The organism is Lysinibacillus sp. fls2-241-R2A-57 (genome assembly GCF_030209535.1).
GTDB lineage: Bacteria > Bacillota > Bacilli > Bacillales_A > Planococcaceae > Lysinibacillus.
Genome location: NZ_JARVRU010000016.1, coordinates 1 through 57671, shown reverse-complemented (window position 1 = coordinate 57671; position 57671 = coordinate 1). Strand labels below are relative to the sequence as shown.

At 34.5% G+C, this 57671-nt stretch carries 53 protein-coding genes, 5 pseudogenes and 1 riboswitch (1 of these 59 running past the window's edge); of the genes and pseudogenes, 17 read left to right on the top strand and 41 right to left on the bottom strand.

Annotation, left to right across the window (positions count from 1 at the left end; genetic code table 11):
• The 4 genes from QRN68_RS03220 to QRN68_RS03205 all read right to left on the bottom strand — a co-directional run.
• A protein-coding gene (locus QRN68_RS03220; protein ID WP_285395287.1) for a solute symporter family protein crosses the window boundary here: on the bottom strand, window positions 1-904 show its 5' portion. 641 nt of this gene lie to the left of the window's left edge; only the first 904 of its 1545 coding nucleotides appear in the window; it begins with the start codon at window positions 902-904; the stop codon falls past the left edge of the window.
• Between the two features lie 11 nt (window positions 905-915).
• Window positions 916-1251: a DUF485 domain-containing protein gene (locus QRN68_RS03215; RefSeq protein ID WP_285395244.1), complete on the bottom strand. Its 336-nt coding sequence runs from the start codon at window positions 1249-1251 to the stop codon at window positions 916-918.
• A 501-nt stretch (window positions 1252-1752) separates the two neighbouring features.
• Complete coding sequence (locus tag QRN68_RS03210; protein WP_285395243.1) at window positions 1753-3306, bottom strand: solute symporter family protein; 1554 nt, start codon at window positions 3304-3306, stop codon at window positions 1753-1755.
• Window positions 3307-3642 carry a DUF485 domain-containing protein gene (locus QRN68_RS03205; RefSeq protein ID WP_285395242.1) on the bottom strand — a complete coding sequence of 112 codons (336 nt, stop codon included), beginning with the start codon at window positions 3640-3642 and terminating at the stop codon, window positions 3307-3309.
• Between the two features lie 589 nt (window positions 3643-4231).
• Between QRN68_RS03205 and QRN68_RS03200 the strand changes: the two genes are divergently transcribed.
• Window positions 4232-4819: an SCO family protein gene (locus QRN68_RS03200; RefSeq protein ID WP_285395241.1), complete on the top strand. Its 588-nt coding sequence runs from the start codon at window positions 4232-4234 to the stop codon at window positions 4817-4819.
• 43 nt (window positions 4820-4862) lie between these two features.
• A complete protein-coding gene (locus QRN68_RS03195; RefSeq protein ID WP_285395240.1) occupies window positions 4863-5186 on the top strand; it encodes a hypothetical protein in 324 nt (107 codons plus the stop codon).
• A gap of 1083 nt (window positions 5187-6269) precedes the next feature.
• Here QRN68_RS03195 and QRN68_RS03190 read toward each other — a convergent pair.
• Window positions 6270-6548, bottom strand: a complete 279-nt coding sequence (locus QRN68_RS03190) for a gamma-type small acid-soluble spore protein (protein WP_285395239.1) — start codon at window positions 6546-6548, stop codon at window positions 6270-6272.
• A 497-nt stretch (window positions 6549-7045) separates the two neighbouring features.
• Here QRN68_RS03190 and QRN68_RS03185 point away from each other — a divergent pair, with 497 nt between their 5' ends.
• Complete coding sequence (locus QRN68_RS03185; RefSeq protein ID WP_285395238.1) at window positions 7046-7270, top strand: hypothetical protein; 225 nt, start codon at window positions 7046-7048, stop codon at window positions 7268-7270.
• Window positions 7271-7350: 80 nt separating this feature from the next.
• On the opposite strand, the gene QRN68_RS03180 is transcribed toward QRN68_RS03185, so the two are convergent.
• The 3 genes from QRN68_RS03180 to QRN68_RS03170 all read right to left on the bottom strand — a co-directional run bounded on the left by QRN68_RS03180 (window position 7351) and on the right by QRN68_RS03170 (window position 8670).
• The gene (locus QRN68_RS03180; RefSeq protein WP_285395237.1) at window positions 7351-7542 is read right to left on the bottom strand and encodes a hypothetical protein; all 192 of its coding nucleotides are present in this window, start codon (window positions 7540-7542) and stop codon (window positions 7351-7353) included.
• A 141-nt stretch (window positions 7543-7683) separates the two neighbouring features.
• On the bottom strand, window positions 7684-7875 hold the full coding sequence (locus QRN68_RS03175) for an RNA polymerase subunit sigma (protein ID WP_285395236.1): 192 nt from the start codon (window positions 7873-7875) through the stop codon (window positions 7684-7686).
• 570 nt (window positions 7876-8445) lie between these two features.
• Window positions 8446-8670 carry a hypothetical protein gene (locus QRN68_RS03170; protein WP_285395235.1) on the bottom strand — a complete coding sequence of 75 codons (225 nt, stop codon included), beginning with the start codon at window positions 8668-8670 and terminating at the stop codon, window positions 8446-8448.
• Window positions 8671-9109: 439 nt separating this feature from the next.
• Here QRN68_RS03170 and QRN68_RS03165 point away from each other — a divergent pair, with 439 nt between their 5' ends.
• A complete protein-coding gene (locus QRN68_RS03165; protein WP_285395234.1) occupies window positions 9110-10591 on the top strand; it encodes an Lsa family ABC-F type ribosomal protection protein in 1482 nt (493 codons plus the stop codon).
• A 438-nt stretch (window positions 10592-11029) separates the two neighbouring features.
• On the opposite strand, the gene QRN68_RS03160 is transcribed toward QRN68_RS03165, so the two are convergent.
• Window positions 11030-11527, bottom strand: a complete 498-nt coding sequence (locus QRN68_RS03160; RefSeq protein ID WP_285395233.1) for a YfbM family protein — start codon at window positions 11525-11527, stop codon at window positions 11030-11032.
• Window positions 11528-13237: 1710 nt separating this feature from the next.
• Here QRN68_RS03160 and QRN68_RS03155 point away from each other — a divergent pair.
• Window positions 13238-14161, top strand: coding sequence for an alpha/beta hydrolase fold domain-containing protein (locus QRN68_RS03155; protein WP_285395232.1), 924 nt, complete (start codon window positions 13238-13240; stop codon window positions 14159-14161).
• A 904-nt stretch (window positions 14162-15065) separates the two neighbouring features.
• Here the strand turns inward: QRN68_RS03155 and QRN68_RS03150 are convergent.
• The 7 genes and pseudogenes from QRN68_RS03150 to QRN68_RS03120 all read right to left on the bottom strand — a co-directional run bounded on the left by QRN68_RS03150 (window position 15066) and on the right by QRN68_RS03120 (window position 21611).
• Window positions 15066-15539 carry a GNAT family N-acetyltransferase gene (locus QRN68_RS03150; RefSeq protein WP_285395231.1) on the bottom strand — a complete coding sequence of 158 codons (474 nt, stop codon included), beginning with the start codon at window positions 15537-15539 and terminating at the stop codon, window positions 15066-15068.
• Between the two features lie 65 nt (window positions 15540-15604).
• Window positions 15605-16156: an ATP-grasp domain-containing protein gene (locus QRN68_RS03145; RefSeq protein ID WP_285395230.1), complete on the bottom strand. Its 552-nt coding sequence runs from the start codon at window positions 16154-16156 to the stop codon at window positions 15605-15607.
• Window positions 16157-17058: 902 nt separating this feature from the next.
• Window positions 17059-18915 (bottom strand): alpha/beta fold hydrolase, encoded by a 1857-nt coding sequence (locus tag QRN68_RS03140; protein ID WP_285395229.1) that lies wholly within the window; start codon window positions 18913-18915, stop codon window positions 17059-17061.
• Window positions 18916-18972: 57 nt separating this feature from the next.
• Entirely contained in the window at window positions 18973-19539 is a 567-nt protein-coding gene (locus QRN68_RS03135; protein ID WP_285395228.1) for a TetR/AcrR family transcriptional regulator, read from the bottom strand.
• Between the two features lie 104 nt (window positions 19540-19643).
• On the bottom strand, window positions 19644-19784 hold the full coding sequence (locus QRN68_RS03130; RefSeq protein ID WP_285395227.1) for a hypothetical protein: 141 nt from the start codon (window positions 19782-19784) through the stop codon (window positions 19644-19646).
• A gap of 383 nt (window positions 19785-20167) precedes the next feature.
• Window positions 20168-20281, bottom strand: a pseudogene (locus tag QRN68_RS03125) (AAA family ATPase); the annotation flags it as partial.
• A 424-nt stretch (window positions 20282-20705) separates the two neighbouring features.
• Window positions 20706-21611: an NAD(P)/FAD-dependent oxidoreductase gene (locus QRN68_RS03120; protein ID WP_285395225.1), complete on the bottom strand. Its 906-nt coding sequence runs from the start codon at window positions 21609-21611 to the stop codon at window positions 20706-20708.
• Window positions 21612-22205: 594 nt separating this feature from the next.
• On the opposite strand from QRN68_RS03120, the gene QRN68_RS03115 reads away from it, so the two are divergent.
• Window positions 22206-22985 (top strand): alpha/beta fold hydrolase, encoded by a 780-nt coding sequence (locus QRN68_RS03115; RefSeq protein ID WP_285395224.1) that lies wholly within the window; start codon window positions 22206-22208, stop codon window positions 22983-22985.
• Window positions 22986-23064: 79 nt separating this feature from the next.
• Window positions 23065-23248: pseudogene (locus tag QRN68_RS27030) on the top strand (IS66 family transposase); the annotation flags it as partial.
• Between the two features lie 132 nt (window positions 23249-23380).
• Here the strand turns inward: QRN68_RS27030 and QRN68_RS03110 are convergent.
• Window positions 23381-24325 (bottom strand): DNA/RNA non-specific endonuclease, encoded by a 945-nt coding sequence (locus QRN68_RS03110; RefSeq protein ID WP_285395223.1) that lies wholly within the window; start codon window positions 24323-24325, stop codon window positions 23381-23383.
• A gap of 775 nt (window positions 24326-25100) precedes the next feature.
• Here QRN68_RS03110 and QRN68_RS03105 point away from each other — a divergent pair.
• Window positions 25101-25547, top strand: a complete 447-nt coding sequence (locus QRN68_RS03105; RefSeq protein ID WP_285395222.1) for a hypothetical protein — start codon at window positions 25101-25103, stop codon at window positions 25545-25547.
• 179 nt (window positions 25548-25726) lie between these two features.
• Here the strand turns inward: QRN68_RS03105 and QRN68_RS03100 are convergent, their stop codons facing one another.
• Window positions 25727-25882 carry a hypothetical protein gene (locus QRN68_RS03100; protein WP_285395220.1) on the bottom strand — a complete coding sequence of 52 codons (156 nt, stop codon included), beginning with the start codon at window positions 25880-25882 and terminating at the stop codon, window positions 25727-25729.
• 100 nt (window positions 25883-25982) lie between these two features.
• Entirely contained in the window at window positions 25983-26267 is a 285-nt protein-coding gene (locus QRN68_RS03095) for a hypothetical protein (protein ID WP_285395219.1), read from the bottom strand.
• Between the two features lie 194 nt (window positions 26268-26461).
• On the opposite strand from QRN68_RS03095, the pseudogene QRN68_RS03090 reads away from it, so the two are divergent.
• A pseudogene (locus tag QRN68_RS03090) lies at window positions 26462-27333 on the top strand (IS110 family RNA-guided transposase); the annotation flags it as partial.
• A gap of 109 nt (window positions 27334-27442) precedes the next feature.
• On the opposite strand, the gene QRN68_RS03085 reads toward QRN68_RS03090, so the two are convergent.
• Together QRN68_RS03085 and QRN68_RS03080 are read right to left on the bottom strand one after the other, a co-directional pair.
• Complete coding sequence (locus tag QRN68_RS03085; protein ID WP_285395218.1) at window positions 27443-28498, bottom strand: ankyrin repeat domain-containing protein; 1056 nt, start codon at window positions 28496-28498, stop codon at window positions 27443-27445.
• Window positions 28499-28802: 304 nt separating this feature from the next.
• On the bottom strand, window positions 28803-29144 hold the full coding sequence (locus QRN68_RS03080) for a hypothetical protein (protein WP_285395216.1): 342 nt from the start codon (window positions 29142-29144) through the stop codon (window positions 28803-28805).
• A gap of 652 nt (window positions 29145-29796) precedes the next feature.
• Between QRN68_RS03080 and QRN68_RS03075 the strand changes: the two genes are divergently transcribed.
• Complete coding sequence (locus tag QRN68_RS03075) at window positions 29797-30228, top strand: tyrosine-type recombinase/integrase (RefSeq protein ID WP_285395214.1); 432 nt, start codon at window positions 29797-29799, stop codon at window positions 30226-30228.
• A 276-nt stretch (window positions 30229-30504) separates the two neighbouring features.
• Here the strand turns inward: QRN68_RS03075 and QRN68_RS03070 are convergent, their stop codons facing one another.
• The 6 genes and pseudogenes from QRN68_RS03070 to QRN68_RS03045 all read right to left on the bottom strand — a co-directional run bounded on the left by QRN68_RS03070 (window position 30505) and on the right by QRN68_RS03045 (window position 38762).
• Entirely contained in the window at window positions 30505-32661 is a 2157-nt protein-coding gene (locus QRN68_RS03070; protein WP_285395213.1) for an ATP-dependent helicase, read from the bottom strand.
• Between the two features lie 855 nt (window positions 32662-33516).
• Window positions 33517-35316 carry a S9 family peptidase gene (locus tag QRN68_RS03065; protein WP_285395212.1) on the bottom strand — a complete coding sequence of 600 codons (1800 nt, stop codon included), beginning with the start codon at window positions 35314-35316 and terminating at the stop codon, window positions 33517-33519.
• Between the two features lie 491 nt (window positions 35317-35807).
• On the bottom strand, window positions 35808-37058 hold the full coding sequence (locus tag QRN68_RS03060; RefSeq protein WP_285395211.1) for a DUF4179 domain-containing protein: 1251 nt from the start codon (window positions 37056-37058) through the stop codon (window positions 35808-35810).
• Window positions 37055-37555, bottom strand: coding sequence for a sigma-70 family RNA polymerase sigma factor (locus QRN68_RS03055; protein WP_285395209.1), 501 nt, complete (start codon window positions 37553-37555; stop codon window positions 37055-37057). The genes QRN68_RS03060 and QRN68_RS03055 overlap by 4 nt, the downstream gene beginning before the upstream one ends.
• Window positions 37556-38391: 836 nt before the next feature.
• A pseudogene (locus tag QRN68_RS03050) lies at window positions 38392-38595 on the bottom strand (MerR family transcriptional regulator); the annotation flags it as partial.
• A 17-nt stretch (window positions 38596-38612) separates the two neighbouring features.
• A complete protein-coding gene (locus QRN68_RS03045) occupies window positions 38613-38762 on the bottom strand; it encodes a hypothetical protein (protein ID WP_285395207.1) in 150 nt (49 codons plus the stop codon).
• A gap of 155 nt (window positions 38763-38917) precedes the next feature.
• Here QRN68_RS03045 and QRN68_RS03040 point away from each other — a divergent pair, with 155 nt between their 5' ends.
• Window positions 38918-39583 (top strand): DUF4097 family beta strand repeat-containing protein, encoded by a 666-nt coding sequence (locus QRN68_RS03040; RefSeq protein WP_285395206.1) that lies wholly within the window; start codon window positions 38918-38920, stop codon window positions 39581-39583.
• A gap of 412 nt (window positions 39584-39995) precedes the next feature.
• Here the strand turns inward: QRN68_RS03040 and QRN68_RS03035 are convergent, their stop codons facing one another.
• The 6 genes from QRN68_RS03035 to QRN68_RS03010 form a co-directional block, all read right to left on the bottom strand.
• Window positions 39996-41255, bottom strand: coding sequence for an ATP-grasp domain-containing protein (locus tag QRN68_RS03035; RefSeq protein ID WP_285395205.1), 1260 nt, complete (start codon window positions 41253-41255; stop codon window positions 39996-39998).
• Between the two features lie 14 nt (window positions 41256-41269).
• Window positions 41270-42541, bottom strand: a complete 1272-nt coding sequence (locus tag QRN68_RS03030) for an MFS transporter (RefSeq protein ID WP_285395286.1) — start codon at window positions 42539-42541, stop codon at window positions 41270-41272.
• Window positions 42542-42613: 72 nt separating this feature from the next.
• Complete coding sequence (locus tag QRN68_RS03025; RefSeq protein WP_285395204.1) at window positions 42614-43432, bottom strand: SPL family radical SAM protein; 819 nt, start codon at window positions 43430-43432, stop codon at window positions 42614-42616.
• A 31-nt stretch (window positions 43433-43463) separates the two neighbouring features.
• Window positions 43464-43997, bottom strand: coding sequence for a methylated-DNA--[protein]-cysteine S-methyltransferase (gene adaB / locus QRN68_RS03020; protein ID WP_285395203.1), 534 nt, complete (start codon window positions 43995-43997; stop codon window positions 43464-43466).
• Window positions 43981-44601, bottom strand: a complete 621-nt coding sequence (locus tag QRN68_RS03015) for a bifunctional transcriptional activator/DNA repair enzyme AdaA (RefSeq protein ID WP_285395202.1) — start codon at window positions 44599-44601, stop codon at window positions 43981-43983. The genes adaB and QRN68_RS03015 overlap by 17 nt, the downstream gene beginning before the upstream one ends.
• A gap of 87 nt (window positions 44602-44688) precedes the next feature.
• Window positions 44689-45402: a 2OG-Fe(II) oxygenase gene (locus QRN68_RS03010; protein ID WP_285395200.1), complete on the bottom strand. Its 714-nt coding sequence runs from the start codon at window positions 45400-45402 to the stop codon at window positions 44689-44691.
• 159 nt (window positions 45403-45561) lie between these two features.
• Between QRN68_RS03010 and QRN68_RS03005 the strand changes: the two genes are divergently transcribed.
• Window positions 45562-46473 carry a DNA glycosylase gene (locus QRN68_RS03005; RefSeq protein ID WP_285395198.1) on the top strand — a complete coding sequence of 304 codons (912 nt, stop codon included), beginning with the start codon at window positions 45562-45564 and terminating at the stop codon, window positions 46471-46473.
• Between the two features lie 202 nt (window positions 46474-46675).
• Here the strand turns inward: QRN68_RS03005 and add are convergent, their stop codons facing one another.
• From add to QRN68_RS02970, 7 genes are all read right to left on the bottom strand, one after another.
• Window positions 46676-47668, bottom strand: coding sequence for an adenosine deaminase (add, locus tag QRN68_RS03000; protein ID WP_285395197.1), 993 nt, complete (start codon window positions 47666-47668; stop codon window positions 46676-46678).
• A 65-nt stretch (window positions 47669-47733) separates the two neighbouring features.
• Window positions 47734-47832, bottom strand: a riboswitch (purine riboswitch).
• Between the two features lie 371 nt (window positions 47833-48203).
• Complete coding sequence (locus tag QRN68_RS02995; protein WP_285395196.1) at window positions 48204-49130, bottom strand: ABC transporter ATP-binding protein; 927 nt, start codon at window positions 49128-49130, stop codon at window positions 48204-48206.
• A 12-nt stretch (window positions 49131-49142) separates the two neighbouring features.
• Window positions 49143-50354, bottom strand: a complete 1212-nt coding sequence (locus QRN68_RS02990; protein ID WP_285395195.1) for an ABC transporter permease — start codon at window positions 50352-50354, stop codon at window positions 49143-49145.
• Between the two features lie 15 nt (window positions 50355-50369).
• Window positions 50370-51494 (bottom strand): ABC transporter, encoded by a 1125-nt coding sequence (locus QRN68_RS02985; protein WP_285395194.1) that lies wholly within the window; start codon window positions 51492-51494, stop codon window positions 50370-50372.
• Between the two features lie 60 nt (window positions 51495-51554).
• A complete protein-coding gene (locus tag QRN68_RS02980) occupies window positions 51555-51695 on the bottom strand; it encodes a hypothetical protein (protein WP_285395193.1) in 141 nt (46 codons plus the stop codon).
• A gap of 218 nt (window positions 51696-51913) precedes the next feature.
• Window positions 51914-52627 carry an SDR family oxidoreductase gene (locus QRN68_RS02975; RefSeq protein ID WP_285395192.1) on the bottom strand — a complete coding sequence of 238 codons (714 nt, stop codon included), beginning with the start codon at window positions 52625-52627 and terminating at the stop codon, window positions 51914-51916.
• A gap of 33 nt (window positions 52628-52660) precedes the next feature.
• Complete coding sequence (locus QRN68_RS02970; RefSeq protein ID WP_285395191.1) at window positions 52661-53212, bottom strand: NAD(P)H-dependent oxidoreductase; 552 nt, start codon at window positions 53210-53212, stop codon at window positions 52661-52663.
• A 359-nt stretch (window positions 53213-53571) separates the two neighbouring features.
• Between QRN68_RS02970 and QRN68_RS02965 the strand changes: the two genes are divergently transcribed.
• The 4 genes from QRN68_RS02965 (at window position 53572) to QRN68_RS02950 (ending at window position 55673) form a co-directional block, all read left to right on the top strand.
• Entirely contained in the window at window positions 53572-53910 is a 339-nt protein-coding gene (locus QRN68_RS02965) for a winged helix-turn-helix transcriptional regulator (RefSeq protein ID WP_285395190.1), read from the top strand.
• Window positions 53911-54256: 346 nt separating this feature from the next.
• Window positions 54257-54601 carry a hypothetical protein gene (locus tag QRN68_RS02960; RefSeq protein ID WP_285395189.1) on the top strand — a complete coding sequence of 115 codons (345 nt, stop codon included), beginning with the start codon at window positions 54257-54259 and terminating at the stop codon, window positions 54599-54601.
• A gap of 49 nt (window positions 54602-54650) precedes the next feature.
• Window positions 54651-54869, top strand: a complete 219-nt coding sequence (locus QRN68_RS02955) for a transposase (protein ID WP_481817425.1) — start codon at window positions 54651-54653, stop codon at window positions 54867-54869.
• 420 nt (window positions 54870-55289) lie between these two features.
• On the top strand, window positions 55290-55673 hold the full coding sequence (locus QRN68_RS02950; protein WP_285395188.1) for a hypothetical protein: 384 nt from the start codon (window positions 55290-55292) through the stop codon (window positions 55671-55673).
• 353 nt (window positions 55674-56026) lie between these two features.
• Here the strand turns inward: QRN68_RS02950 and QRN68_RS02945 are convergent, their stop codons facing one another.
• Window positions 56027-56932 carry a cation diffusion facilitator family transporter gene (locus tag QRN68_RS02945; RefSeq protein ID WP_285395187.1) on the bottom strand — a complete coding sequence of 302 codons (906 nt, stop codon included), beginning with the start codon at window positions 56930-56932 and terminating at the stop codon, window positions 56027-56029.
• 353 nt (window positions 56933-57285) lie between these two features.
• Here QRN68_RS02945 and QRN68_RS27025 point away from each other — a divergent pair.
• Window positions 57286-57385, top strand: a pseudogene (locus QRN68_RS27025) (dihydrofolate reductase); the annotation flags it as partial.
• Between the last annotated feature and the right edge of the window lie 286 nt (window positions 57386-57671).

Sequence of the window (57671 nt, the reverse complement as noted above, 5' to 3'; positions counted from 1 at the left end):
TTGCAGCAATAATCTCTTCTTTACCAACGAATTTAGCTGCACCGAAGCCTAAGAAGATTGTTAGAATGTAGAAGATACCTACAATCCAAGTAGCCCAAATTACTGAGGAACGAGCAGTTTTCGCATCTTTTACTGTAAAGAAGCGCATTAGGATATGTGGAAGACCAGCTGTACCTAATACTAAAGCGATTAACATTGAAATTGTATCAATACCATTTTGATATTTAAGACCTGGATTCAAATAAGCTGCACCGCTATCAGTAGCAGTTTCCATTTCTTTAAACATCGTTGTGATGCTAAAGCCAAACTCTTTTAATACTAAGAATGAAATAATGACAGTACCCAACATTAAAAGACAAGCTTTGATAATTTGTACCCAAGATGTTGCAGTCATACCGCCGAATAATACGTAAGTTGTCATCATAACACCTACGATTAACACTGCAACCCAATAGTCGATTCCTAAAAGTAATTGAATAAGTGCTCCTGCACCAACTAGTTGTGCAATCATGTAGAATAAAACAATTGTAATAGTGCTTAAAGCTGCTGTACCACGAACTTTAGAGCTGTCGAAACGCGCAGTGATCATGTCAGCTAATGTGAATTTACCTAGGTTACGTAATGGCTCAGCAACGATGTATAATACCACTAAGTAAGCTACTAAATAACCAATAGAGAAGAAGAATCCATCAAATCCAAATAATGCTACTGCTCCGGCAATCCCTAAGAAAGAAGCTGCAGATAAGTAGTCACCAGCGATGGCTAGTCCATTTTGCCAGCCTGTTAATCCACCGCCCGCAGTGTAGAAATCACTTGCAGAAGAAGTTCGTTTAGATGCCCACCATGTAATAACTAATGTTAAACCAACAATGGCTACGAAGAAGAAAATCGCTGTAAAGCTCATTCCGTTAGTCATCAGCGGCCACCTCCATTCTCGTATTCAGCGATAATCGCCTTTGCCTCTTTATCAAAGCTATTCGCTTTTGCTACATATATGTGACATAGCCCCCATGTCATGATGAATAATCCTGCTGAATATACCCACACCCAAGTAATTTCCCCAAATGCCTTTTGGTGTAGTATTGTCGTGTACGAAGTAAGAATTGGTAACAACATGTAAGCTGCTAAAAAGATTACAGTCATTGACCAAAGAAATGAATTCTTTTTTCGTACAAGCACTTTAAATGATTCTTGATTTGCAATTGCATCATAGTCAATCACGACGCCCTTGTTTGCTTGATTGTTCGCCATTAACATTCCCCATTTTGTGTTTATTTTTCCTGCTTAAAGACTAAATTTTGCTAGTTTAGTGAATTCACATCTTCATTTTATGAAAGAGTTCACAAAATTGCAATACATTTCAGAAAAATTATAAAAAAATAATTTTTAGAAAAAAGATCTTGAAAGAGAAAATACGTGACAAAGCATAGAAATAAAAGGGGGATAGAAAATTCGGATATATAAATGGAGTTAGGTCAACTCTGGATTTTGGAGCAAAAAAAGGGGTTGCAATTTGAAAAAATGGTCGTTTTTTTCTAAAAAAATAAACACTATTTACTTTGTGGAAATTGTTTTTTTTCGTTTTTTTGAGAAGTGAATAGTATTGTTCAATAAGTTAATTGGTAAATTTTTTGTAATAAAAAATTAAAAAACTCGATCGGAAATCGAGTTTTTTAACCTGATATTTTTATTAATGTGATAGGAATATTGATAGACATTGTTGTAATAATATGGATTGTGAAAAGCGCGAAATTAATGAGAAACGTCAGAAACAGATACCCCTGTATTTGCTTTAACGCGAATTTCTTTATAAATGCGATCTGCTTCTTCCTGTGGTACTTTGCTAGAAGATAGAACAGAGCCTAAGTAACCGGCGATAAAACCAAGTGGAATTGTAATAACTGCTGGTACTGCTAAAGGTACGATAGGATTTCCAACAAAGATGGCCGCACCTTCAACCGGGCTCCATACATTAGGACCCATAGCACCTAAAACTAAGCATGATACTAAACCAGTTACCATTGCTGCTATAGCACCTGTTGAATTGAATTTTTTCCAGTAAATTGTGTAAAGAATAACAGGTAAATTTGCTGAAGCACCAATACAAAATGCAAAGGATACTAAAAACGATACATTCAAGTTTTGTGCAAATAACGCTAGGATAATAGAAACAATGGCAATAGAAATAGAGCCAGTACGAGCCGCTACAACTTGTTGCTTTTCTGTTAATTTACCACCTTTAATAATTTCACCATAAATATCATGTGAAATAGCAGAAGCACCTGTTAAAACTAAACCTGAAACAACGGCTAAAATGGTTGCGAATGCTACTGCACCGATAAATGCCATTAACACATCACCACCCAAGAAATTAGCAAGAAGTGGGGCAGCAGTGTTACCAGCTTTACTTTCAGCAAGGATTTTATCGATACCTACAAAGTTTAATGCTCCAAAACCTAAGAAAATAGTTAATGAGAAGAAAATAGCTGTAATCCAAGTTGTCCATGAAATAGAAGAACGAGCAGTTTTGGCATCTTTCACTGTAAAGAAACGCATTAAAATATGTGGTAACCCAGATGTCCCTAAAACAAGCGCCATCATCATCGAAACAGAGTCAATTGTACTTGTATATTTCATCCCTGGTACAAGGAATTTTTCACCGTGATCCACAGCGATCGTATCAAACATTTTCATAAGAGAGAAATCAAATTTAATTAATACTAATGTAGCTAATAAGCCTGTCCCGAATAATAGAAGACTAGCTTTAATAATTTGCACCCAAGAAGTAGCTGTCATTCCACCGAATAATACATAAGTAGTCATCATAACACCTACGATTAAAACCGCAATCCAGTACTCAATACCAAATAATAGTTTAATAAGGGCACCTGCACCTACTAATTGTGCAATCATATAAAGGATTACGATGATAATTGTTCCTGTCGCAGCAACCCCGCGAATACGTTTTTCGTTGAAACGTGAAGTAAGCATATCAGCTAAAGTATAACGACCTAAGTTACGCATAGGCTCTGCAATAATATAAAGAAGAACTAAGTTAGCCACTACATAGCCTACAGAGAAGAAGAAACCATCAAAACCAGTTAAAGCAATCGCACCGGACACCCCAAGAAATGCGGCTGCGGATAAATAGTCACCAGCGATAGCAAAGCCGTTTTGCCAACCTTTAAGACCACCACCAGCAGTATAGAAATCAGCGGCAGAAGACGTACGCTTTGCTGCGATAAATGTTACAACAAGTGTTAAACTAACGATTGCTAGAAAGAAACCAACGGATACTAAGTTCATTTATTTTCCACCTTTCGCGTGATACTCTGCAAGCACTGCCGCTGCAGCTTTATCGAATGAAGCAGCTTTTTTTACATATACTGTACAAAGAACGATCGTCATAATGAATAATCCTGCTGAATAAACCCAAACGCCCGTAATATTTCCGAAGATTTTTTGTTGTAGTACAGGTTGAAAAGCAAGGATTGGTAGCAAAATATAAAGTAATAAAAACGCTGCTGTAATCGAGAAAAGGAAGGTATTCTTCTTTTTTACGAACTTGTTGAACGATTCCATAGCTTCAATTGCATTATAGTCAACTGATTCTATATTTTTGTTCCCAGAAATGTTAGCCATTATTATTCCCCTTAAAGTGTTATATTTCTGTTTTAAACCACATATTTCTTTTTGAGTCGTCGTTATATTCACTTATTTTATGGGGTAGATTCTTATAATGCAATACTAAATTTTGAGTTTTTATAATTTTTAATCTCTTTAAGTTTGTGGAAATAACATAGAAATAATAAGGATTTAATAGAAAAAAATCGTATAAAAGAGAATGGGTTTATCGATAAGAATAATATTATTAAAATAGTTTAATGATAATAATATCGAATGTAGGAGAAAATTTTAACATGAAAGAGAATTTTGTGGAAATTGTTATTCTGGCATTGAATGGCAGAAAATATTAAAGTGTAAAAAAACGTTGTTATACAACAACTGGAATAGCGTCTTGGGAAATAATCAAAATAGTAAAAAACAGCTTTAAAAAATTTTAAAAAAAGAGTGATTTATTTGGAATATACAGGATATAAATATGTCAAAATCATACAAAATACAAAGGTTCGACATATAAAAATAGAAGTATATGCTCATAATCTTGTATTTAGTTTCTATAATTTATACAATTAAAAACGATGGTAAATTGAAGGGAAGTGGAAAAGATATGAAAAAGAAAAGTGTCATGCTCGTTTTGATACTAGTTTTAAGTAGCCTATTAGCTGCTTGTGGTAGTTACAAATTTGAACCAGAACTGAATATAGAAGTACAAGATTTTTCGGTTACAAATCAAAAAAATGAAAAGGTAAGCCTTGATACTTTTAAAGGTAAGCCATGGTTAGCAATGTTTATCTTCACTAACTGTAATACCATTTGTCCACCAATGACGTCTAACATGACAGAGGTGCAAAAGGCACTTCAGGATGAAGGCGTGGAAGACTATCAAATCGTAGCTTTTAGTGTTGATCCTGAGGTTGATAAACCAGATGTTTTAACCAATTACTTAAAATCATATTCAGTGCCTGATGCAAGTAAATGGCAGCTCTTAACTGGCTATGATCAAAAATTCATTGAACAGTTTGCAATGAAATCGTTTAATTCACACGTAAGAAATGACCCTAATTCTGACCAAGTTATACATATGGGAAGTTTTTACTTAGTCAATGCTGATGGGATTGTTGTGAAGGATTATTCCGGTAACACAGAAGTACCAGTTGAGACGATTGTGGCAGATATGAAGGCGTTATCTAAATAAAAAGCAATAACTCAGAGGTTTGAATGACCTCTGAGTTATTTTTTTGGATGAATGTTGGAAATGCCGAACATACTTCTATCCAGATATTGCTACAAAATTCTTAGCTAAAATCGTGAAGCGTGGCGACTTTGATCAAAGCGTGCGAAAAATTGCAATAGAACGCTTAGGAAAGATGCCGCTGATTGAAAATGTTGATACGGATTGGATATTGACTGATGGTTTTGAATTAGTTCGTGTTGGAAAGAAAATGATCAGCAGAAGATTGAAAACATTTGTTCAAACAGAAAAAACAACAAAAAATTGGCTGTTTTCTTGGTGTTTAAATAAAAAAATTCCATATGTATTTAATTCCATCCCATATAGCTAAGGCTAAGATTACTGCTAGAATCCCTTTAAAAATATCTTTCATACAGCACCTCCATAGAAGTTTTACGAATGAGAGTTTTAAAAGTTTCATGTCGATAATTTTTATGGGTATCAGAGGTAGCGAAATCTGTTAAAGAAGAGATAGTTAACGCTGAAAACTTAAAATGACTTACTGAGCACTTTGCTATTTCTTTTCATATTTTTTACTATCCCACGCCCAATTTACGAAAGCGTAAACAATCGCTAGCCATAAAGAAAAGAAGAGGTTATTAAGCAAATCCCAATTACCTTTTCTGAAATAATCCCAAATAGATGAAAATAAAAACATTGTTACGAAGTAAAAAATATATTTGTGCTTTCTAATAAGTAAAATAATAATCACCTCAATATGTAATTTATGTAAATTGTGACATAAAAAATGCGGTGTGATTAGACGCTACAGCATAGAGATTAACTGAACAATATGAGGAAATTGTGCAGTAAAAAAGATGAGATTTCCCATCTTCAATAACTCATTAAGGTTGTTGAAATCCAAATATACCTATTAATAGTGCAAATAGAAAAACTATAGAAAAGAACGAATTAAACAGTATAAGAATCATTCGGATATTACCTTTAATTCCAAGTAAAGCACTTATTATACCCAATACTCCAATAATTAATGGTGTAAATATGACTTTATCGTAAAGAAAATCAAAAAAGTCAAATCCAAATATAAGAAAGTTCAACATAAAACAAAAGAAAGATAAACCTGTGAAAAATTTTCCTTTCAAAATTATCACCACCATCTAAGTTATTTTCAGTACTTGTTAAGTGAGTTATTAGAGATTTTTAAACATCCAATATTTGGAGCATTATTTAATGAAAGGATAACATAGCTAGGTGTGATTTAAAACTATGAACATATTTTAATGCTGAACACTTTGAGGAAAATGTGCATTAAAAAGCTTATTTGAGTATAATTACACAATTCGAATTGGTTTATGCTTTTTTAATTGAGAGTAAACCTTTGTTAAAAGGAATTCATATTCGGAAACAAAAAACCGGCAAAGGTTGCCGGTTGTGGGTGATGACTAATTTAAACTTATTTTGTATTGTTTTCGTTTGAAAATCGACCAGAAGCGAATTTTTTGTTAGCTTCTGCCTGTTGGATTTGTTGTCTAATTTGATTAACATCAGTCTCATTTCCGAATTCTACGTTCATCGAGTTCTTTGAACCAGAAGCTTGTTTTTTGTTAGCTTCTGCTTGTTGGATTTGTTGTCTAATTTGATTAACATCAGTCTCATTTCCAAATTCTACGTTCATTGCATTTTGAGTTGCATTGGGAATTTTTGAGCTGAAGTTTTGATTGTTGTTCGCCATTGAAAATCACCTCCTGAAATTAGTTTATACAGAAGGTGCTTTAGTATCCGTAAATTTTTTAACCAAATTTTATTCAATTGAGAGTATCATGGGATCTTAGCTTGGAAAACTTGGGACGATGTAAAAGAAAATTTGTTATCCTAAAATAAATCATGTAAAGGAGTTTGAAAAAAATTAAATTTCGTTCTGAATAAGACAAAATAAAAACCCCAGTTTAAACCGGGGACGCCTAGTTGAGCTTTTGCTGTATGGAACTGACCATATTTAACAGTGAGATGTGTTCAGATACTAAACACGTCTCCATAGTGTAATGGTTCGTCTTTTGGATTTCCACTGAGTATTCTCATACTACACATCCTTTTCTAGTTGTTCGCCATTTTTCATACATGGATAGTCTGGTTGAAATAGAAAATTAATTTATATAAAAAAACAGGTTACTGCACTATTTGAGGAAATTGTTCAAGCACACATATTAATTAAGGGGTGTTTTTATAGAAATGTTAGGTTTATTTATAGGAATATTCCTGATAATAATAGGATTTTTTATAATTCCAATTGGCTTTGCCCAACTAAAAGATGAATTAGGGGATTATAGTAATAAGCCATTATATAAAAGAATTTTTGTATATACAATTGAAATTTTAGGTTTCTTAAATCTTAGTAATTTTATTGGTTGGTTAATGGGTATTGGGTTTTTACTAGTTCAGGTTTCTATTTTGTAGTTTTATTTTTTAAGTAACTGAACAATATGAAGAAAAGAAAAAGCTGTAACGTTTGCAGACGCTACAGCTTCAGTACGAAACTATTTGAATTTTTCAGGTTTAGTAACTTTAATAGAAGCTACTTCTCCGCAATTTTGACACACAGTATAAATAAGTGGAGATCCTGTAGAGAAAAAATTATCAACTGGTCTTAAGGCAGCATAACCATCAAGTTTACCTTCACCAAATGAATTTCCGCCGCAGGACTTGCAGATTAATTTATTGTTTTCCATAATATCACCTCAATATGTAAGTTATGTAAATTTTAACATAAGAAAAGCCGCAGCGTAATCAGACGCTACAGCATGGAGATAAATTGAACAATATAAGGGAAATGTGCAGTAAAAAAGCTTTTTAGAAATAAGCTTTTATTTTTAGTTTTTCCCAGTTTCATCTTTTTTACTTCTATGTAGCAATGCGATGAATAAAAAACTTGCTACCCAAAAGGAAAAGAAAAAGTTTTCAAGTAAAGCCAAATTACCATTTTTGAAATAATCCCAAATCGTTGCAAATAAAAACAGTGTTACAAAGAAAGTGATAAATAAGCATTTTCCGAATGTGGTCAATTAAAGCACCTCTATATGTAGCATAAGTAAATTAAATTGTTAAAGAATAACAAAATAACTATTAAAGGATCACTAGGATGGAATGACCTTGTAACAAATGGGTAAGTCATGCCGGCCAACTAACACCATAACCTAATAAGAGCGTACGATACACTCGATATTAATTTGTACAAATTAAGGTTTCCTATACTTTAAAAAAGTCATAGCGTCGTCACACGCTACAGCTTAGAATTGGTTACTGCCGTTTTGGGTTTAGCTAGACCGATTTTTAATCAAATGAAAATTTATTTAAGGAGCCTAAGTGCTTCCTTTTTTCTTTATGAAGGCAGTAATAAATAAATACATCAGCATGGTTATGAGCATTTTTGCAACTATCAAGACGACCCAAAAAATTTAAACATTGGAGATAGAGTACATTTCGTGAAAATTCGACGGATTAAATCATCTAAAATAGTTATTCGAATTGAAGCAAAGGCAACCGTTTCGTGGATGTAACTAATCACTATTGGAGCGGCTTCCTTATTTTTATGGATGATTTAAAGAAAGAACAGGTAACTCATCATCATCATACTAAGCGAATATCGCCGCTAAAGAGTCAAGTTTCGCTGCTAACAAAGCGAATATCACCGCTAAAACATCAAGTTTCGCCGCTAAGCAAGCGAATACCGCCGCTAAAACGTCAAAATGCGCCACTAACCATAATATTTTTCCCGCTTGCGGACCATTACCGTGTGTAATTTGGATTTTATGTCCCGCTAAAAATTTGGAATTGATATTGATGCTGCTTGTTGTCATTGTATTCTATTGAAAAATTTGTTAATATAATAATACGACGATGAGAGGACTGATGGATGGACAATGATTAACTAATCTATATTTTATTTGAAATGAATAACTTCAAACTACAAAATATAGGATTAGTCTGTCCATTTTTATAAATCAGTTTATACTTTTTTGTCATGATTCCAATGGCAAAATAGAACTTATTTCATATAAGTGAAAGACTAATCCTTCCAATTACAAATTGGGGGGATTTTTTATTCTCTCATAGTAACCTTAATCTAATAAATAAAGGAGAGAGAGAAATGAGCGAATCAGACACTATTGTTACGCATGTAATACTCCGTATAAGTCGTTAATATCCATCAAACATATACGGAGAAATTTAGAATAGATGGATGTACCGACTTTGTATAAAAAGTAAAAAGTGTTGATATACAGAGGAGGAATTATCATGTCAATGATAAAAGTACAAGATTTAACATTTTCTTATCCAGGTAGCTTTGATAATATTTTTGAAGGTGTAAACTTTCAACTAGATACGGATTGGAAACTCGGATTTATCGGTAGAAATGGACGAGGTAAAACAACATTCTTTAATTTATTATTAGGGAATTATGAGTATAGTGGGAAAATCATTTCTTCTGTAGAATTTAATTATTTCCCTTATCCCGTTTTGGATAAAAATAAGTATACTTATGAAATCTTTGAAGAAATTTGTCCTCAAGCCGAAGATTGGGAATATCTTCGTGAAATATCCTATCTAAATGTTGATGCCGAGGTTATGTACCGACCATTTAAAACATTATCAAATGGTGAACAAACAAAGGTGTTACTGGCTGCACTTTTTTTAACGGAGGGTCAATTTTTATTAATTGATGAGCCAACCAATCATCTAGACACTGATGCACGAAAGACGGTCTCTGATTATCTAAGGAAGAAAAAAGGGTTTATTTTAATTTCACATGACAGAAACTTTTTAGATGGATGCGTCGACCATATTTTATCTATCAATAGGGCAAATATCGAAGTTCAAAGTGGTAACTATTCTTCTTGGAAGTTAAATTTTGATAGACAACAGGAACACGAAGAGGCAACTAATGAGCGTCTACAAAAAGACATTGGGAGATTAACACAGTCTTCAAAACGGTCAGCTGGTTGGTCTAATCAAGTGGAAGCTTCCAAAAACGGGACGACGAATTCAGGTTCTAAGTTAGATAAGGGTTTTGTAGGACATAAAGCGGCCAAGATGATGAAAAGAGCAAAGAACATTCAATCAAGGCAACAAAAAGCTATTGAGGAAAAGTCAAAACTGCTAAAAAATGTTGAAAAAACGGAGTCATTAAAATTAGAACCGTTGGAATTACATTCAAATGAATTGATTGCTTTGACTGATGTCTCTATTAAGTATGATGATCAAATAGTGAATACACCAATTAGCTTTAAAGTGGAACAAGGTGACCGAATTGTATTGGACGGAAAGAATGGAAGCGGAAAAAGTAGTATTCTAAAACTAATTCTAGGAAATCCGATACAGCATACAGGCTCAATAAATTTAAGTTCAGGACTCATTATTTCCTATGTCAAACAAGATACTTCTCATCTGAAGGGACTGTTATCGGACTTTATTGAAGAGCATGAGATTGATGAAACGTTATTTAAATCCATCCTACGTAAGATGGATTTTGACCGAATTCAATTTGAGAAAGATATATCTCATTATTCTGGTGGACAAAAGAAAAAGCTGCTTATCGCCAAAAGTTTATGTGAAAAAGCTCATTTATATATTTGGGATGAACCATTAAATTTTATTGATATTTATTCTCGCATGCAGATTGAAGAGCTTATTCAAAAATTTAATCCTACAATGGTTATTGTGGAGCATGATCAGGCATTTCAACAAACAGTTGCAACAAAAACTATTAACATGAGTTAAATGGATAAAGCATCGGTGTGAAAACCGATGCTTTTTTGATGCAAAAAATTATTGTATTTTTTAGAAATTTTAAAGTAAAGAAATGAACGCGAAATTATTTCAGAGAATTAGGAGGGAAATCGCTGGCTGAAAGTTTCCTCATTGAGCGTAATGATTCACTACAGTTGAACTGTGCTAGGAAATAAGCAACGTGTACAGGCGTTATCTGCATTTAATGAGTTACTGATGTATGCGTTGGGAAGTAAGCGTCAAATATTCCATGAGATAATCTTCTTACATACTACATTGGAAAAACACCTATTAAAAAAGAATGGGAAGCCTATATTCAAGACTATAAAAACAGTGGATTATTAAAGTTTGTAAAAAATGAACCTACCGCCTATCGAGTAGACACTTAAAAAGTCTCTTGATAGGGTACAGTTTAATGTTGAGGCGGTTTTAATAAATACTGATTAATATGTCATGACCCTGGGCAAGGCTTTGTTCATAAAAATGGATTAACTGATCGAGTTCCGCAATAAGTTCTGCGAAAAGTTCCTCAGCTTCATCGTCCAACCAAATATCCGGATAAATCTGTTTCTCTCTAAAATCTGCTGGCTTGAATTGTTGCTGTAAGACGGTCCTATCCATAGAATGAAGGGCTTCTAATATGCAGGGAAGCTCTTCACAGCCAATGACGCTGACGAATTCTTCAGTATCCAGCACGTGGACTCCGACAATCGCTTCGCTTAATGGGTGATCCTCAATCGGCTGCGAGGCAGAGATCCCTGTTAGCAAACAATGCAATCCGTCCCATAATTTATCCATGTCATATACGGGACAGCATTGTTTTTCCATAAGCTCCTCAATCTTCCCGATGATATGGGAATTGTCTAACTGGGCAATTTCATCCGCTAAAGCATCTTCTAATGATAAGTAACTGGCCATGATTCCCATCGTGTATCTTCTCCTTTATTTTCTATCATTTTATTCATAAACCGAAATAGAAAACTTCTTCCATGTTGTAGACGGTTGGTTCGCCTCATGCCTATATTGACGGATGTAACCCTCAAATTTCGCGGTTTCCTTAGTCGATCATACTATTTCAACATCAGAGGAAAGGGAAATGGGCATAAGAATTTGTTCTCCAATGCCGGCCATTTGGCATCGATGAAAACGTATTGTCTTTTTATTTAAGATTACCATGTTTTGGGTAATTTTGATAGTTTTCAAGGTACTCTTACGTTGGAACCACGGATAATCAACGCATGCTCGTCCTTTAGGCAGACAAATATGTGTTTCTTATTTTTGTAAATGGGAAATAGCAATTAAAAAATAGGAATTGAAGCTATATATTGTTAGAGGCGAGTGTTCGTAATAAATCCCGGAAAGATGTTTAACGAACTATTTTACGCAAAGTAATTTAAAACGTTCGTGTTTTATTGTTAAAAGTGCTATTTGTCCATCAGCTGGATACTTCGAAGATTGAATAAAACACGAACATTGTATTTGGAAAGTAACTATGCCTATTAACTTTTCCATATGCTACTATAGATTAAACCTCACAATCATTATTTAACTTTACTTACTTCCATATATTTAGACATTCGGTTTAACATGATTGCTTCATCTCTTTCAACATTTATAAATTGTTTATTTAATGCTCCTTTTAGTTTGAAATAATTCACAAACGAAAGGAAGATTTAATGCTTACAAAAGCCCTTGCTAGCTGTATAACGAAGCGGCTGATAACTGGTCAATATCTTGTCTTTATACTAAGACTGGTTCGCATGAAATTGAATGCACTTTAGAAGAACTAACCGCATCCGTTTGCCGAATGATGATACAAGAATCTCAGTCATATACTTTTAAATAAAAAGATCTTCCTGCTTGTTTATAGCGAAAGAAAAGACGTTAGGGCATAATTGAAACAACAAATCGATGACTACCTTTATATAAAAGGATAATCACTATTGGGAAGATGGTTAGAGGCGAAGAAATTCGTCTCTTTTTTATTGTATGCTCGGTATACGTAGGAACTATAGGGTGGAAGGTTTAGAAGCGGGAAGACAGGCGTATTGGTTTGCCGATAGCAAGGGTGTCTGTGGTGACGCGGAATCAGAAGGAAAAGCACAGTCCTGAAGAACACGAATCTCGTAGAAGGCTTGGTATGATTGAGTGAGTTGCACTATATTTTCAATAAGAAAGTTATCTTAACATGAATGCTTAGCACGTTGTCTATTTAAAAAGTTTTCAAGAAAAATGTAGTTTTAGGTTAATTTAACGAGCGGGGAATATATGTTCTCTTTTTAAATTCTTTAGATACAGGAACGTAAAGAGAGGGAGCAACTACAATAAAGAAACAGGTATCAGGTGTTGAATGGAAAAATTAGGGGGATATATTTGTTATAATAGTTGCAATAGAGGTCCATGTTGCCTTTTTTATGAGATGAAAAAGGGTTTTTATTTTGATCTTGAAGCATAGTTCAACCTTTTTTCTGTAAATAAAGTAAGTCGATGCAATAATAAACGCCTTCGTTCAATTAAGACATTCTATCCAACTTGTAAAAGACTTTTGATAAAGCGATACAAAGCTATTTCAAATCATACCATGTAATGAAGAAACAAGATGAACAATAAAAATGTTTAAAGGAGAGAAAATTAAAAATGAGTGTAGAAATTTATAACGGAGAACGTTCTGAAGAAAGTATTCTATTCGAAAAATTGTTAATTTCCGAAAGTAATAAAGAGAATTTTTCTAGTATTGAAAACACTAAACGGTTTGTTAAGCAATTAGGAACTGAAAATAGCAAGCCATATGTTATTGGGGATGATGTTGAGTTTTTAAGTGATGTTAAGGAGCGGACATTCGAGGGAATGCAAGTTTTCACATTAAATGATCAAAAATCCTCGAAGCAAAAAATTATTCTTTATTTACATGGTGGTGCTTGGACAAATCAGCCTTTAAATTTTCACTGGTGGTTCATGGATAAAATCGCGCAATCATTGAATGCGAAAATAATTGCTCCCATTTATCCTAAAGTACCTCATTTTAACTATAAAGATACTTACCCAAAAATCCTAAACTTATATAAAGAAAATCTTATAACTGTTGATAGTTCCAATCAATTAACGATTATGGGAGATTCGGCAGGCGGAAATATATCACTTGTTTTGGCTCAGCTTTTAAAAATGAACAATTTGCCTCAACCGAAAGATATTATTTTATTATCAGCATGTGTTGATTTGAGTTTAGAAAATCCTCTTATATCTGAATATGAAGAAAAGGATCCGATGTTAGCTAGTGAAGGAATGGAAGTCATTACAAAGATTTGGGCAGCTGATAAACATTTAAAAGACTCATCGATTAGTCCAATATACGGTGACTTTAAAGGACTTGGGAAGATTACTCATTTTATTGGAACGCACGAATGTTTATATCCAGATGCAATAAGACTTGATGAAGAACTAACAGAACAGGGAATTGAAATCAATACTTTTGTTTATCCTAAAATGAATCATGTGTTTGTTGTTATGCCAATCCCTGAAGCCCAAGATGCTCAACAAAAGATTATTACTATAATAAGTTAATTTAAGGAAATGGGGAGTTAACAGTAGTTGAAGCGGCCACCAGGAGGGAAATCTACGTTTAAAATAAGAGGTAGAGATTCAAAAAAGGCTATGACCATATTCGCGTAAAAATAGTTAGATGAAGAGCTGATTGATCATATTATGAAAGAAAGCGATCATCGCGCATTCAATTGCTGTGTCGCATTTTAAATGTGCCTGAAAGTTCGACTTAGTGTTATTCATAAGGAAAGTAATGGCCGTTATGGTGCATCGAAAAATTCTTTTAAAGAGATATACATGCTAAGGCTACGCATTATGAGAAAAGCTGGCATTCGTTCAAATATTACAAAAAATACAGTCCGACGCCAAAATATAGAGATCAGTGAAAGAGCGTTAAAAAAGTACGTATTTTCACACAGTACAGGATGATTGGTGATATTTTGGCGTCGGTATAAGATTATCATACAAAAATTTGATGAATATAAATTTGGGCTTGAAATAACGTTTGACCTAATTTTAGAAGTACTTGATAACGCAGTTGCAGCGCAAAATACACACCAGAACTTATTGTACAAACGGATTTAGATTTTTAATATACAAGTGAAGCTTTTGGCGAGTTCTTAGAGAAATACGATTTTACACTTTTTACAGCTTTTTCGTCTCAATGTTATTAGTATACTTTTCAATGAAACGTAACTTCCTATAATTTATATTATGTAAACTAAAATTATTTGGCGTGGAGGAGGGCTTGGATACGTCAACTACCCATAATATATGTTGTATATGGACAAGAATCTACAGACGTTTTGGGTAAGAATGTCCGAATGCTGCTTCGTTTGCATAACAAGAAACAAGATGCTGCCACTGCAACACCTTGTTTAACTCTTACACTGAGTTCGATAGAGATAGTAAGCTAGAATAAAATTTAATTTAATTTTTTGAAAAATAAAACTCTGTCTTGATTTGGACCGTCATAGTTTGAATTTATTGATAGACCATCAATAGTTTTATCTCCATCTTCAATTTCAAAACCCATCTTGGTATGATAGGCAATAGAAACTTTATTGACAGGTGACGTTACACAACGAACAATACTTCGATTATTTAGCTTTACTACATTAAAAAATTTATTGTATAAATGTTTTCCAATATTATGTTTTCTGTACTCAGGATGGACTCCAACGAAATGAATATACGCCTCGTTTGAATGAGTTTGAGATAGGAATCCTATTAGAAAAGCCACATGTTTACCATCCTTTTCTGCAATGAAACTTGTTTGTGTAAAATGGTCGAAGAATAATTTTGGTAACATATCGGACATATTCCTTCCACCCCACCACTCATTGATTAGAGGTGAAATTACATAGTAGTCTGAACCTTTAACTGAACGAATTTCCATTTTAAACCTCCCTGTTTATTTAAAAACTTATTTAAACTAATATTTACATTAAACCAAATTTTAAATTATTCATTATGCATACAGATAGGTAAGCTTTTGAAGTTATCGCCAGCTTTTCCCCCTGTTCGAATCAATTCAAAAGAAGTATGTATTCTTTTATATTCTGGAACTGGGATACCATGTTCTGATGCTATATTTTTCATAGTAACCTTATCACGATAAGCTAGAGCACTTTCCCACGTTTGGCCTTGAATACCAAGTAAGTCCCGTAACTTACCAGCACGTAGTAAATCATACTCACCAGCAGCAACAATTGAGTGAAACTGATACTTTTCATACAATTCTAAAGCAGTTAATTCAATACAACCGTTCTTCTCATAATTACTAAATGAGTATATTTCAGCATAGTTACCGTCTTTATATCCTTGTACAGTTCCCTCGTCATTTAGTAAAAGTAACTGCTCCCCTTCCCTTAACCATTTTTCATAAGGATACATATAATAAGTGACCAAGGTATTTATATTATGTAAACTAAAATTATTTGGCGTGGAGGAGGGTTTGAATAAGTTAACTACCCATAATATCTGTACTTTTTTGTATATGGACAAGAATGTCATGACAACCCTCATTTCAAAAAAATAAAAAGGACAAGAATGTCCAGACTTTTAATATTATACAAATAAAATACTATAGCCAAGTTTTTTAATTAAGTTGATTCAATAAATTATTCACCTACATCTCTTTATGATGAATATGTGATTTTAAGCATATCTTTGCCAAATACTTAGTGATATAATTTCCAACGCAGTAACACCAACTCTTTCAACTTACTTGATTTAAATATCAAATTTAATTAACAGCATAATTTTGATTACATTTGAGTTTACCTATAACTTTCAGCTTCAATTTGATTAATTTTTTTACTAGTGGCATATGTATGATTAACTACTTATAATAAACAACATGGAAGTTCATTATAATTTATTCTGAAGAACAATACTAAATAACCAGTCGTCAAATAAATTTCGACAACTGGTTAGGTGTATACTTTTTCGACTGTAATATATCAGCAATTTTCACTTCTACCTGTAGAAAGGATACTAAACATTAGTTTTTACAGAAGCAAGATCTCATCTTCTTTTGCAAATTCATTTTTTATAAATAATTTTTTACTTTTTGCTGGTCGGCTGTATAAATAATCAGTACTAAGGATTTAATGGCTCGACTACATGCAACATAAAATAATCTGTTTGTTTTATGAAAGATTATTACGTTCTTTCATGGGAGTTTAAGTATATTTCTTCACAAGGTGATTACATGCCATGCGTAAAGAGCAATACTTTGTTCAATTCGCATTTTACTACCTCAGGATACTGATATGTACGCTGTAATTGATTAGCTGTTAGATTCTTAAGTAAATATATCCAGCGTTCATGTAGACAATCTTTTTTTTCAAACAGTACGACTTTATTTCAAAGACACAACGATCTTACTACCCATTTTTATTTATCCTACACTCTCATCTGCTAGTACTACTATTTTTTATTACCAAATTAGCCGTTTCACTCGGATGGTTAAGAGGAAAATGATGACCATATGGAACAACATCAACCTTACCAAGATGGGAAGGAGCAGAATAGCCTCTGTCATAATCCCCCCAAATAATGCGAAGATTATACTTTGTTACTTCATTGAAATCACCTTGATCGTTTTTCAATAGTAAACTGTTAAGCAGAACCGTAGTATTTAAAATTCTAGGAGAAGTAAAACTGTTACTTATTTTTTCAATATAATGTTCAGGGATGTTCTCCTTACTTTCAAATAAACCATTACTTAATAAATAACGCTCTATCAAATTAGTAGTTGCCAATTTCAATGTCCATTTGTTCATAAATTGAGGAACATTTATCGATTTAGCATTTTTTTTAGCAACAGGTGGCTGAAGTAAAGTAATTGTATACTTCTTATCTATATACTTTTGTACTAATGCTTCCAAAAGAATATACGCACCAAATGAATGGCCAATTAGATGGGCACCGTTAGTAGCTTTCTCCAATAACTTTTTTAATACATTCAAATAGATATTTAAAAGATTTTTCTCTCGTTTAAAAGGAGAACGTCCCAAACCTGGAAGGTCCATGATCCATACAGGTCGACCCGTTTTTTCATGAAGCTCTTTCCCTAAAGGAAATAAATCCTCTCCATCACTTAATAAACCATGTAATAAAATAAACGGTTTACCCTCTCCTTGTGATTGGTAAATGGTAGTATTATTACATAATGTTCGTTTAAATAAATGACTGTGCTGGCCATTTTGATACATCATGCGATAATCCAGATCAGCTATTACGGCTGGGAGAAATTTCATTACATTTGTCTCCTTAAACCAATCTTCTCCCATAATCTTTTTCGCTGAACCATTTGAAAATGTTCGATTTGTAATAAAGTTCAGCCCATCAGCAGGAATTTGGGTTATTTTGCTTACGCCACTATTCATAAGTGCTTTCATAATTGGCAATGGGGCAGAGATTTTAGGTGCAGTCATATTCATACTTTCTGACATAGCATCTAATAATTCTGAAATATTCTGATCATGTTGTTTATCTTCAACAAGTGTATATGTTTGTATAGTTGGTTGCTCCAATCTGAAAACCTGCACAATAAACTTTGCTAGTTCATCGTTTGCAATAAGTGGTAATCTATATTCCTTACCTCCAGGAATCACTGGCATGAGCCCTTTTCGCATACTCATCACAAGCAAGCCTATGCCTCCTGTTTGCTCCGTACTCCCTGTTTTACTACTACCAACTACAGTTGGTGGATTAATTACTGAAAGCGGATAACCTACTGTTGATGCCTGCTGACGGATATAAAGATCTGCTAAAAACTTTGTTCTCTCATATGGATTTTTTATTTTCAAAAAATTGTTTCCTTCTTTAAACACATCTATCGCAATCTTGCTATTTTTATCATCAAAGGGACTCATATAGCCTACAACATGAATAAATTGTTGCAATCCCTTCAATTGATGAATATTTTTAGCGAATTCACTAATATGTTGGGCACCATTCAAAAATACGGAAGCTGCCTCTTTGCTTGTCGCTTGAATATCCATGGGGCCTCCTGCGTGAATAATCACATCCGTTTTCAATACCCACTCCTTATCTTCAGCACTTAGACCTAAGTCTATTTTCGTCAAATCACCTTCAATAAAGTGCATAACTGCCTCAATTAAGATGCCTCTTTCTTGATAAATGCGTGTTGCTTTACTTTTCGATCTCACTAATAGAAGAATTGTAACATGCTCTTTGGCTAATTCCTTCACTAATTGCTTTCCAATAAAACCTGTTCCGCCAGTTAAAAATACTGTTCTCATATAAATCCTCCTTTTAGTACTATTCAGTACTAATTTGATGTAAAAAAAATGCTTCTTTTATCGAAGCAAGTTAAACAAATGATCTGCTGTTTTCAAGATTACAGTTGCATCCTCCAGTGTTTCTGAAATAAATAGCGCTCCTTCAAGATTTGTAATAAAAAGAGATGCAACCTCGTCAATATTAATTGTCTTTCTAAATTCACCATTCTCTACCCCTTGTTTAAGTAATAGAGACACTTTCGTTTGTAATCCTGCAAAAAAAAGACCTATTTTTTCTTTTACTTTTGTGGCATTTGTAGGGCTTTGAATATAAAGCGTAATAAATGGACAGCTCCCCTTATATTCTCTCGTCTGAACTCCTTGTGATATTTGCTTTAAAAACAGTTGGATACGATCTTCAACTAATAATTGGTTTTGAGATAGTAAGCCATCAATTGCAGATTGATACATTTCAATCCAATAATCAACGACCCCTTCCAACAATTCTTCCTTATTAGAGAAGTGATAATACACATTAGACTTTGAAACTTTGCTTACACGAACTAATTCATCCATGCTTGTATAAGCAAACCCTTTTTCTAAAAATAATGTTGCAGCTACTTCAATCACACGTTTTTGATTCATTAATTTTCTCCTTGTTATAATTAGTACTGTACAGTACTATAATAGGTGTTGCAAGTATTTTTATTAGTTTAATAAAAAAATTGATCAAAAAAGCTATACTTTAATTAATTAATCTCATTTTGAACAAAGTTGAACTGAACCCCAAAACTGTTTTGGATGGCTTGCAATTTTTCACTTGTGTTTTTTGTTTTCCAACGAATATTTCCGTATTTATTGGAAATATTCGTTACTATAGGATTATACATATGAACCACTCCTTCGCAATCTATTATATTTTTAATATTATAAATAGTTTAAACTTTGGTGTCCTTTTACACTATTCGACTTATCGACTTGTATATGGACAAGAACCTTTATACATTTTTTTAGACTGACACCTTTACCTTATATTATTTGGGATTCTGGCTTTATTTAATCTAAACTTGTATTGATAAGCAATCCTCAGCAAATCTGCAATATAGTATTTATTTCTCACTTTATTAATTTCCTTTTACTAAATTATACAATAATGAAAACGCTGTGAAACGCATCGAAATTCAGTAACACGTACCGTTGCCCACCTCGATCGCTCTCATAGCGCACAATAAAATTGAAAAACGTTTTTAAATCATTTATGTTTATTCATAACAAATGATGTGATCTGATTGGGATAAAGAGATGAAAGCCATTCATCCTCAGATAACAATACCACATGTTTTTCTATAGCCAATTGTTTTGATTTAGTTGATTTTCCTGCTCCCATTTTTCCACAGAAAATGTATAGAGTCCCCAATTGTTTCCGTGCTTATTTTATTGGTTGTTGCCCCACCTTGTTACTATAATTTACAACCTACAACCTAGGTTATTAGTAATAGTAACTGTCTTTTTTTAGTATGATTATACAATTTCAAATATTCAATATCTAAATCGTCTTTTAATTTTAAATTAAATTTTTTTATGTTTTAGGAAAGCTGTGCCGTTAGATCAATAACTTCAACAAAAAAACCTTCAATCCTTTTTAAGCAACAAGAAAAAAACGAATTCTAAAATCAAAATCCGTTCTTCGTAATTTCTTATACTAACGCTAATACAATGTTTGAAGTATATGTGACAACACATTGGCGTTGATGTGTTTAATTATATTAACTGAGTTTCTATTTAGTTGAAGCAGAAGGTGTTATGACTAATCAAAAGCGTTCCATCGTTAGATCAGTATTTACTGAAACCGCAGCTTTATTACCTTTAGCAGCTGAGATCATTAAAGAGGATGGTTTAGATCTTTCGGTTTCCCCTGCAATATATACGTTTTTTTGGGTTGTTCTACCAACACCATCTGTTATAACTTTTCCATTTTCATGAATTTCACAGCCAAGCTTCTCAGTAAATTGATTTGGGCGATCATAAGATGGGGCAACAAATCCACCCGATCTTATTATTGTTGCTCCTGTTTCAAACTCTATTTTTTGTAAGCAACCGTCATTACCTATTAAGTCTTTTATCTTTTCCGATATAATTTTGATATTGTGTTTTTGTAACTCCATTTTACCTTCTTTAGATAATTGAACTCCGTTCGTTAAGACAACCAAATCCTGCGACCAATTATAAATTAACTTAGTCAAATGCAGTACATGCTCTTCTTTTTCTGCAATAACCACTAATGGCTTATCTTTTTGCTCCCAGCCATCACAATACGGACAACTAAATAGACTTTTCCCATAAAACTTTCTTATACTTGGTATAGAAAATATTTCTTGAATACCGGTGGCGAGTATTATTTTTTCTGAAACAAATTCCTGACTAGTAGATGTTTTGACAGTAAATAGCTCATTACCTATATCCTTAATAATTTCAGTAACTGTTGCAGTATAATATGATACGGACGGGTAATTCTCCAATTCTTTTAACGCTATTTCTTTAAACGCTTGTGGTTTTATCCCATCACGAGTAATAAATCCATGTGACGCTTGTGTCACTCTATTCCTATTCGTTCTATCGTCAAATAATGCAATGTTTCTCCTAGCTCTTCCTAAAGTTAAGCTAGCACTTAACCCAGAAGGACCTCCACCTATAATGATACAATCAAGGACATTCATTTTTTTACCTCCGTATTGATTTGGTTTTATTTTGAATTGTTATTTGTATAAGAGAACTACATTATTTCCCACATCATGGATTTCCATTCTTTACACACTAATATTGGTTTTCTTGTTTTTATAACGAAGAATTTTTGTTATTCCACTATCCTGCCCAGTTAGTGCGAGAAGAAAAAGCTACCCTAAAGGTAGCCTTGTACTGCTAAGCACCCGTTACACAAGAAGCGACTGCTCTAATTGAACAATCGCCACCTTGGATTGGTCGGTAGTCGAATATCACGATGGGCGATCCCATGCGGCCGATTCGATATAGCCACAAGTACGAGGGGCGTCTCCGCCAGCTTGCTCCGCTCTCGTAGCACTTGCAGCATCGTCTCATCCTTATGAGAATATTTCAATGAGGAAAGGCTCTCCGCCCGTGCATCAAAAATCGAAAAATCCCCTTACCTTCGTTAGCATTTCTTAAGCATATATTCATCAGAAACCTCTTCGCACTATCTCAACAAAGTTTAACGCCGAAATTAGGCATACACTCTGCCTTGGATGAATATCTTACTTAACGGGAAATTACTTTTTATAATTGGGGTGATACACTTGGGATACTTTGTAACTGTCGAACCAGGCGTCAACGTATTTATAGAGGATATCAATCCGAAGGGAAATAAAACGATACTTTTTATTCATGGATGGCCACTAAACCATAACCAGTTCGAATATCAGTTCAACTTCCTTCCAACGCTTGGATATCGTTGTATCGGAATGGACTGGAGGGGATATGGTAATTCAGATAAACCTTTTAGCGGGTACAGTTTCGATAGATTAGCAGATGATGTCCGCATGGTCATCGAGACGTTACAGTTAAGAAACATAACACTGGCAGGACACTCTACAGGAGGCGCGATCTCGATTCGTTATATGGCTCGTTACAAAGGGTATGGGGTATCTAAACTCGTCCTGATCGACGCTGCCTCTCCTTCTAGCGTTCCAAAAGAATTTACAAATAAAATCATCGAAGATACAAATCATGACCGACCGCAAATGCTGCAAGACCAAACGGGGATTTTTTTCTTTCAGAAAATTTCCGAACCGAAATCCGATTGGTTCGTTTTAATGGGATTAAAAGCGGCGAATTGGGCGACTTCCGCCATTATGGTCACGCTTAGAGATGAAAATGTTTACAACGATCTCGGTCAGATCGATGTACCCACATTAATTATTCACGGAACTCATGATGAAGTCGTTCCGTTTACCCAAGCTGAGGAAACAAATAAGCTGATCAAAAATTCGAAGCTAGTTCCGTTCCAATACAGCGGCCATTGCGCTTTTTTAGAGGAGCGCGATAGATTCAACCAATTATTATCTTCTTTTGCATAACGATCCGGAATAGCAACACCGTCGCCAATTAATTCGTAAGCGTCAAATAGCCCCCACCTTAAATAGATGAGGGCTGATTGGTGCTAGAGCGAATGCAATCTGCTTAAGTCAGACTGAAACGGCAAAAGCGAATGGCATCGATTTCTATCAATATAGTTAAACTAATGAAGGATCTGCTGAATTTACCGATCCTTCAGCAACCCCAGATTTTAAATAACTACATGCCTTGGTCGAAAAATATCCAAGCTACATGTGCAAAATAGCCACCTATTCGAAAAAATTTCAGATAGATGGCTATTCGGCGTGCTTACCGGAAGGGTGCGCTTGATTTACTTGTGTTTTTACACTTAATACTTCATCACAATAAAAATCTCCAGTCAAAATATACTAGGTGCTTATTCCCCTACCATACCGTCGTTATCATTATCTTGCATATATGGGTATAACCAGTGATCACTCGTTATTGGCATGCTATAACCTGCTGCTTTTGCTTCTTTAATCGTTACTTGACCATTTCCATCTGTATCAACGTTAGAAATATCTTCAGTGCCATTCAAAGCATGGGACTTATTAGAACTTGTTGACTTATTTGAGTTAGTTGATTTACTTTCAGTTAATCCTAGAGATTTATTTATTTCATCAGGGTTGCCGTTATCAAACTCATCTACAATTTTATTCCCTTTTAAAGTGTAAGTGTACTTGTAATGAGAAGGAATCTGCGTTTCCGTATTAGGATATGTGATTATTGCTTCAAAATTAGTAGCTCCACCAGCTTTACGAATAGCGTCTTCCATATATGCTTGATCACCATGTCGGTTAAGCGTACTATCTTGTGGCGTAATATTATAAGCATTTGATACTCCACCAAGAGAATCTGCAATAATATGTCCTTCATCTAAATCTGCTCTTTCGACACCAGGAACTTTTGCTTCATCTGCGTAGTATCTGCCAGACGATGTTACAGGTTCGGTACGATCATCTTGTAGAACGATTTCGTCAGCAATGACACGGACTAATTGCCCGTGTTCATTCGTAAAGGACCAATACTCTCGGTCCCCAAAACCAATGTCAACGACGACGTTAGGTTCGCGATGTCCAGACAAATCACCACCATCAACTTCAATTAGTTTGTAACCTTTGAACAGTCGATCTTTTGATTGAGTTGATGTTTCCTCTACTACTTGTTTTTCAGTCGTAGTTTTTTCTTTTGCACTATTTTTTGTAGTTACTTCTTGTGAATCAGCTTTCCCATCAGTATTCGATACATCTTCTACGTTCGTACAACCAACTATAAAGATGGCAGTTAAAAGTAAGATTAAATAGTTTATTTTCTTTTTCATTATAGGACTCCTCGAAATATTTTTTTTACTGGACTATCTAGAGATCTTTGAATAAAACATAAATTAACATTGTTAACCTATTTATAATAGTATATTACAATTTTAATTTTATTACAGTAGATACTTAGTTCGAAGTATGTAGTGTTAAATTCCAATAAAGATTAGTAGAGTCCATTGCATTATATTTTTCAAATATAAAATTTAGCTATACTTGCTTATGGCGGAATAACTGCTTTCACACTCTTACCTATACTTTTATATCAAAATTCAGTTTTAAAAAAGATGTTATTTAGTAATATTGGTTCTAGTACTGAAAAAGGCACAATTCCTATTCACGAATTGCGCCCCGATTGTGGAAGATCAGTTGGAATCTCTGTGGAATCCCATCTTGAAGTAAGCACTCTGTTAGTACAATAATGGGTCTCGTCAGATTTATTCGGATTTACAACGATAAGACTTCAATTTTTATACACGATTTTATTCATTAAAGACGATGGTGCAACATTACTTCAAATGCTTCAAAACCTTTGCTATGACTGACTTTTAACAAAAGTGCATAAAAAAACGCATAAACAATATTAATAAGAAAAGCCACGAAACGTTGATTTAACAACATGCGTGGCTTCTTGGTGTATTTCCAAACTTTGATTTGGGAACGTTATTTTGAATGGGATTGTATAGCTTAAGCAAACGTATTAATCAACTAAACTGTTGTACAAGAAAGTAAACAATGACCGATATAAAAAGTGAATATATTACATATCAGGAGGTTATAATGAATATTCAACTAGGAAATAGTAATTACCTTAGCACCCTAAAAAAAGATGGCTCCAATCGTTTATCAGATATTTTTACAAATAGCAAAATGAATAATGTTGTAGTTACTGTTCCAATAAAGACCTCTTTATTTGCAACAGTATTTAATGATTTTTTGATAGAAAAATCATTAGCAATAACTAATCCTAACGATTTGAAGTCTTCATTGGAATTACATCTTTTGGAGGACAAAGTTAATCAAACAGTTGAGCTTGAAAACAAGTATTGCTCGCTATGTGGTTCTATGATTGAAGATGATGGTAGTTGTCCGTTATGTATTGTGCCAATATTTATAACTGGTAACAGCAACCAAACATTTCAAAACCAAAATGTTTCACAAGTAAATAATTCCTATGTAGAGTTTGAAAGTAGAGTACACCACCTGAAAGTAAAGAAACATCAATAAAATCACATGATACCAATTTAAAATTTATGAAAAAAGCACCTATTTAGTTGAATGGGTGCTTCTTTGTGGGGGTATTCCCTAATTTTCATTTGGGAATGTTATTAAGTTAATTTGTGTATGCTTTATAAATCGCTGTTGCAATAAAACACAGGTTAGTTTATTGACTCTAAGTTTTATGTCTATTCTTTACAAAAATCTACAAATTTTTTTTCCTGTATTAAGGACATACCTGTTTGTTCTCTCAAAAACTTCACCGCTTTAATTTCACCGACCGACTTTATTTTCTCTTTTACTAAGGCAATCAGTTCCTCATTATAGATTTTAGTATAATCCATTTTTTATCACCTCGTGTAATTAAAGTTTAACATTCCCAAAGCGAGATTTGGGGACATTTTGTTCTTAACGTTGTAAAGCCGTATAAACTCCAATAAGTAATTATTTTTTATTTTTAAGTTCTAAAAGTATAGGTGCTATATTTAGTAAGATAGAAACAATTGTCAACAACCATAACACCTTTTCCATAGTAGGTACTACATCCCCTAAAGCTGCCCAGTCTCCTACTTTTACCCAATTGGATACAAGGCTATGTTCTGCACAAAGTGTCAATGCTGTAAATGATAACCCCATTGCCATTGCCAATTTATAATCTTTGCCTGTTGCATACATATAAAGATTTATAAAAGTTGCTACTATAGCAATAAGACCTAATATTAACCACATAATGACACCTCCCTTTTTCCATATAGACATAAATTGTAATTAAATTGTTCCCAAACCCTCGTTTGGGAAAGATTTTTAGATTTGTTTTGTATACTTTATAAATTCTTGTTTCCGGAAGCACTCATGGGAGATTCATCCTACTCAGGTTGCTGCACCAGCCTCTAATTTGATTGGCCGTAGAAAGGATGTTTCTAATGGAAGTCATCATTGAACGTGCATGTGGCATGGATATTCATAAGGATTCGATCACCGCATGTATTATGACACCGGAAGGCAAAGTGATTCAAAGCTTTTCTACTAAAACGGTTTTTTTATTGCAATTAATCGATTGGATTAAAGAACACGGTTGTACTCACGTAGCTATGGAAAGTACAGGTGTATTTTGGAAGCCTATTGTAAACATACTCGAGGCTGAGAATATCGAATTTTTAGTTGTAAATGCCCAACATATCAAAGCGGTTCCTGGTCGTAAGACTGATGTTAAAGATGCGGAATGGATCGCCAAGTTACTTCGTCACGGATTACTCAAAGCTAGCTTCATTCCAGATCGCACCCAACGTGAATTACGAGAATTAGTTCGGTATCGTCGGAGTATGATTGAAGAACGCGCGAGACAACATAACCGCATTCGAAAGGTACTCGAAGGTGCGAATATTAAACTTGGTTCTGTTGTATCAGATGTGATGGGGATTTCCTCTCTTGATATGCTTCGTGCCATTGCTGAAGGTCAAAATGATCCATAGAAGTTGGCTGGTTTCGCTAGACGTTCAGTGAAAAAGAAAAAAGCAGAGCTTGAACTCGCACTTCGTGGCTATATCCAACCACATCAACGACTAATGATTAAAACCATTCTTACTCATATTGATTTTTTACTGCACAAATTGAATTGTTAAATCAAGAAGTCACTTGCCGACTTTCCACACACTAAGAAGATATCGAAAGATTGGATTCCATTCCTGGAATTGCCACTCGAATGGCAGAACAAATCATAGCTGAAATCGGAACTGATGTAGAAAAGCAATTTCCAAGTGTAGCACATCTCTGTTCTTGGGCGGGGCTAGTACCTCCCACCTACCCGTCACTTACGGCATACTATCCCCTTTTCTTAGCTGTTAAGTGCTTAGAAAAGTGGATGATACTGTATATAAAAATGCTTATTGGATTCGTTAAATATGTTAGCGCTTATATTCGGGCTGTTCTAAAATAATCGGATTCGGATTGTTAAGTACCCATTGCACTGCCAACTCGCATAGTCTCGCAGGTTCCTCATCTCCATCGCCTTTGTGAAGTTCTTTCGCTAAAGTGATAGACTCCTGAAGTGCAGCGGGATGTAATGGCGTACCTAAGCTAATGTAATGGTTCAAATTTTTGAGCATTTTACGAAAATCATTATCCCAGTTGATACCGCCGTTATCTAAAATTTCGTATGAGACTTTACCAGTAATACGAATAACCTCTCCTTGTACAGTTTGCGCATGTCCTTGCGAAGGAATTAGTAAATCCCAAAGTTCATTATGTTGAGCCTGCCAGCCCTTTGTACATACTGTTATTGGAGAGGTACCATCATGCGTTTTTCGCTTCTCTACCGGTGGAACATCAAATAGCTCATAAAGACGGGAAAGTGCCTCATCCGTTTTGTTCAAATATTCTTTATTAAAACCTTCTCTGTGAAATTCAAAGTCTTTTCCAATTCGCTTAATAGAATTTTTCATTCCCGGCGTTACAGCTATACTTGCGCTCAGAAAAATCTCAGAAACTGCCACTAGATCAACAATATCTATATTTCTACATACTGCTAAAGCTTTGTCCAAAGGCGTCTCATTCATCATATTTACCGCGCTAATATTTGCGCCTTTAGAAACCAATGTACGCACCGCATTTGGTTTAAAAAAAGCAGCCGCAGTAAATAAAGGTGTTTCATTTTGATAATCCAAGGCTTCTATATCTGCATCTAACTCAAGAAGCAATTCAATATTCCCCCGCCAACTTATTGCCTGATTATGTAAAGCCGATCTTTTGTAATTGTCTCTCGCATTTATATTTGCCCCCTGTTCCACGAGCCAGCGAACTAATTCATCCGGTACATTGAAAAAGCTTAAAGCTGTTGTTTTACTATAACCACCATATGCATCTAGCTCGCACTTTGTAAATACCTCTTGTAATGCCGCAATATCACCTGCTTCAATTAGTTCATTAAAATTTTTCGGTAACGTTTTTCTCTTCCTCGCCATATGTATTTTCGCTCCTTACATTAGATTTTTGAATATAGTTCATCACGTCATTCACCATATATATACCAATCTATATTTTACCATGTTTTAATTTCTTTGCTAAGAGAGTTTACAGTTAATTAAGAAAAGAGGTTATACTTATGCAACCGTTTTATGAAAATGACTATAAAAAAGGTGGGTAATCTGTATTTTTTGTATACGGACAAGAATCTACAGACAACTAAAATTACTATTGAGGAAAGAATAAAAGAAATCAATAAATATTAAAAAGCATAAGCTTTATACGCCTACGCTTTTTCAAAAATTAATGCATCGTTATTCTTTTACAAGCTATTTTTGCTGCTGGAGTTCCAACACCTGCACCAAGAGCGGCATCTACTGATTCTCCCCAAGAACCACAGCTAGCCTTTATTTCGTTCCCTGCTGTCAAAACTCCCTCTGTTACAATATTAACACAATCATAATAGTCTGGATTAGGATTACTATCAAGATACTGTGCAGCTAATTCGTCTGCTTTCTTTTGTATTGAAAGTCGAGCTGGTTCAGCCAATGAACTAAAAACACTCTCAGCTTGCCCACCAACATGTACTATTACGTCGTTAATGTCTCGACCAGTACGATGTATTTCTCCCATTTCAGATGACATATTTAGTCCTCCCAATCTTTAAAATTTGAACTTTTAAGTTCACAAATATTTTATCCAACTGAGATTGGTCTTATCCATCAACAACTATTTCTTTTTGGTTTATATAAAAAATTTAACAAGTTTCTCTGGACTTTCTTGTCCTTATACAGCACTTGTGAATTCCCTTAAAATTTTCATGTGAAAGATAAAGCTTCTTTTTAAAGATAATGGGATGATTTAATACGATATCTGGAGGTTTTATACTTGCAACTACATGCAGCTATTGATGAATTTGTATTGTATATCGAGATTGAAAAAAATACTTTGTTAATACAGTCATTAATGATGAGTACGATTTACAACTCTTCTTAACCTTTTTAACGGATCATGGCTCGTTCAACATGTTTAAACGAGATTACCAAGACCCAAGTACGTTGCTTTAACCAATATCTATTAGGATTATTAAAACAAAAACCTCGCTCGGTGAACCGAAAAATTTCTTCTTTAAAATCATTCACCAATTAGTATCTAATATAACACTACCAGACGTATGATTTTACGAATCATCCAAGACCGATGATAATCTCCCTGCTTATATGACATTAAGGGATCTGCAGCAGCTATTTGCCTTTATAGAACGCTACCAATCAAGTTTTTCGATGCGAAAAGAGTATTGCTAGCAACAACATGTCTAAGACGTTCTGAACTTGTTTCATTAACCTGGGATCAAGTTGATTTGGTAAATGAAACGATTCGAATTGATGGAAAAGGGAAAAAAGACCGGATTTTGCCCCTTCATCCACACTTAATTCCGCTCCTGGCATCCTATAAAGCTTCTTTAAGATCATATCAAATTTATCCATCAGAACCTGTTTTCCTAAATAAAAATCGTAAAGCATTAGTTCCGCTTGGTTTGCATGTCATCTTTAAAGTTGTGTTGAAAAAGGCAGGCCTCCCACCTACCCGCTTCACGCTACATCACTTACGGCATACTTTTTCAACATGGATGTTACAAAAAAATAAAGAAAACGTTGATTTACGAACACTTCAAGAACTCCTTGGTAATGAAAGTATTACATCAACTCAAGTTTATACTCAAGTTTGAACAGAAAGAACGCAATTAATTCTTTTTGAAGTTATATAAAGTTAAGACCATAGTTTGCAAAAATCCTAACAGAGGATAAAAACCGAATTTTTTAGATAAAACATATATAAACATTCGTGTTTTAACACTGAAAATGCTATTCAGCCATCGACCAGATACTTCATCAATCGAATAAAACACGAATATTATTTTTGGAAGTTATCAAGAAGAAAATAATAAAAAATAATAAAGGCTGTATTCTCAAGCGTATTCGAAAAAATCCCGAATACGCTTCATTTAATCTTCCATCGTTTCTAAATAGCCTTGCTGTAAACATGTATCCGTCAAAAACTTCTTAATCCCTGTAGCAAATGACAATTCAATCGTGCTACTTGTAACGGCTAATATTTCCCCTTCTCCTAAAATCACATGCATTACTTTCGAGCCAGCGATTAACGCTGACTCGGTTGTAATCGTCCGCTCATTACGATATTGCTTCGGAGCTTTCTTCGGACTTTTCGGCGCTTTCTTGGGCAATTCTTGCGGTGAAACGATTTGTTTTAACTCCTTCATGAATATCGATGGCTCCACACTGGTTTTAAAGCGTTTACTATATGAAATTAATTCCAAATGGCGAATCGCACGTGTGATACCGACATAAAAGAGTCGCGTTTCTTCCTCGATTTCTTCTTCCGCATCACTAGGTAAAATCCCCTCAATCAAGTCAATCAAATACACATGGTCAAATTCCAAGCCTTTTGAACTGTGCAATGTCGTCAATGTAATTGCATTCAATTCATTTTTCATATGAGACGAACGTGCTAAATTTTCAAGCCGCTTCAAACGACCCGCAAATTCGGTCATTGTCGTCGTATGGCGAGCAATTAAACCAAGTACATCCACTATATCTAGTAAACTTTCATAATTAAAACCGAGATTCTCACTCATTTTCTTTAAGTTACGCTCATAACCAAAGTCATAACGAATATGCTCTAGCATAGCTGTTGGCGTTGTTTTATCAAATTGAATGCTATCATACGTTTTGCGAATTCGCTTAATATAGTCAGGCTGATAATCCTTTAATTCAACATGCTCTAACAACCGTGTGAATATACAGCCATCCTCCGGCACTTTTTGTAGCGCCTTCAATTGCGCTGGCGTAATATAAGCATTCATTTTTCTGTAAACCTTTTCAAATACCGTGACATTTTTTGTATTGTACGCTAGACGCATGAAGTTCATAATATCCTCCACGATCCAATGCGTGAAAAAGCGAATCGTGGAATCTTTCATATAGAAAGGTAAACCTGCTCTTTCAAACGCGTCCATAAGCGGAATGGCTGACGTATTATTTCGATATAAAATAGCCGTTGAGCCGCGCTTAGACAGTTTTTTCAATTGATCCACTAAATATTTGGCCTGTAAATTGTAATTTTCTAGGATTTTAAACGAGATTGGCTCTGCTGCAGGATTTTCCGTAAACATTTGTTTGTTATAACGCTTTTTATTTCGCTGAATGAATATATTGGCTGGCTCTACAATCGTTGTAGATGAACGATAATTTTGCGTCATAAGTAAAACATGCGCCTCCGGATATATCTTTCGAAAATTCAACAAATAATCTGGCTCTGCACCGCGCCAGCTATAAATGGCCTGATCCTCATCTGCAACGACGCATAAATTTTGATGGACTGCGACGAGCTTCGCGATGATTGCATGTTGAACTGGCGATGTATCCTGACTTTCATCCGTTAAATAATAATCGTAGCGGCGTTGGTATTGCGCCAGCACCTCTCGATTTTTCGTGAAAATATCATTCGCCATTAACAGCATATCGTCAAAATCAATTAACAAACGGTCACTACCTGTGCGTTTATATTCCTCATAACGCTGTAAAATCTCAACTTTTTTTGGCACTTTTACTTCTGTAATTGCCCATTCCTGTTCTGGCAGCATTTTATTTTTGATAAACGTTATATACGTCAGTAGCTCGTCTAACTGATCTTCGGTAATTTTTGAGCCATTTAATTGTTCAAAAATCTCGCGAAGCACTCGTTTTTTTGAAACAACACCAGGCTTGTCCGACTCTTCAATGATACCGTACGAAATGCCCTGACGTTCAAGTGTTTGCCGGACAACTTGAAATGCTAAACTATGAATCGTCGAAAAATCAACCGGTGGCAAATGCGGAAAAAACTTTGCAAAACGTGCCTTCATATCATTTGCCGATGCCTTACTAAACGTGACAGCCTTTATGCGAGAAGGATTCACACCAAGCGCCTCAATCATATAGCCAATACGCATAATAATCGTCGTCGTTTTTCCTGAACCGGGAGATGCCAATAGTAGCAGCGGGCCACTCGTTTGCAACACCGCCTGCGTCTGCACATTATTTAGACGAACGCCAAGTGAACGCTCCTTTTCCTCAAAAAATGCTTTTTGTGCTCCATTCATATCAATTGCTCCGTTCTAAAAAAATCTATTCGTTATTATACCAAATGATGAGGATTCAGCCGAGGAAAGCAGCACAATTTTAAAGCAAAGAAAGAATAATCGTATGTATAAAGCAGCTTTACAATAAGTGGCAGGGACAAAACTGGTCAAAACCTTAAAAAGCACGATAAATCAATTTAGAAACGTTGATTTATCGCGTTTATTGATGTTAAGTTATTAAATTATGCGTAAAAAAATATGCTCATGTCATAAGCGAAGTAAATTAGTGTTGCATGAAGGTAGATGTCGATATTTTTCAAAAGTTGGGTGATAAATCGATAAAGTTGGTCGATAAACAATCAAAAGTTCTCGACAAATTTCAAAACTGCAGCTCATTATAGTTTTTGTCGCTGCAGAAAAATGAGGTTTTGTCCCAGCTTCTTTTGCGTGTAACTACCTGTAAATTTTCTATTTCCGTTGCGGATAAATTGTACAGATTGGCGTCATTTTTCGTTATTTTTTTAACATCCGCTCCTTAGCAATTTTACATTAAATACGAGTAAGGAAAAATTGGTTTCAGATTTTATTACGCTGCTCAATCCATCCCGAATATCCGATAAAACATTTGAAATTTATCAGGTTCTTTTTGATTTGATTTGCTGAAATATCTTCAAGTGGGATAAATGTCTGTTTCGATCCCCCACTACAACGAAGTGTATGTGGCAACACAAGGGATGTTGGTCGGTTTATGTAATTAACTAGGTCCTACCAAAGTAGAACCTAGTCTTTTTCATTTAACTTATCACAGTATTTCCATCAACTTACGCACCCATTACGTAAAGAAAGAATTTTTAATATTTCTCTTGATACGTATCGTTATGCTTTCACTTTTGATCCAACGAATTGATTCATAAATGAGAGAATTTTTTGATAAACAGCAATTTCATTTTCTTTTTTAGAGAACCCATGTCCTTCATCTTCAAGAAGCATGTACTCGACATCACGACCTTTATCTTTTAAAGCTTGGACGATTTGATCAGATTCCTCTTTCACAACACGTGGATCATTCGCTCCTTGGATAACGAGCATTGGTTTCACCATAGTTTCTAAATACGTAATTGGTGAGAAATCAATGAGTTTTTGCTTGTCTCTTTCAGGATTTCCTACCCATTGATCCATAATTGGCTTCCAGTCTTCAGGAACCGAGTGGATAAATGAGAACAAATCAGATGGACCAAATATATCCACTACAGCTTTGAAATAATCAGCATGTCGACCGTGAAGTAATAAGGCCATATATCCTCCATAACTTCCACCCATCAATAAAATATTGCCTTTTTCCGCGTAGCCATTATCAATGAGCCAGTCGAGACCAGCTACATTATCAAGGCGTGGACCGTGTCCCCAATCACCTTCTACCATTTTCGTGAAAGCCAATCCATAGCCTGTCGAACCACGGAAATTCGGAGCAAAGATACTATACCCGTTATTTAAAAAGAATTGGAAGGAAGCTCTAAAAAATTTACGCTCTGCAGCTTGCGGACCACCATGCGGCCAAAAGATGATTTCACCATTATCATTTTCCTTTTTAGCTTTGAAAAATAAGGACTCTATTTCAAGTCCGTCAAAGGAAGAATAAGTAATCACATCCGGCTCAACTAATTCGCTTTGATCTACACCTGGAACTGTGTATTCCGTTAAAGATGTCCATCCATTTTCCTTAAATTGATAAATATTATGCGGCTTCGTAGCACTTCTTCCTAATAAATACAAACTACCGGATTTTGTGACTATAAGCTTTCCGATGACACTACATGGTGAATCTAGTTCTTCCCAATTATTCGATAGCAAATCATACATGTATAAATGATCTTCTACACCTTTTTCACTGATTACATACAGGCACTGGTTTTCTTTGTTATATTTCAACGTAGTGAAGCTTTCATTCTCCAAATCTTTCACTTTTACAAACTCATTTGTCTCTAAATTATACGAAGCCAAATACGTAAAATCAGCATCGTAATCCGTTAATAAATAGATGAGCTCATCGGATACAAAAACTGCGTCACTGACCGTATGTTGCTGATCTGTTGGCGGTGTCAGGAGAATATGTTCCTCTCCTCGTTTGGCGTAAATGAGTGTATACGTATTAGCAAAATGTTTATAGTAGAGGGCTACCTCTTCATTCGGGCTAAAATCGATTAAAAAAGTCGGCGCATCTTTTCCCTCAAGAACTGTTTCTTCCTCACCAGTCACCAAGTCATAGACATATACATTTAAATACGTTGGATTTCCTTTCGAAGATGTATAATAAAGCTTGTTCCCATCTTCTGATAAAATTGGCCCAGAATTACGAGTTCCTTCTTCATAAATAATTTTCTTCATTGTCCCACCTTGAAGCGGAAGTCCATAAAATTGCGTATTTTCGTCTCCATTCTGATCAAAACCGGCAATGATAAATCGTCCTTGTTTATCATAGAGAAGGCCTTGACAGCTCTGGTCAATAAAAGTAAGCGGCGTTGGGAACGTATTTGGTAAATTCATGGCCCATAAATTATACTTTCCACTTAAATTGGTACTGAAAACTAGTTGTTTTTCATCTGGACTAACCGCAAAATCACCAATCGAAAATGTTCGTAAAAACTGTTCTACATCTGGTTTAGAAAAAGATATCATAATGAAAACTCCTCCTTTTTTGAATTGAGCGAAAAGTCTATCTCTTTATACAATACCATTATTATGCTTTAATGTATAACATGTGGTAATTGAATGTACTATATGTTTAAACAAAATAATAAAGAGTATGCCTATTTGAAACATTTTAGTTGACTTAAAAGTGATTATAAAAGTTAAAACCATAATACCGGTTACAACTTAGTTATTGGAAAATATCACCGTCCAGAATTACGGTATCAAACATTTCAAGTTTTTCTTGGGCAATTTTCAAACGTTCTATTTGACGTTCTAAATACCATGCTTTTGACTCCAACAAAAATTGCATTAATCCTTTTTAGATTAAAAAAACGAATTCCATCATCAGAAATTCGTTTTTTTCATTATCCTAACTCCAAGCACTCAACAGCCTCACAATGTGTTGTTACTGTAGCTAGTCTAAAATATTAAAAAAGATGTTCAAAAAGTCTCTTCTTTTTGAACATCTGCGCACTTTATTTCAATGGAATATTTAGTTCAATATCCTCTCCAATAGGATTGAAGAAATAGTTGATATATATTTTTGCTTTGCCATCATAATCTTCAAATTGCGTCGTCTCAATTACGTACTGCTCATCTTGTGAAACATTGGCATCTTTAAGTGCTAACCTCGTACCATCTTCTTTTATAGCATCAGTTAGCAATAAAAATCTACTTTCAGCCCGTGTATCTATAGCAACTGATACATCTTGCTGCGTTACGGAAATGTCCCAATCGAAATAATCAGGCTTGGAGAGTACTTCTTTTGTCCCGAAATCAACTTCGATAAAATCCTTACCCTTTGGAACGGCATGAACAGCTCCAATTATAATTTTGAGTGACTCTGGATTATGGAAATAATTGCTTTCCAAATATAGCGTATATTTCCCTTCACGAACATTTTTGTATAATGGGTGACGTTTGCTTTTTCTTCGCTCTCCATCTTGCATCACGACCTCAATATCATCAAACGATAATATTTCCATCGTATTCGCTTCGTCTACTTCAATATCGAGAGCCATTTCTAATGGAGAACGACGAATTTGTGTAATCGTAAATTTCTGACCACCAACATTTACAGTTTGATTCGCAGTAAAAATTTTCTCCTTTGCGATTTCATTTTGTAGTGTAAACGGTACCGTAATTTCAATGTTCCCCTTATCTTTATCTTTAAAATGAAAAACCGCTTTAAAATCTTTTGAAGTATAATCGAAAGGCTCTACAAAATCATATTCCACTGAAGAAGAGATGCGTGTTTGATTTATTGTAATCCCGTCAAATGAACCTCCGCCTTCAATTTTTTTGTCCCCTTGGAACAATTGAACTTCCTCCAAGTTTAATTTCGAAATATCAGATGAGGCATCGGCTTCATAGAAAAGTACTAATCCAGTATGATCTGCTATCACGCCTTGCAATGTAAGCGATAGACCATTTTTAGACTTCGTTACATTGATTTCTTCATAGTATTCATTGTCGACAATATCTTGTATCCCTTTATCTCTTACAACCGCAGATACAATTGCTTGAAAGCCAGGTATTTTTGCAACATGGCTAGCAATCGTAGGAGAAACACGAATTGAAAATAAAAAGCTTAAGCAAAACAAAAAGGCTATTGCACCCGAAAAAATGCGCTTCTTTGTTCTTTTTTCTCGCTGTACTTTACGATACATATCCATTCGAACTTGTTGAAGTTTCTCCTTTGGAACGTCAATCGGTAGTTTACTCATAGCCAGTCCTCCTTTTTTCCAGCGAAGTTTCTAAGCTTCTTTAGTATGTGATGAAGCTTAGACTTTACAGTACCCTCCGGAATTTGATTTAGCTCGGCAATTTCTTTGTTTTTTAGTTGCTGAAAATATTTCATATAGACGAGTTGCTGCTCTGACAAGGATAAATGTTCCAATAACCTCTCCATATCAGAGTAGATGACCCATTCAACTAGGTGATGTTCCTCAATTGAAACGGTTGGTTGGCGTTTTCGTAAATGGTCTTTACAACAATTGATTAAGACGCGCACGAGCCATGTTCTGGCATATTCGTGCTGTTGTACGGTATGCATTTTTTTAAGTGCCTTGTAAACCAGCTCCTGCATCACGTCTAAAGCGTCTTGCTCATTTTTCATGTATGTAAAAGCCATGCGATATAAAATTTCTTCATCCATTTCAATTAGTGAAAGTATCGCTTGATGATCCCCACGAATAGCACGCTGCACGATTTCAAATTCCATCCTTTTCCCCTCCTTCCTTAATTAGACTCATCGATGCTTCATTTCGTTCAAAAAATTTTTAATTATTTAGGAAATCGTCATTACAAATATAAACTTCTGGATACGCATGACGAGTAGCTGTATATCTTTGATAAGATTATCAGATATACAGCTACTGAGTTTCCACAGGTCGATTGGATAGATTTGCCCCGGCTATGAACTTATTTAAACTATTCCTGTCCTGATGGAATAGCACATTTGGCCACTCAGTGAGGAATTTTTCTATGTATCTGTAAAAATCTAACCTATTCGCTTTCACTGTTTCGGCAAGTTCAAGGGGATGGGATGATGGTCCAGACTATAATTTCACCTAAAACAAATGGTTGTCCTAATAATAATGGGGGAAATCATTTAGAAACAATTATGCCACTAATCAAACAGGTATATTAGTGGCTTTTGAAGGTGTTCCAAGTGGATACAATACATAGGCATTTGGCTTTAATCTTTTCATTAAAAGAATCCTTCTTGTATTAAACTACCCCTTTAATACAAGAAGGATTGCTCTAATAGAACAATTACCTCTTAAGCTTACCAGTATGTATTAACAAATTTAAACATCAAAATGAATCATTCATTTATCTTCTTTTATTGCTTCAGCTATTTTTTTATCAATTCTCAAGTTCTTCTGATTTTTTATGGAATAATTTTCATGAATACTGAAGAAATCTACATTAAACGATAATTAGCATTATTTAAACGAATAATCCCCATTTGAACGATAAATTATGGGAACCAACCGATAATAAGAACGTTGTGGCCAAAACAATTTCATTTCCTAATATGCAGAAATTAAAGCCTATTTTCTCTCTGATCTCGCCTAATTGAAATCCTATAGTTTTTAAGAATTGTATTTGCTGAAGTTTCTTTAACTCAGTGTATGAGTATAATCGATGACCTCCTTCCGTTTTTGATACAGGTTTCAGAAGTCCAATTTTGTCATAATATCTAAAGGTTCTAACTGATACCCCACTTAGTTTTTTAAATTCGTTAATATGAAACAAGTTAATACCCTACTTTCTTATTCATTTGTATGATTAAAAAACATGGTTTTTAATAGGTAACCAATTCCTAAGCCGATTAGTACCCCTGGAAAAGCATTATCAATCAATAAACCGACTCCGGCTCCAATAATAACGCAAGCATAAATAATAATATCGTCTTTTTTCATACAGGATTCTCCTTTTAAGTTAGTTTAAAGTAAAAGCTCTACTAACAGTATAAAAGATGACGCAACGTCACTTTCAAGCAATTTAACATCTTGTTGCATAAAATTTGAAACTGACCTTACGTCATCTAATAAAATCAGTTTAAGGAGGGCGGAAAATGATTAAACAAACAACCATTCGTTTATTTTTATTACTAATTATGCTTGCAGGCTGTTCAACAAGGGAGGAAGAAGTCATCGTAAATAAAGAATCCATAGAAGATATTGAGGAGATTACGATAAATTTTGCAAGTACAGATGTTGTGTTTTCTCCTAGTGAAACAAATGAAATAGAAGCAAATTTAACAGTTAATGATGACGGAGCGGGTGCAATAGTAGAGAAATCTTCAAAACAGATATCGATTAAATTGGATACTGATATTACAAGATTATTTAACCTTAGTAAAAAACCGACTTTAGAAGTTAAAGTACCTAAGCAATTCAAAGGGAAAATAATTCTTGATGGATCTTCTGGTAATGTTACTGGAAAGGAATTATTTCAAAATGACATTGAAATACGCTCAAGCAGCGGTAATGTTAAACTTCATTTTATAGAATTGAATAATGATGTAAATATAACAACCACAAGTGGTAAAGTATCAGTGGATTTTGATGAAGAACAGCCTAATTTAGAATTAGATATCAATACAAACAGTGGTAGACAATCAATTGACTTAACTCTAAACGGCAATTCAAAGACAAAAAAGGAATTACAGGGTATTTCAGGTAATGGTGATCATAAGATGCAAATTGTAACGAAGTCAGGAAATATAGATTTGAATTAATAAAGGTAAGATAAATTTAAATAGAATAGTATATAAAAACCTTTATTATCAGACATATTTGATAGCACCGTAGTTGTCTGTTTTACGATTAACATAACGAATTCTCTTATATAATCCGTAAGAGATATTCTAACTCAGTTTCTAATACTTCATTTTCTTGATGCTGTGAAGAACGAGAAAAACCACCAGACACAAAGTCTGGTGGTTCTATGAATTCGGCTAATTCAATATCTATTTTATGGCGAAAATACTACCTACTCTTTTTGAAAGCAACTTACCCTCGATGGTTTTCTAAAGTGGTTTCATTTTTGAAAAGCTTTCACGAGATTAGTCTTTCTATTTTGGTTAATAGACATACGTGGTTTAAATTGTCCTTTTTCTTGACATAGACCAGTCATGTACCACATTCCTTTTAAAATAATTTTTTAAAAGAAGGTTTCCATTCTGACAAATCCTGATAAACAAATGTTATATTGTCACATATTTTATCTGCAACTTCGTACATATGTTGTATATCATTAGCCGTAAATAATATATATCCTTTGCGCCCTGTACTGTCTACAATAGTTGGTATGGTGTCGCCCTCTTTTACTAATAGATCAATTAATACGACCTCGGATATGTTAGCTAACCCTTCATACTTGATTTCTTTTAAGTAACCTGGTTTTGGAATCAAGCTTAAAGACATAGCTTGACATTTTGAGGGTACACATCTAAATTCATCTATAGTCTTAGTAGCTATCGCATCATAATAGTATCCAAATTGAGATATGCCAGTTGTTAGTTCTACCATTTTCCAAATGTTACCGCCACCTATCCTCACTTGAGACTCTATGATTATTGGCTTATTTTGTTTTCCTATCTTTACCTCTGTATGAGTAATGCCATCTTCCAGTTGCATGTCGTCCAAAAATAGCATTACTTTCTCAATGATTAATTTTTTTTGAGAGTCATCTATAGGTGCCGGCATAATAGTATAGTTTATTAAAAACGTATCTTCTTTAAATATTTCAGCTGATATAGCTAGTATAGAATGTTTTTTGTTAGAAGAAACGGCTTCGACCGTATAAACTACGTCACCTTCAATATACTCTTCCACTAAAATAGGTAATTGAATACCGTTATCTTTAATAAATGCCTCTACGTCATCTTCTATGTCTAGCTTAGATACTCCTTTACCACCTGCACCAATCGGGGGCTTTATTATAATACTTTCTTTTTTGTTCAAAAATTCATCAATGTCTTTTATGTTGTTGCAAACGATCGAATCTATCGAAAAGTCTTTGCCTGCTAGAACTTCACGCATCATGTCTTTATTACGGGTTATCATATTTGCGTTGAAAGAAAATCCGTTAACATTAAAAATTTTTGCAATTATGCTAGCAGTATCTAAGGCTGCTTCGTTGAAAGATACAACCATATCAAACGGTTTCTCTATGTACAATTCTTCAGCATAGTACACACAGACGGGTATGTTTGTTGTGTCTATTTCTTTTTTATAGAAACACTTTTCTAAGATAGTTCCATCGAAATATATGTGTTTAGTGTAAGACCCTATATACGAAACAGTATACCCCCTATCTATAGCATCTTGTATAGGCTTTGTCCATCCTCCTATAAATAAAATGTGTTGTGTATTTTCTATGTCAGTTCCTTTTGATACCTTATACATTATAATCATCTCCTCTAAATTGAAGTCGTATATTCAATGTTGATTCCTTTTGATATGCCTCGCCTTAACAACACTATTAAACACAATGTTGTTCCGAAGCCCCCTATAAATAATGTAGTTTGAAGCCCAAATATAGAAACTAAAAAAGCACTTGCAAAACTTCCTAATGCCCAAGCTCCCCAATTAAGGGTACGCTGTACAGCATTTACTCTGCCAAGCATGTGACTTGGTGAGGCAAGCTGTCGTATGGTTGCGGCGTAAGGGCCAAATACACCTTCTCCCATACCATGTATGATACTTGCAGCTACTATACCGTAAACGGTTCCTAAATAGCCCATTATCGGTATAAAGGCTAGACCGATAACTGATACAGTAGCGCTATAAATAAGCATTTTTGTATTATTAAATTGTTGACTCTTTTTTACGAGTATCGTATTGCCTATTAAAAATCCTACCGCTGCCGAACCTACAACAAAGCCTATTTCAAGTTCAGATAGACCCATTACCTTATAAAGGAATATGACTAAAATGCTATTTAGTATGTATTTAAAAAAACCGTAAACAGCGCCACAGCTTACAATTGGCTCCAACACAGGGTGGTTTTTAAAAAATAACAAACCTTCATATATGTTTTTATAGATCGATTTTATATTGACGTTTTTTAAAGAGCCTTCTGTATGTGGTTTAAAACTTGAAATAAATAATATACACACAAAACAAACAAAATACGTTACTGCGTCAACAGTGAATAAGCCTGTTAATCCAACTAGAGTAATAACGATTCCTGCTAGCATAGGGCCAATTACTATAGAAAGAGACTCCGAAAGGGCTAGTTGAGCATTTCCTCTTTTTAAGTCGTCTTTATCTGTTATTATTTCGGGTAAGAAAGAAGGAATTGCGATATTGTAGAACGTTGTAAATATTCCATTTAAAAACATGAGAAACATCAATAAAGGGAACGTTATTATATTTGTTCCAGTCAGTATGAATACAGATAAAAATAAAACGCCTTGACATATACTACTAATTAGCAAAACCTTTTTTCTATGAAGGATGTCTATTAAAGCACCGGCTACTAATCCGAAAATTAGGTAGGGTATGAATATAATCCCTCGAAGCAAGGCAGCATTCGCCTCACTTGTTTCTAGCACCTCTAATGCAAAAAGAGGCAAAGCTACTACTGTAAACTGGGTACCTAACAAACTTATAGACTGTCCTAGCCAAAGCTTGTAAAAATTAAAGTTTTTTTTATTTTTCATAAGACGCCTCCAATAATTCGAATTTATAAAGAATGAATCAGAAATCAAAATATTCCGAATTTTCTAACTCTATTTATACATACAATTACTTCCTATTTTTCACGGCTCAAAACCAGCCTGGCTCACATAAACGTGATTTTCCGGAAAGATTTCAATAAATCGGTTATATACTTTTTTAATTACATGTGGTCCATACCATTCTTCTAAACCAAGTTGGGCATATTTTTTCTCAATACCTAGTTTTCTTGTGCGTTTTCCACCACTGCCATCGCCCATGAAGAAGTCGTCCATACATATCCGATCGGCGAATGGCTTCAATTTCATAGGAAAGTATTCCCCACTCGGTAAGATAGGGGCTATAGCAACTTGGGTCGGTATTCCCTTCGCCGCTAATTGTTCCAATGTTTTAAAGCGCGCCTGGATTGGAGGTGCCTTTGGCGTAAAATGTTTACGGATTGTTTCTGAATCTGTCTCAATAGTCATACTTACTCGAACTTTATCTTTAAAATGTTGCAGCAAATCGATATCTCGACTTACAAGTGGGCTTCTAGTCTGTACTAATAGGAAGTCAGGAGGATCTGCTACCATAACTTCTAGTAAAGATCGCGTCACATTTTCCTTATGTTCTATTGGTTGATACGGATCTGTACTTGATGACATAAAAATGGTTACATTCCCTTTGGCTTTGGCGCGACGAAGCTCCTTTTTTAATAAATTCGCAGCTCCGTTTTTAACATCGACCCAATTTCCCCATTCTCCTTTACGAAAAAGTGATACTGGCATTTGGCGTACATAACAATAGGAACACCCAAATGAACAGCCTGTATATGGATTCAGTGAATGTGTATAGCCAGAAAGAAAGCCAGTCCCTTTATTCAGAATGGTTTTCGGATTTTTATAAAATAATTCACTTTTCAAGACGTAACCTCCATTCATTGTTTGGTAATAATTACTCATGGCTAGATGAAGCTTGCTTTTCCAGATCCAGGAGCAGTGTCTTCATTTCTAATCCGCCTCGATAACCAGTTAATGAGCCATTCTTTCCTATTACACGATGGCACGGTACAGTAATTAATGCCGGATTAGCCCCAATAGCCGCTCCTACAGCACGAACAGCTGCTGGTTTATTTATAGCATTTGCAATGTCGGAATAAGATTTCGTCTGTCCATAAGGAACTTCACAAAGCGCATTCCAGACTGCAAGTTGAAATTGCGTACCTACGTACTCAAATGGAACAGTAAAGGTTTTCCGCTTTCCTTCTAGATACTGAATGATTTCAACGACATAGGGTTCAAGCTTTTCATCATCTTCAACAAGAGGACTTCCTGGAAAGCGTTTCTTCGCCCATTCGAACAATTCCTCGAATGGTTTGTTCTGTGAACCTACAAACATAAGACCCTTTGAAGTTGAAGCAATATAAAAATGCCAATCCTTAAACTTTAGTAAAGACCAATATAGGGTTGGTCTATTCTTTGTTTTCATTGTACTTTTCCTCCATTTTACTCAGTTGACGAAATTGCGCTGGCGTCTGTCCAGTTTTCTTTTTAAATAAAGTAATAAAATAAGGCGCGTTAGCCATACCCACACATATAGCGATATCTCCAATCGCTTTATTTGTTTGAATCAAATACTTTTTAGCCGCTTGTACTCTAACTTGTTGTATATACTCAACCGGCGTAATGCCTTTTATCTTTTTAAATGTTCGATGCATATGATACGGACTCCCATGACAAATAGTTGCTAACGATTCTAACGTTAATTTTTCTGTAAAATTTTTATCAATGTATTCAGTAATTAAATCAACCCACTCACTATCAGGCAGATTTTCATTAGTGGGCTTACAACGCTTGCAAGGGCGAAAATTTGCGCGGAGAGCTTGTTCTGCGTTTTGAAAAATACATACATTTTCTTTTTTCGGAACGCGAGATTTACAGGAGGGTTTACAAAATATCCCTGTCGACTTTACAGCGTAGAAAAATCGATGATTGTACGCTGCATCATTATTGATAATTGCTTGCCACTTTTCATCTGTTATCATTTCTTCATCATTCGAAATTCTATGTCCGTTATTAATACTATCCAGCATTGACATCACCTCTTCTTACAATATACTCCCTATAAATTCAGAATGTATAGTTCTGGGAATGTAATAGCAAGATATTGAAGTTAATTTTTATTTAGAATCGTGAAAAATAATTCCAAGACCGTACCGTTCTCCAGAAGTAACCGTGCTTACGCCGTGACGAACCGTATTTTTGTAATATCCTTTTTTACCTAGAACAGGTCTATGATTAGTAGGAAATATCAGCGCACTGCCTTGTTCTAAAGTGATGACATGTCCCCTACTCTGAGCACGTGGAATTTGTTCCACTAATAGAGATTCTCCACCGCAAAAGTCTTTTTCACGTTGATTTAATACAAATACTACTTGAAACGGGAAAAATATATCGCCATATAAATCTTGATGCAAACAATTAAACCCGCCTGTTTCATACTTTAATAGTAAAGGTGTTGGTCTAGTTTGTTCATATTTTTCACAGGTGTTCAAAAAATCTTGAAGATGATCTGGAAACTGTTCTGTTTTCTTTAAATAACCCAACCATCGATTGGCTGTTTTGGCCAATTCTACATAAAAGGACTCTCTTAAACTTTGGATGATTTCTGGTAACGGATAGGAAAAATATTTGTACTCCCCATTCCCAAAACGATATCTCGTCATATTGATTGTCGTTCTGTATGGCTCTTCCTCATGATACAAGTCTATGAAGAATTCACATTCCTCTTTAGTTAAAATCACCGGAAGCTTTGCGAATCCTTGCTCATCTAATTCATGTTGAATTGAATCCCAGTTTAAGCTCTCGACACGTGTTTTTATATGTTGGACCATTTTTATCAACTCCTATTTAGCATTCTTGATAATTAACACTATAACCTCATAATTAGAAAAAAATAAGGTGTTTAGAATGTAATAGCAAGATAACAAAATTAGGGTAGATGATTCTGTGATAAAGTAAAATTATAGAAAATCGATGAGGAGAATAACAAAATGATATGGCATGAAGTAAATAATGTTATTGTAATTGCATTACCAGACAATTTCGACATGAAGGCTAACCTAGGCTATCTAACAAGGGAAAAAAATGAATGTATGTATGAAGTAGAGAACGATATCATTACAAAAGTTATAGCCATTGGGGAAATTCGGTCCTTAGTACAGATAAGCGTACTCAATCATAAACAAATGGTTGTTCAATTCCTAAATGATTCAAGACCAATTGAAAAGTGGAAGCGCGAAGAAATTGTAAAATATATTCATGAATGGTTTGATCTTGATAATGATTTAACGCCATTTTATGAAATGACAAAAGCAGACCCATTACTTAAAATGCCTGCCCAAAAATTCTATGGATTGCGAGTTATCGGCATTCCCGATTTATTTGAAGCTTTATGTTGGGGAGTTTTAGGGCAACAAATTAACTTAGCCTTCGCGTATACCTTAAAGAAGCAATTTGTAGAAAGATTTGGCGATTCCATCGAATGCAATGGTAAAAAGTATTGGGTATTCCCATCGTACGAACGAATTGCACAGTTAACACCTACCGACCTAGCAGATATTAAAATGACGGTAAAAAAAAGTGAATATATTATTGGAATTGCTAAATTAATGGCAGGTGGAGAATTATCGAGGGAAAAACTAATGAACATGAACTTTAAGGATGCTGAAAAAAGTTTAATTAAAATACGAGGAATCGGACCTTGGACAGCCAACTATGTTTTAATGCGCTGCCTTAGGTTCCAGACAGCTTTTCCAATCGATGATGTAGGTCTTATTAATTCGATAAAAATATTACGTAATATGGACCGAAAGCCTACGAAAGATGAAATTTTAGAACTATCATTTCCGTGGAAAAACTGGGAATCATATGCTACCTTTTATTTATGGCGTGTCCTTTACTGAATCACTACATCATGTAGTTTAGTAATGAAGTTTGATTATATTAATGATAGTAACCTTGATATGAGAACAAATCTAAAGAGCATGTTTTGAAAAAAGATTGATCAAAACATGCTCTTATTTGAATGGGGGCAGATTGACTAAAAGGAAAAGCGACAGAAGCGTAGTTACTTTAGCCAAGCCCTATGCATTTTTACGTGTATATTTAATATTGTGCCAAGCACCATTCTTTAGTTTCTTGATCCGCAAAGGATGCTTCAACACTATTTAAATAAATTTGCCGATAATCTTCTTCACTTAGATTAAATTCGTTGTTCACTAAATGGATTTCTTTTGCCATTGTAGTATCTGATACTGTTCGGTTATCCGTATTAAATGTCACTTTTATTCCATCTTTATGAAACTTGTAAATCGGATGTTCTGAATAATGATGAACAGCTTTCGTCTGGACATTACTTGTTGGACACATTTCAAGTACTATCTGTCTTTCTTTCACAATCTGATAAGCCTCGGCACAATCTTTAATAAATACTCCATGTCCTATTCTTTCAGTACCTAACATTTCAACAGCCTCTAGAACGTTTTTACCAATTCCCGTTTCACCGGCATGAATAGTGACTCTGTAGCCATATTTTTTGGCTAATGAGATTGGATCTACGAATTTTTCACAAAAGCCTTCTTCTTCGGATGCACATAGGTCAATTGCCGCCACACCTTTACCAAGGAACTTTTTCCCCTTTTCAACCACTTCAAATGCGCTTTCTACAGACATCGTCCTCATGCAAGACAGGATGATATTTCCCTTTATTTCGTAACAGCTTTCAGCGTCCCTCATCCCCTCTATAACAGATTGAATAACTTCTTCAACACTAAGACCTTGTAATGTGTGAAGTAACGGGGCAAATCTGACTTCTAAATATTTCACATTTTCTCTTGTTGCATCCTCAAATAGCTCAAAAGTAATTCTTCTTAAGTTCTCCTTGGACTGCATGACCAAATTAGGAAGAGAAAATCTTTTTAAATACTCATCCAGGGATTCACATTCTAACGGAGCAATCAGCTCCTTTTGCAGTTCATCCTTATCAAAAGAAGGTAACTGAATGCCTTCCTTCTGTGCAATATCGATAATAGTTTCAGCCCTTAAGCTTCCGTCCAAATGACAGTGAAGTTCAATTTTGGGCAATGCTAAAAAGTTCATCTTTGACCTCCTGAAATAAATTTTTAGATTGAAACACAAAAAAATTCCTGACTACAAAGAAAATACAAGTTTTGTACTTTCTTCGTAATCAGGAATTTCGGTTCCTGGTAGAGACCCCCAAACCATATTATTGGGGTTATACGAAATAAAATTGTTTGCTTAACGTTTTTAAAATAATAATAAAAAAATATTAGATTGTCAACATGGTATGATACAGAAATTTAATAGATAAAGCTAAAATTGATTGCAAAGTGCTGGCTTAGTTGGAATACGCTCTAATATATATAATGCCCTCATTTGCTACTACTTTGGCAGCATATACGAATTAAGCATTTTTAGGCGTTGGTTAGTCTGCTCTCCGTTAGTACAATAATTTCAACAGTTAAACGTCGGGCAAGAGAGTCACAATTATTAAGAAAAATTACCTGTTTGGATGTTTGCTTTTGCTGTATAAGTAGGGCCTGAAGTAATGATCAGTATCAAAGCAAGGAAAACACCTGAGAACAACTTTCCATCTTTGATAGCTCTTTCTTATTTAACTGGCTGTCACATTTTGATCTTCATGATAATACATAGAATACAAATCATTCAATGTAACTTTTCCAAATGCAAAATCCACCACATTTCTCTCAACTAAAAAAGATGTAAGCGAACTTAACAAACTTGCTTCAGAACTTGGTAAATGAATTAGTGACATTCCGTTTGTAAGTGTTTGAAGTTCTATATTAGGAAATAGCTCGTGAAGTTGTATTTTAGTATCATTTTCCATATTTTTCACCCGAATAGTTTTAATATCCGCTTGACTAAAACCTTCTATAATTTGATTGGTATTCACTAGTTTTCCATTGTTAAATAAGAAAATTCGGTCTGCATATTTCTCTAAATTATCTAGTAAATGGGAGGCGATAATAATAATCTTACCTTCCTCCTTTTTTTCTACTAATATTTTCGAAATAATTTCTACATTATTTGGGTCAAGGCCGTTCATTACTTCGTCCATCATCATAATTTCCGTATTTGAGACAATTTGCATTGCAAAGCATAGACGCTGGCGCATACCAAGGGAATACGTGCCTGTTTTTTTATTCACATAATGCCCCATATTTAATGCTTCGATTGTTTCATCAATCAGTTTTAAATCGGATTGCCACATTGTAGCAAACATTTTTAAATGCTCGCGCCCGCTTAAGTGATTGTACAAGTCACTTTGGTCTGGCATCATCGATACGAATTTATGAATTTTCACTTCATTTGATTTATTTGAATAGCTTAGGCCATCTTTAAATACTACCTTTCCTGTCTTAGGTTTCACATAATTCATCAACACATTCATAAATGTGGATTTTCCTGTTCCATTTGGTGCAACAAGCCCGATCATTTCACCTTGCTCAAATGTCATTGAAATATCATTTAACACTTTAATTTCCCCAAATTGTACGGTAATATTTTGAACTTCAAGCATCTTTACCCCTCCCTATTTAATTAACTTATATCGCCTATTCAATGCAATAAGTATCATTAAAAAAATGACAACTCCCGCTAGTCCAAATAACAGCTGTAATCCTAAAGTAAAATCTAAATCATTGTTCATATAATAAAAATTTCGCCTTTTTGAAATAATTTGTCCTACTTGAATGTAAGATGTCGGATAGTTTTGAATGTCCCAGAAATAGCCGACGTAACGGCTGGCATAAAAATTCTCGCCAAAAATAAGAAGCAAGCCAACAGCGAAATTTACCATCTCATTGCGGAATATAATACTGCATAATAGCACAACGTTAATAATGACGATAAACCAAGTAAAAAGCAAAGTTAAGGATTGTACTAAAAACGTACCTAATGTCATCATTTCAAATTTACCATCCTTACGCCAATCAAGATGAGCAGCATACATAGGAGATGGTAAATTGAAATTCCCAAAACCAGATTGTAGGCCTATGATAAAAAAGCCAACTATAAGCGGTACAAATAATACTACGCTACCTAGTAGTGCAACAAACATTTTCACAAGTAGCTTTTTCCAATCACTAATTGGGAATCCCTTTAAAATAGATGGATGACGTTGATCTTTTTTAACAATATCAATTGATAAAAGAAGTACACAGACAATTAAAATAATCGGAAGTACTCCATTTAATAAGCGTTCGAACGTTTGAAGCGCTGTGCGTTGTTCAAAAACTTCCAATGATAACTCATAATCTGCTTTCGAATAAGCATCATAACGGACAGCATGATCTAAATAGGCGTAAAAGGCATCATCTTCTGCGTGTTTGTTATTTTTTGTAAAATACCTCGAGTTATATGAAAATGCCTCATTTCTATATGTAATCGAATTCGTCAAGAAGTACCATTCGCTAGTTAAATCTGCATATTTTTTAAAATTCCCCTCATCTAATGCATCTAATCTTCCTTTATCTATAGGGTTAATTTGCTTAAATATTTCAATTGCATAAAAAACGGAAGGATGAAGTCCTATTAAATCTTGTCCTTCCATATGATCTAAAAATTCCTGACGTGTTAAATAGCGCGCCTCAATTTCATCATAGTCAACATTTTCAATCGGATTGTAAGTTGGCGCTATTTTAAATACATAAAAAAAGGTCGCAAATGCAAGCAAAAAATAGATTGCTATGTTTTTCTTATTCGTAAAAAACTGCTTGAATTCAAATTTAAAATAACTGAACATGCTTATAATACCCCCCTATGCCCTATTGATTTTTCCTGTTGAGAAGAATGTTTTAATAACGAATAGCATTAAAATAATACTTATACAGATGATGGCTAAGCCTAAATTCATAGTAATATCAACAGGCTTCACTAAATCTACTGGTAAGCCTCGTAAAATATCATTGAAGTTCATGAAATTAAAAGGATTATAGGGAATTAAACTAATAAGAGATGGGAAAATCATCGGTAAAAAGAATAAAATAAAGTGTACAAATAATGTTAAATACATATTTTTCAGTAACACATTTAAAATAATCGACAACAGCATGACAAAGATTGAAATTAATAGCATATAACCAACGCTCATCGCAATATATTGAATCGAAGATATTAATGTGGCATTTCCTACATATATCCCTACAGGCTCTAATGGGTTACCAGGTCCATTTATGATCCACAATGGAATTGCGCAAATAAAAATGAGCAAAATGCTTGTAACTATAGATAAAAAAGTAATCATGCATTTAGACAAAATATAGTGATCAAATCGGACAGGAAAGCCCTTAATTATACTAGAGTGTTCAAAGTCATCTAGTAAAATAGAACTTGTATGGAAGCTAATAAATATGTACCAACCTGCTCCAACGTGCATAAAGAAAAATAACAAAAACGGTACGTACTGAAATAAATCGGATATTGTATCCTTTCCCTCATCAATCATCCACTTAAAATAAAGGTAGTCCATAGAATTTTGCACTTTAGAAGGTAATAATTCTGCAATATTCTCGTATCCTTCTAATTCGAATGCCTCTTGCCTTAATTCTGCGAGTTGAAATGAAGTCTCATAATACATAGATTTTCTGTCCATCGTTAAAGCTGCTATTTGTAAAGCAATTTTGCTTTTTTGTTTAGTTAAATTTTTATATAAGTCGCTTCCGTCACCTGTTTCTGAAGCATCCTTAATTTGAAACTTTGATAGTATTGCTTGTGCTGAATAATAATCACCCTTTTTCTCGACTAGTTGATTACCAACAGCTTGTGCTTTTATATAAAACATAAAGCCAAAAACGATTATAACAACAGCGACTAGTGCGACTAAATTTTTTCGATTACCTCGTTCAATAATTAGACCTACTTTTAATGCTCTTAACACCGTCATCCTCCTCACTTTTCAATGAAAGCACTTACATCACTATGATAAGGTATTGTGGATATTTTTTCAATTTTTAGATTTTAAAGGCTCTTCACCAAAACGTGTGGTTGATTTCCGTTCCGACTGGGCGCTTTCCTGGGGGCGTCCGATGAGCCGCTTCACTCGCGTTGCTCGCTCCAGGGTCTCATCTGTGACGCTGATCCCCAAGGAGTCGCCAAGTCTCCACTACAATCAACTAATATACAGCCCATATATTTTAAAAAATGTCATCCACAACTTTTGGTGATGAGCCATTTTAAAGGTTGTAAATTCTTTCTCCTCAGTGATGGAAAGATTCATAAAAAAACACTAGCCTTTCGTATAGTTCTACAAAAAGACTAGTGTTTTTTCTTGTTTAGGGGATATATTTTCCCTCAGCTTCCGGCTTAAGCTAAAATGTGGCCGCCTTCTACATGAAGAACGGTTCCAGTCACGAAACTATTTTGTAGCAAATATAGTACGCTTTGTGCAACATCTTCAGTTCTTCCTATTCGTTTCACAGGAAGTTTGTTTTCAATAGTAGCATAGAAATTATTACGAGCTTCTTCTGGCATTTTGCTACGGGAAGGTGTATCAATTATACCGGGTGAAACGATGTTCACTCGGATCGGAGCAAGCTCTAATGCCAAAGTCTGGCCCAGATTCGAAACAGCCGCATTGACTGCACCTAGAATTGCTGAACCAATCATAGACTTGTAAGCTACAACCCCAGAGAATAAAGTGATTGAACCGTTTGGTGAAATTTTTGAAGCACCGTATTTCGCTGCATAATATTGTCCCCAAAATTTGTTTTCAAACAGTTGTCGGGCTTGGGCTGTATCCGTTTGGAGGAATGACCCGCCGGATGTTTCTGCCGCGCTTACCACAAGATGATCGAACTGGCCGATCTTTTCAAAGAAAGACTGGACTTGATGTTCTTGCGTTGTATCTAGAGTATAAGCCGTTGCTCTAGCTCCTAGTTGCTCTTTTGCATTCTGTAATTTATCTTCGGAACGGCTGGCAATGATTACTTCTGCTCCTTGAGCTATTAGCTGCTTAGCTGATTCTAAACCAATCCCAGAACTTCCTCCGATAATTACAACTTTTTTATCTTTTAACATGTTTTTTTGCCCCCTATGAGTTTACTTAATAGATTAATAATTCAATACTTCTTGCAGGTGTTTTTCAAGGTCGAATACAAACTTTTCAACCTGCGGATTTTTGACTACATCATAACAAGAGAAACTATTTAAAGGTTTCATTCCGAGAAATTTATGTATACGATGTAAATGACTTAATGCATCTTCTAGGCTGCCCCCTTCAAAAAATTGATTTGGATCGTTAAATGCTTTTTCAGGAGCATTCCAGGTAGTCGAAAACATATATTTCTTTTCAGTCAATAACCCGCCTTTTCCATACTGATCAGCACCCTTAAAAAATAAACCATAAGCATATACTTCATCCATATACGTCTTCAATAAGCCTGGGACACTGAACCAATAGATAGGTGTTTGGTAAATGACAATATCAGCCCAAATAAATTTTTGTTGTTCTTCTTCGATTTTGTATCCGTTTTGAATAATTGTTGTTTTTACATTGTTCTTTTCACTTAAAAAACTGACCAACTTGTTCATCAATGTTTGGTTCAATTTCCCCTCTGCTGAACTATACTTCTGATGGCCGTTAATAATAAGTATATTTTTCATCTTGTTCTTGCTCCTTCATTACAATTCAATTCTTAAAATACCGCTTATCGTGTAACTGGTAACCAATAACCCAACTCTACTTAAGGTAAAATTCAAATCGTTTGCTACATCTCAGAAGAATCCCCCTGATGACGTACCAATAGCAAAGCACTGAGTATAAACGGTAGCTGGTTTCGTTGATATCTTGCAATAATTTTGATCACCTCCTCCATAAGGGAGGGAATAATAAGTTCAACGATATTATATATATAGTAACTTCATTTATGGAAGTAGTGATATTTAATTCATAAAGTTTCTGAAAGTATACTATTGTGATATGATAAGGTAAATTAGTCAAAAAATTTTGGGGAGATGTTTAGATGAGTGTTATTGAGCCAGTTGTATTAACCAAAGGAGTACCAGGTGAAACTTGCCCCATTGCTAAAACGCTCGACGTGATTGGGACTAAATGGACCTTTTTAATTATTCGCGATCTGCTTATAGAAGGAACGATGCGATTCAGTGACCTATTGAAATCAATGAATGGAATTAGCCCGAAAACACTTTCACTCCGTCTTAAGACACTAGAAGATCATGGGATATTGAAAAAAAAGATATTTCCAGAGGTTCCCCCTCGTGTGGAATATACGTTAACGGAAAAAGGAAAACAATTGGAAGGTGTTTTTATTGAATTAAAGAGATTTGGATTAAATTTATAAAAAATTAAGTATAGGTCATTCTTTAAATTTCGGTAAGAATCATATCAGATCTTTTTTATTTTAAATCTATTTCTCAGGCTATGAACTATACAAACTACGCTATCACGGCATATTAATAGTATGTAAAGCTAATTTAGCCTTACACCTCCTAATTTTGTTACTTAGGGTCACTCCTATCCCAAGTGACCCTTTTTATAGTTTCTTTCCTCGAAGTGTTCAGTGAAACTAAAACTTACAAAATTATAAGTTTCATGTCACCAAAATTTAATTGTTAAAACTAAAATTGTGTTTTAGAATTGCTATTGTTGGAAAAAAATAAGAAAACATGATTTGAGGAAGAATTTACATGGAAGACAAACTAATAAAATTTTTATCTATTTTTGGTGGAATTACAATTATTGTTCTAGCTCTTTCGGCTTTTTTCATTATTGACCAGGGTATGCCTAAGGAATTTACTGAAGAAGCATGGTCAGATACGAAAGAGAAAGCAAAACAAGCTACAGTTGAGCATTTTAAAAACGAAAACAATATCGATGTTATAATAAATGAAGTTAGCTCTTCAGGCGAATATGCAACACATGAAGTATATTTAGAAGGTCATGTTGTTGGTAATGAGGAAAAGAAAATCTCTGCTGTTGTAGATACTTCTGAAGAAAATTATCAAGTAAAACTTGTTGATATGAACGCCTAATTATCATTCATTTTTATAGAACCCTTTGAACAGTTAACTTAATTGTTAGTTGTTCTTTTTTTGCCCATTTTCTTCGATTAATCTTCACTTACAAGTTTTTACATTGATAACACGTGAAGAAGCGTTGCTAGATACCATTATTTCACCACTATCGAATGGCATTATGGAAGGCACGAATAATAAAATTAAACTCATCAAAAGACATGGTTTTGGCTATCGAAATGAAGACCGTTTATTCCTTCGTTTACGTTTAGAAACAGGTCGCTGATTTTGTCACCCACGACTTTTGGTGAAGAGCCATTTTTGAAGGTTTCTAATTTACGAGCAACTAAAAACGCCAGGATCAATGATTTACCAATTATTCTGGCGTTTCGTGCTATTATTTTTTATTTATGTGTAAATCATTAAGTGAGTTTATTTGCGCTGTATAATAGTTGTTGATACAACTATTATACAGGGAACTATTACTAACCAAAGTTGTGTTGTGGCGCTAATGACAATGAATAATATAGTTGTTGAAATAACTAAGCATAGAATCCAAAACGCAAGTAAAATTTTGGATCAACACGATCAAAAGCTTTTCTGACAATTGGAAAGGTTTTTTTTACAATGTGAAGAAGTACTTATAAGGGGATATATTAATTCAACGATTATGGAGAAGAAATAGTATATAAGAGGTGAAGATAAGGTGAAAATAAAAACAATATTGTTATTAATTATTTGTTCTATATGGTTAGTGGCTTGTGACAGTAATGGAGAAACAACAAAAACGATAGAAATTCAAGAATTAATTAATTTCGAAGAAGAAAAACCTGACACATTACAATTAATATCTGATGCGAAGGATATAAAGATTATAGAGAAAACTTTTAAAAAAGCTAGAGAATTTGGTGAAGTAGATAACAAAGTAGTTCCGCAATATAAGATCAAACTAAACGATGATGAATACTATTTATGGATCGACAATACAATTACAGGGACAATAGCAAACGTAAATAGTAGAAATATGTTTTATAATATCCTTGCTAGCGAAGAATTTAAAGAGGCCATTAATTATCAAGGACAAAAATAAACTACTTTTTAAAAAATTAATCAAAGCTAACTATCGTCTGTCTAATATAGCAACAATGCATACGAAATGAGCATTTCTCAAAGATTGTTGCTATTAAAGAGGCAGGGATATAAGTATATTTCCAAAGCAAAATTAAAAAATTTTACATCAGAAAAGCGCGAGAAATCAACGTTTCTAAAATTGATTTCTCGCGCTTTTTAAGGTTTTGACCAGTTAAGTTCCAGCCTCTTTTTCAAAATAAATTTCTCATTACTGAACACAGCGGTTATTTAAGCTATAAAACAAGCAACAAGCAACAAGCAATAGCTGCATACATAGTAGCGCAACAATTCAAGCTGTGCAACTTTGTAATACTACTCTTGATTAGGTTCTATATAGTAAGGATTTACATGAATAAGGACTTCCCCTACATCTGGGTATTTATTTAATATTTTATTTTTTATCTCACGGGCTATATCATGACCTTGTTTAATTGTTAAATCATGATTAAGTGATAGACGAATGTCGAGAAGCTTATAGTGACCGTGTTCTCTTGCACGGATTTTGTCTATTCGTTTTACTTGATAGAATTCATGAATAGTGGCTTCATACTCGTCTAAAAGATCCTGATCCACACTTTTTTCCATTAAAACATCAACAGAAGGTTTAACTAATTCCATTGCGATTCTAAAAATAAAATAAGCTACTATAGCACTTGCAATAGCATCCGCGTATAACAAAAATGTCCATCCAATTGCATTTCCTATAATCGCTAAGAGGACTCCAATAAATGCTGCAAGGGAAGCAACAATATCACCTTTATGATCTAACGCAATCGCTATAATAGCTTTACTATTCCACTTTTCCCCCTGTTTTATGGAGTGTCTATATAATATTTCTTTCGCTATATACGAAATTATGGCTGCAATCAATGCACTGTACTGTGGTACACCAGGTTCTTCAAAAAATGCTAAAATTGCTTCTACTAATATATATATTGAAACTAATAATAAAATAATTCCAACGATCGCTTCACTAATAACTTCTGCCTTACCATGCCCAAAGGGATGATCCTTATCAGGTGGTTTATTAGAGATACCTACTACTGCTAGCACAGCAATCGAAGCTACTACATCTGCCCCAGAGTGAATTCCATCTGCAAAAACAGCCTCACTCCCCCCAAAAAGACCAAAGAAGATTTTACCTATCATTAGAATTAGGTTGGATACAAGTGCAATCCATGCAACTTTTTTACTGATTTGTTCTCTCTCACTAACCATTTATCTCACCTCCGATTAAGAGTTTTCCAACTAAAAATGAGGCAAGAATTCTCCTCAAATACCCTTAATTTTCTTCCTTCAATAAATACTCAACTATGATATCAGACGAATATCGAGTGGGTCTACAGCAACCTTTTTTACCATTACTAAATAAATTTAGAATATGAAAATAAGTTGCTTCAGACCAAATTAATCAAATTTAGATTTCCGTAAAATGGACGTTTTCCCCAACTAGAGGAACTTCTTAAAGTCTTACATAATGAAAGCAACGCATTTAAATAAACATGATAGGTGGAATATACAGATACATTAGTTTACACCAAAAGATGTATTATGTATGGAAGACGTTTTGTTTGCAAAAATCATTAATTGCTACAATGGATAGAAATAGCGTTATTGGAAAAGAGAACGACATTCCGAGGAGAATACCAAGCTGGTTGGCATTATGAAAAGTAAACGACTGAGGGGCATCCTTATTTCTCCAATTGTCAATATCTTTTCTCCTCATTTCCTTACATATGACGGGCATGGGATAGCAAACTCTCAACTCGCCTATTGTCTTTAAGCTATTCCCGATTGGATATTGGATATAGTATTACAGGTGTGTTGATTAACCATTTTTATCCACCCTAATTAAATTAGAAGGATCTGATTTCCGCTACGGGCTACTCGCTTTGTTGCTGACGCTTCGCTTTCGCACAGATAAAACATTTGTTGCTGTCGCTTCGCTTTCGCACAG

Bases quoted from the DNA above. Each gene is read 5' to 3' on its own strand.
- QRN68_RS03215 (WP_285395244.1), bottom strand. From the start codon at position 1,251: ATGGCGAACAATCAAGCAAACAAGGGCGTCGTGATTGACTATGATGCA.
- QRN68_RS03210 (WP_285395243.1), bottom strand. From the start codon at position 3,306: ATGAACTTAGTATCCGTTGGTTTCTTTCTAGCAATCGTTAGTTTAACA.
- QRN68_RS03205 (WP_285395242.1), bottom strand. From the start codon at position 3,642: ATGGCTAACATTTCTGGGAACAAAAATATAGAATCAGTTGACTATAAT.
- QRN68_RS03200 (WP_285395241.1), top strand. From the start codon at position 4,232: ATGAAAAAGAAAAGTGTCATGCTCGTTTTGATACTAGTTTTAAGTAGC.
- QRN68_RS03190 (WP_285395239.1), bottom strand. From the start codon at position 6,548: ATGGCGAACAACAATCAAAACTTCAGCTCAAAAATTCCCAATGCAACT.
- QRN68_RS03185 (WP_285395238.1), top strand. From the start codon at position 7,046: ATGTTAGGTTTATTTATAGGAATATTCCTGATAATAATAGGATTTTTT.
- QRN68_RS03180 (WP_285395237.1), bottom strand. From the start codon at position 7,542: ATGGAAAACAATAAATTAATCTGCAAGTCCTGCGGCGGAAATTCATTT.
- QRN68_RS03170 (WP_285395235.1), bottom strand. From the start codon at position 8,670: ATGACAACAAGCAGCATCAATATCAATTCCAAATTTTTAGCGGGACAT.
- QRN68_RS03165 (WP_285395234.1), top strand. From the start codon at position 9,110: ATGTCAATGATAAAAGTACAAGATTTAACATTTTCTTATCCAGGTAGC.
- QRN68_RS03160 (WP_285395233.1), bottom strand. From the start codon at position 11,527: ATGGGAATCATGGCCAGTTACTTATCATTAGAAGATGCTTTAGCGGAT.
- QRN68_RS03155 (WP_285395232.1), top strand. From the start codon at position 13,238: ATGAGTGTAGAAATTTATAACGGAGAACGTTCTGAAGAAAGTATTCTA.
- QRN68_RS03150 (WP_285395231.1), bottom strand. From the start codon at position 15,539: ATGGAAATTCGTTCAGTTAAAGGTTCAGACTACTATGTAATTTCACCT.
- QRN68_RS03145 (WP_285395230.1), bottom strand. From the start codon at position 16,156: ATGACATTCTTGTCCATATACAAAAAAGTACAGATATTATGGGTAGTT.
- QRN68_RS03140 (WP_285395229.1), bottom strand. From the start codon at position 18,915: ATGAGAACAGTATTTTTAACTGGCGGAACAGGTTTTATTGGAAAGCAA.
- QRN68_RS03135 (WP_285395228.1), bottom strand. From the start codon at position 19,539: ATGAATCAAAAACGTGTGATTGAAGTAGCTGCAACATTATTTTTAGAA.
- QRN68_RS03130 (WP_285395227.1), bottom strand. From the start codon at position 19,784: ATGTATAATCCTATAGTAACGAATATTTCCAATAAATACGGAAATATT.
- QRN68_RS03120 (WP_285395225.1), bottom strand. From the start codon at position 21,611: ATGAATGTCCTTGATTGTATCATTATAGGTGGAGGTCCTTCTGGGTTA.
- QRN68_RS03110 (WP_285395223.1), bottom strand. From the start codon at position 24,325: ATGAAAAAGAAAATAAACTATTTAATCTTACTTTTAACTGCCATCTTT.
- QRN68_RS03105 (WP_285395222.1), top strand. From the start codon at position 25,101: ATGAATATTCAACTAGGAAATAGTAATTACCTTAGCACCCTAAAAAAA.
- QRN68_RS03100 (WP_285395220.1), bottom strand. From the start codon at position 25,882: ATGGATTATACTAAAATCTATAATGAGGAACTGATTGCCTTAGTAAAA.
- QRN68_RS03095 (WP_285395219.1), bottom strand. From the start codon at position 26,267: ATGTGGTTAATATTAGGTCTTATTGCTATAGTAGCAACTTTTATAAAT.
- QRN68_RS03085 (WP_285395218.1), bottom strand. From the start codon at position 28,498: ATGGCGAGGAAGAGAAAAACGTTACCGAAAAATTTTAATGAACTAATT.
- QRN68_RS03080 (WP_285395216.1), bottom strand. From the start codon at position 29,144: ATGTCATCTGAAATGGGAGAAATACATCGTACTGGTCGAGACATTAAC.
- QRN68_RS03070 (WP_285395213.1), bottom strand. From the start codon at position 32,661: ATGAATGGAGCACAAAAAGCATTTTTTGAGGAAAAGGAGCGTTCACTT.
- QRN68_RS03065 (WP_285395212.1), bottom strand. From the start codon at position 35,316: ATGATATCTTTTTCTAAACCAGATGTAGAACAGTTTTTACGAACATTT.
- QRN68_RS03060 (WP_285395211.1), bottom strand. From the start codon at position 37,058: ATGAGTAAACTACCGATTGACGTTCCAAAGGAGAAACTTCAACAAGTT.
- QRN68_RS03055 (WP_285395209.1), bottom strand. From the start codon at position 37,555: ATGGAATTTGAAATCGTGCAGCGTGCTATTCGTGGGGATCATCAAGCG.
- QRN68_RS03045 (WP_285395207.1), bottom strand. From the start codon at position 38,762: ATGAAAAAAGACGATATTATTATTTATGCTTGCGTTATTATTGGAGCC.
- QRN68_RS03040 (WP_285395206.1), top strand. From the start codon at position 38,918: ATGATTAAACAAACAACCATTCGTTTATTTTTATTACTAATTATGCTT.
- QRN68_RS03035 (WP_285395205.1), bottom strand. From the start codon at position 41,255: ATGTATAAGGTATCAAAAGGAACTGACATAGAAAATACACAACACATT.
- adaB (WP_285395203.1), bottom strand. From the start codon at position 43,997: ATGAAAACAAAGAATAGACCAACCCTATATTGGTCTTTACTAAAGTTT.
- QRN68_RS03015 (WP_285395202.1), bottom strand. From the start codon at position 44,601: ATGCTGGATAGTATTAATAACGGACATAGAATTTCGAATGATGAAGAA.
- QRN68_RS03010 (WP_285395200.1), bottom strand. From the start codon at position 45,402: ATGGTCCAACATATAAAAACACGTGTCGAGAGCTTAAACTGGGATTCA.
- QRN68_RS03005 (WP_285395198.1), top strand. From the start codon at position 45,562: ATGATATGGCATGAAGTAAATAATGTTATTGTAATTGCATTACCAGAC.
- add (WP_285395197.1), bottom strand. From the start codon at position 47,668: ATGAACTTTTTAGCATTGCCCAAAATTGAACTTCACTGTCATTTGGAC.
- QRN68_RS02995 (WP_285395196.1), bottom strand. From the start codon at position 49,130: ATGCTTGAAGTTCAAAATATTACCGTACAATTTGGGGAAATTAAAGTG.
- QRN68_RS02990 (WP_285395195.1), bottom strand. From the start codon at position 50,354: ATGTTCAGTTATTTTAAATTTGAATTCAAGCAGTTTTTTACGAATAAG.
- QRN68_RS02985 (WP_285395194.1), bottom strand. From the start codon at position 51,494: ATGACGGTGTTAAGAGCATTAAAAGTAGGTCTAATTATTGAACGAGGT.
- QRN68_RS02975 (WP_285395192.1), bottom strand. From the start codon at position 52,627: ATGTTAAAAGATAAAAAAGTTGTAATTATCGGAGGAAGTTCTGGGATT.
- QRN68_RS02970 (WP_285395191.1), bottom strand. From the start codon at position 53,212: ATGAAAAATATACTTATTATTAACGGCCATCAGAAGTATAGTTCAGCA.
- QRN68_RS02965 (WP_285395190.1), top strand. From the start codon at position 53,572: ATGAGTGTTATTGAGCCAGTTGTATTAACCAAAGGAGTACCAGGTGAA.
- QRN68_RS02960 (WP_285395189.1), top strand. From the start codon at position 54,257: ATGGAAGACAAACTAATAAAATTTTTATCTATTTTTGGTGGAATTACA.
- QRN68_RS02945 (WP_285395187.1), bottom strand. From the start codon at position 56,932: ATGGTTAGTGAGAGAGAACAAATCAGTAAAAAAGTTGCATGGATTGCA.